General features: G+C 37.9%; 57 protein-coding genes, 1 other RNA gene and 1 riboswitch (1 of these 59 only partly in view). Of the genes, 23 read left to right on the forward strand and 35 right to left on the reverse strand.

Features of this window, described 5'->3' with window-relative positions; all coding sequences use genetic code 11:
• Positions 1-1,660, reverse strand: partial view of an AMP-dependent synthetase/ligase gene (locus tag RM539_RS06715; RefSeq protein ID WP_311502607.1) — the 5' portion only. The gene continues 116 nt to the left of window position 1, outside the view; 1,660 of the gene's 1,776 nt are visible here — the first part of the coding sequence; its start codon is at positions 1,658-1,660; the stop codon falls past the left edge of the window.
• Positions 1,661-2,019: 359 nt separating this feature from the next.
• On the opposite strand from RM539_RS06715, the gene RM539_RS06720 reads away from it, so the two are divergent.
• The 4 genes from RM539_RS06720 (at position 2,020) to RM539_RS06735 (ending at position 4,170) form a co-directional block, all read left to right on the forward strand.
• Positions 2,020-2,616: a DUF4136 domain-containing protein gene (locus RM539_RS06720; protein WP_311502608.1), complete on the forward strand. Its 597-nt coding sequence runs from the start codon at positions 2,020-2,022 to the stop codon at positions 2,614-2,616.
• An 88-nt stretch (positions 2,617-2,704) separates the two neighbouring features.
• Positions 2,705-3,490 carry an OBAP family protein gene (locus RM539_RS06725; protein ID WP_311502609.1) on the forward strand — a complete coding sequence of 262 codons (786 nt, stop codon included), beginning with the start codon at positions 2,705-2,707 and terminating at the stop codon, positions 3,488-3,490.
• A 23-nt stretch (positions 3,491-3,513) separates the two neighbouring features.
• On the forward strand, positions 3,514-3,924 hold the full coding sequence (locus RM539_RS06730; protein WP_311502610.1) for an NAD-dependent epimerase/dehydratase family protein: 411 nt from the start codon (positions 3,514-3,516) through the stop codon (positions 3,922-3,924).
• 51 nt (positions 3,925-3,975) lie between these two features.
• A complete protein-coding gene (locus tag RM539_RS06735; RefSeq protein ID WP_311502611.1) occupies positions 3,976-4,170 on the forward strand; it encodes a hypothetical protein in 195 nt (64 codons plus the stop codon).
• A 185-nt stretch (positions 4,171-4,355) separates the two neighbouring features.
• Here the strand turns inward: RM539_RS06735 and purL are convergent, their stop codons facing one another.
• Both purL and RM539_RS06745 read right to left on the reverse strand, forming a co-directional pair.
• The gene (purL, locus tag RM539_RS06740) at positions 4,356-8,027 is read right to left on the reverse strand and encodes a phosphoribosylformylglycinamidine synthase (RefSeq protein WP_311502612.1); all 3,672 of its coding nucleotides are present in this window, start codon (positions 8,025-8,027) and stop codon (positions 4,356-4,358) included.
• A 384-nt stretch (positions 8,028-8,411) separates the two neighbouring features.
• On the reverse strand, positions 8,412-9,623 hold the full coding sequence (locus RM539_RS06745) for an RsmB/NOP family class I SAM-dependent RNA methyltransferase (protein ID WP_311502613.1): 1,212 nt from the start codon (positions 9,621-9,623) through the stop codon (positions 8,412-8,414).
• A gap of 111 nt (positions 9,624-9,734) precedes the next feature.
• Here RM539_RS06745 and RM539_RS06750 point away from each other — a divergent pair, with 111 nt between their 5' ends.
• The gene (locus RM539_RS06750; RefSeq protein WP_311502614.1) at positions 9,735-10,796 is read left to right on the forward strand and encodes a WD40/YVTN/BNR-like repeat-containing protein; all 1,062 of its coding nucleotides are present in this window, start codon (positions 9,735-9,737) and stop codon (positions 10,794-10,796) included.
• Between the two features lie 89 nt (positions 10,797-10,885).
• Here the strand turns inward: RM539_RS06750 and RM539_RS06755 are convergent, their stop codons facing one another.
• From RM539_RS06755 to RM539_RS06785, 7 genes are all read right to left on the reverse strand, one after another.
• The gene (locus RM539_RS06755; protein WP_311502615.1) at positions 10,886-11,326 is read right to left on the reverse strand and encodes a hypothetical protein; all 441 of its coding nucleotides are present in this window, start codon (positions 11,324-11,326) and stop codon (positions 10,886-10,888) included.
• Positions 11,327-11,329: 3 nt separating this feature from the next.
• Complete coding sequence (locus RM539_RS06760) at positions 11,330-11,848, reverse strand: hypothetical protein (protein ID WP_311502616.1); 519 nt, start codon at positions 11,846-11,848, stop codon at positions 11,330-11,332.
• A 32-nt stretch (positions 11,849-11,880) separates the two neighbouring features.
• Positions 11,881-12,426, reverse strand: a complete 546-nt coding sequence (locus RM539_RS06765; protein ID WP_311502617.1) for an RNA polymerase sigma factor — start codon at positions 12,424-12,426, stop codon at positions 11,881-11,883.
• Between the two features lie 382 nt (positions 12,427-12,808).
• Positions 12,809-14,638, reverse strand: coding sequence for an ABC transporter ATP-binding protein (locus RM539_RS06770; protein WP_311502618.1), 1,830 nt, complete (start codon positions 14,636-14,638; stop codon positions 12,809-12,811).
• Positions 14,639-14,653: 15 nt separating this feature from the next.
• Positions 14,654-16,384 carry a phospho-sugar mutase gene (locus RM539_RS06775; RefSeq protein WP_311502619.1) on the reverse strand — a complete coding sequence of 577 codons (1,731 nt, stop codon included), beginning with the start codon at positions 16,382-16,384 and terminating at the stop codon, positions 14,654-14,656.
• A gap of 47 nt (positions 16,385-16,431) precedes the next feature.
• A complete protein-coding gene (locus RM539_RS06780) occupies positions 16,432-17,391 on the reverse strand; it encodes a glycosyltransferase family 2 protein (RefSeq protein ID WP_311502620.1) in 960 nt (319 codons plus the stop codon).
• A gap of 4 nt (positions 17,392-17,395) precedes the next feature.
• A complete protein-coding gene (locus tag RM539_RS06785) occupies positions 17,396-17,926 on the reverse strand; it encodes a DUF4199 domain-containing protein (protein WP_311502621.1) in 531 nt (176 codons plus the stop codon).
• A 149-nt stretch (positions 17,927-18,075) separates the two neighbouring features.
• Between RM539_RS06785 and RM539_RS06790 the strand changes: the two genes are divergently transcribed.
• The 3 genes from RM539_RS06790 (at position 18,076) to mtaB (ending at position 21,178) form a co-directional block, all read left to right on the forward strand.
• Positions 18,076-18,330 carry a type B 50S ribosomal protein L31 gene (locus RM539_RS06790; RefSeq protein WP_311502622.1) on the forward strand — a complete coding sequence of 85 codons (255 nt, stop codon included), beginning with the start codon at positions 18,076-18,078 and terminating at the stop codon, positions 18,328-18,330.
• A gap of 98 nt (positions 18,331-18,428) precedes the next feature.
• Positions 18,429-19,601, forward strand: a complete 1,173-nt coding sequence (locus RM539_RS06795; RefSeq protein ID WP_311502623.1) for a GlmU family protein — start codon at positions 18,429-18,431, stop codon at positions 19,599-19,601.
• Between the two features lie 239 nt (positions 19,602-19,840).
• Entirely contained in the window at positions 19,841-21,178 is a 1,338-nt protein-coding gene (gene mtaB, locus RM539_RS06800) for a tRNA (N(6)-L-threonylcarbamoyladenosine(37)-C(2))-methylthiotransferase MtaB (protein WP_311502624.1), read from the forward strand.
• Here the strand turns inward: mtaB and RM539_RS06805 are convergent.
• Entirely contained in the window at positions 21,175-21,474 is a 300-nt protein-coding gene (locus RM539_RS06805; protein ID WP_311502625.1) for an N-acetyltransferase, read from the reverse strand. The two genes, mtaB and RM539_RS06805, sit on opposite strands and share 4 nt — an antisense overlap.
• 382 nt (positions 21,475-21,856) lie before the next feature.
• On the opposite strand from RM539_RS06805, the gene RM539_RS06810 reads away from it, so the two are divergent.
• Positions 21,857-22,546 (forward strand): alpha/beta fold hydrolase, encoded by a 690-nt coding sequence (locus RM539_RS06810; protein ID WP_311502626.1) that lies wholly within the window; start codon positions 21,857-21,859, stop codon positions 22,544-22,546.
• 9 nt (positions 22,547-22,555) lie between these two features.
• The gene (locus tag RM539_RS06815) at positions 22,556-23,509 is read left to right on the forward strand and encodes a lytic transglycosylase domain-containing protein (RefSeq protein WP_311502627.1); all 954 of its coding nucleotides are present in this window, start codon (positions 22,556-22,558) and stop codon (positions 23,507-23,509) included.
• A 5-nt stretch (positions 23,510-23,514) separates the two neighbouring features.
• On the opposite strand, the gene RM539_RS06820 is transcribed toward RM539_RS06815, so the two are convergent.
• Positions 23,515-24,225, reverse strand: a complete 711-nt coding sequence (locus RM539_RS06820) for a TlpA family protein disulfide reductase (RefSeq protein ID WP_311502628.1) — start codon at positions 24,223-24,225, stop codon at positions 23,515-23,517.
• A 123-nt stretch (positions 24,226-24,348) separates the two neighbouring features.
• The gene (locus tag RM539_RS06825) at positions 24,349-24,864 is read right to left on the reverse strand and encodes a DUF2892 domain-containing protein (RefSeq protein WP_311502629.1); all 516 of its coding nucleotides are present in this window, start codon (positions 24,862-24,864) and stop codon (positions 24,349-24,351) included.
• Between the two features lie 152 nt (positions 24,865-25,016).
• On the opposite strand from RM539_RS06825, the gene rpmH reads away from it, so the two are divergent.
• Together rpmH and carB are read left to right on the forward strand one after the other, a co-directional pair.
• Positions 25,017-25,175: a 50S ribosomal protein L34 gene (gene rpmH, locus RM539_RS06830; protein ID WP_013071475.1), complete on the forward strand. Its 159-nt coding sequence runs from the start codon at positions 25,017-25,019 to the stop codon at positions 25,173-25,175.
• Positions 25,176-25,274: 99 nt separating this feature from the next.
• Positions 25,275-28,127 (forward strand): carbamoyl-phosphate synthase large subunit, encoded by a 2,853-nt coding sequence (gene carB / locus RM539_RS06835; RefSeq protein WP_311502630.1) that lies wholly within the window; start codon positions 25,275-25,277, stop codon positions 28,125-28,127.
• A gap of 90 nt (positions 28,128-28,217) precedes the next feature.
• Here carB and RM539_RS06840 read toward each other — a convergent pair whose 3' ends face one another.
• Positions 28,218-28,616: a hypothetical protein gene (locus RM539_RS06840; RefSeq protein WP_311502632.1), complete on the reverse strand. Its 399-nt coding sequence runs from the start codon at positions 28,614-28,616 to the stop codon at positions 28,218-28,220.
• 92 nt (positions 28,617-28,708) lie between these two features.
• On the opposite strand from RM539_RS06840, the gene RM539_RS06845 reads away from it, so the two are divergent.
• A complete protein-coding gene (locus RM539_RS06845) occupies positions 28,709-29,107 on the forward strand; it encodes a DUF423 domain-containing protein (protein ID WP_311502633.1) in 399 nt (132 codons plus the stop codon).
• On the opposite strand, the gene RM539_RS06850 is transcribed toward RM539_RS06845, so the two are convergent.
• The 11 genes from RM539_RS06850 to RM539_RS06895 form a co-directional block, all read right to left on the reverse strand.
• Positions 29,104-29,583: a hypothetical protein gene (locus RM539_RS06850; protein ID WP_311502634.1), complete on the reverse strand. Its 480-nt coding sequence runs from the start codon at positions 29,581-29,583 to the stop codon at positions 29,104-29,106. The two genes, RM539_RS06845 and RM539_RS06850, sit on opposite strands and share 4 nt — an antisense overlap.
• A gap of 200 nt (positions 29,584-29,783) precedes the next feature.
• Complete coding sequence (locus RM539_RS06855; RefSeq protein ID WP_311502635.1) at positions 29,784-30,746, reverse strand: bile acid:sodium symporter; 963 nt, start codon at positions 30,744-30,746, stop codon at positions 29,784-29,786.
• Positions 30,747-31,292, reverse strand: coding sequence for an acyl-CoA thioesterase (locus RM539_RS06860; protein WP_311502636.1), 546 nt, complete (start codon positions 31,290-31,292; stop codon positions 30,747-30,749).
• A 3-nt stretch (positions 31,293-31,295) separates the two neighbouring features.
• Positions 31,296-31,664: a 6-phosphogluconate dehydrogenase gene (locus RM539_RS06865; RefSeq protein WP_311502637.1), complete on the reverse strand. Its 369-nt coding sequence runs from the start codon at positions 31,662-31,664 to the stop codon at positions 31,296-31,298.
• 1 nt (position 31,665) lies between these two features.
• Positions 31,666-32,811 (reverse strand): serine hydrolase domain-containing protein, encoded by a 1,146-nt coding sequence (locus RM539_RS06870; protein ID WP_311502638.1) that lies wholly within the window; start codon positions 32,809-32,811, stop codon positions 31,666-31,668.
• A complete protein-coding gene (locus RM539_RS06875) occupies positions 32,812-34,230 on the reverse strand; it encodes a DNA recombination protein RmuC (RefSeq protein WP_311502639.1) in 1,419 nt (472 codons plus the stop codon).
• Between the two features lie 154 nt (positions 34,231-34,384).
• A complete protein-coding gene (locus tag RM539_RS06880) occupies positions 34,385-35,176 on the reverse strand; it encodes an ABC transporter ATP-binding protein (protein WP_311502640.1) in 792 nt (263 codons plus the stop codon).
• Positions 35,173-36,204 carry a FecCD family ABC transporter permease gene (locus tag RM539_RS06885; protein ID WP_311502641.1) on the reverse strand — a complete coding sequence of 344 codons (1,032 nt, stop codon included), beginning with the start codon at positions 36,202-36,204 and terminating at the stop codon, positions 35,173-35,175. The genes RM539_RS06880 and RM539_RS06885 overlap by 4 nt, the downstream gene beginning before the upstream one ends.
• A gap of 204 nt (positions 36,205-36,408) precedes the next feature.
• The gene (locus RM539_RS20075; protein WP_432264614.1) at positions 36,409-36,627 is read right to left on the reverse strand and encodes a type II toxin-antitoxin system PemK/MazF family toxin; all 219 of its coding nucleotides are present in this window, start codon (positions 36,625-36,627) and stop codon (positions 36,409-36,411) included.
• Positions 36,587-36,817, reverse strand: a complete 231-nt coding sequence (locus RM539_RS06890; RefSeq protein ID WP_311502642.1) for a hypothetical protein — start codon at positions 36,815-36,817, stop codon at positions 36,587-36,589. The genes RM539_RS20075 and RM539_RS06890 overlap by 41 nt, the downstream gene beginning before the upstream one ends.
• A 37-nt stretch (positions 36,818-36,854) precedes the next feature.
• Complete coding sequence (locus RM539_RS06895; protein ID WP_311502643.1) at positions 36,855-37,997, reverse strand: ABC transporter substrate-binding protein; 1,143 nt, start codon at positions 37,995-37,997, stop codon at positions 36,855-36,857.
• 332 nt (positions 37,998-38,329) lie between these two features.
• Positions 38,330-38,615: riboswitch (cobalamin riboswitch) on the forward strand.
• 31 nt (positions 38,616-38,646) lie between these two features.
• Between RM539_RS06895 and RM539_RS06900 the strand changes: the two genes are divergently transcribed.
• The gene (locus RM539_RS06900) at positions 38,647-40,476 is read left to right on the forward strand and encodes a TonB-dependent receptor plug domain-containing protein (protein ID WP_311502644.1); all 1,830 of its coding nucleotides are present in this window, start codon (positions 38,647-38,649) and stop codon (positions 40,474-40,476) included.
• A 2-nt stretch (positions 40,477-40,478) separates the two neighbouring features.
• The gene (locus RM539_RS06905; RefSeq protein WP_311502645.1) at positions 40,479-41,567 is read left to right on the forward strand and encodes a YncE family protein; all 1,089 of its coding nucleotides are present in this window, start codon (positions 40,479-40,481) and stop codon (positions 41,565-41,567) included.
• 134 nt (positions 41,568-41,701) lie between these two features.
• Here the strand turns inward: RM539_RS06905 and RM539_RS06910 are convergent, their stop codons facing one another.
• Positions 41,702-42,130 carry a DUF4268 domain-containing protein gene (locus tag RM539_RS06910; RefSeq protein WP_311502646.1) on the reverse strand — a complete coding sequence of 143 codons (429 nt, stop codon included), beginning with the start codon at positions 42,128-42,130 and terminating at the stop codon, positions 41,702-41,704.
• Positions 42,131-42,241: 111 nt separating this feature from the next.
• Entirely contained in the window at positions 42,242-42,910 is a 669-nt protein-coding gene (locus RM539_RS06915) for a ZIP family metal transporter (protein WP_311502647.1), read from the reverse strand.
• Between the two features lie 190 nt (positions 42,911-43,100).
• On the opposite strand from RM539_RS06915, the gene RM539_RS06920 reads away from it, so the two are divergent.
• The gene (locus RM539_RS06920) at positions 43,101-44,264 is read left to right on the forward strand and encodes a THUMP domain-containing class I SAM-dependent RNA methyltransferase (RefSeq protein WP_311502648.1); all 1,164 of its coding nucleotides are present in this window, start codon (positions 43,101-43,103) and stop codon (positions 44,262-44,264) included.
• 284 nt (positions 44,265-44,548) lie between these two features.
• Here RM539_RS06920 and RM539_RS06925 read toward each other — a convergent pair whose 3' ends face one another.
• Genes RM539_RS06925 through rlmD form a run of 3 tightly spaced genes read right to left on the reverse strand, consistent with a single transcriptional unit; the run spans position 44,549 to position 47,173 of the window.
• Positions 44,549-45,268 (reverse strand): DUF6048 family protein, encoded by a 720-nt coding sequence (locus RM539_RS06925; protein ID WP_311502649.1) that lies wholly within the window; start codon positions 45,266-45,268, stop codon positions 44,549-44,551.
• Positions 45,234-45,755 carry a DUF6452 family protein gene (locus tag RM539_RS06930; protein ID WP_311502650.1) on the reverse strand — a complete coding sequence of 174 codons (522 nt, stop codon included), beginning with the start codon at positions 45,753-45,755 and terminating at the stop codon, positions 45,234-45,236. The genes RM539_RS06925 and RM539_RS06930 overlap by 35 nt, the downstream gene beginning before the upstream one ends.
• Before the next feature lie 8 nt (positions 45,756-45,763).
• Positions 45,764-47,173: a 23S rRNA (uracil(1939)-C(5))-methyltransferase RlmD gene (rlmD, locus tag RM539_RS06935; RefSeq protein WP_311502651.1), complete on the reverse strand. Its 1,410-nt coding sequence runs from the start codon at positions 47,171-47,173 to the stop codon at positions 45,764-45,766.
• 167 nt (positions 47,174-47,340) lie between these two features.
• Between rlmD and rocD the strand changes: the two genes are divergently transcribed.
• Positions 47,341-48,585, forward strand: coding sequence for an ornithine--oxo-acid transaminase (gene rocD / locus RM539_RS06940; protein WP_311502652.1), 1,245 nt, complete (start codon positions 47,341-47,343; stop codon positions 48,583-48,585).
• A 67-nt stretch (positions 48,586-48,652) separates the two neighbouring features.
• Here rocD and RM539_RS06945 read toward each other — a convergent pair whose 3' ends face one another.
• From RM539_RS06945 to RM539_RS06955, 3 genes are read right to left on the reverse strand one after another with little or no spacing between them, the layout of a single operon-like run.
• The gene (locus tag RM539_RS06945; RefSeq protein ID WP_311502653.1) at positions 48,653-48,988 is read right to left on the reverse strand and encodes a CCC motif membrane protein; all 336 of its coding nucleotides are present in this window, start codon (positions 48,986-48,988) and stop codon (positions 48,653-48,655) included.
• Positions 48,989-49,003: 15 nt separating this feature from the next.
• Positions 49,004-49,288: a DUF2752 domain-containing protein gene (locus tag RM539_RS06950; protein ID WP_311502654.1), complete on the reverse strand. Its 285-nt coding sequence runs from the start codon at positions 49,286-49,288 to the stop codon at positions 49,004-49,006.
• 4 nt (positions 49,289-49,292) lie between these two features.
• Positions 49,293-51,053, reverse strand: coding sequence for a DUF8693 domain-containing protein (locus RM539_RS06955; RefSeq protein WP_311502655.1), 1,761 nt, complete (start codon positions 51,051-51,053; stop codon positions 49,293-49,295).
• A gap of 623 nt (positions 51,054-51,676) precedes the next feature.
• On the opposite strand from RM539_RS06955, the gene RM539_RS06960 reads away from it, so the two are divergent.
• Complete coding sequence (locus tag RM539_RS06960; RefSeq protein WP_311502656.1) at positions 51,677-51,874, forward strand: hypothetical protein; 198 nt, start codon at positions 51,677-51,679, stop codon at positions 51,872-51,874.
• A gap of 2 nt (positions 51,875-51,876) precedes the next feature.
• Complete coding sequence (locus tag RM539_RS06965) at positions 51,877-52,434, forward strand: DUF8465 domain-containing protein (protein ID WP_311502657.1); 558 nt, start codon at positions 51,877-51,879, stop codon at positions 52,432-52,434.
• A gap of 5 nt (positions 52,435-52,439) precedes the next feature.
• Here the strand turns inward: RM539_RS06965 and RM539_RS06970 are convergent, their stop codons facing one another.
• Entirely contained in the window at positions 52,440-53,435 is a 996-nt protein-coding gene (locus RM539_RS06970) for a hypothetical protein (RefSeq protein ID WP_311502658.1), read from the reverse strand.
• 123 nt (positions 53,436-53,558) lie between these two features.
• Here RM539_RS06970 and RM539_RS06975 point away from each other — a divergent pair, with 123 nt between their 5' ends.
• Positions 53,559-54,707, forward strand: a complete 1,149-nt coding sequence (locus RM539_RS06975; RefSeq protein WP_311502659.1) for a cysteine desulfurase family protein — start codon at positions 53,559-53,561, stop codon at positions 54,705-54,707.
• A 195-nt stretch (positions 54,708-54,902) separates the two neighbouring features.
• On the opposite strand, the gene RM539_RS06980 is transcribed toward RM539_RS06975, so the two are convergent.
• Positions 54,903-56,591: a M23 family metallopeptidase gene (locus RM539_RS06980; protein ID WP_311502660.1), complete on the reverse strand. Its 1,689-nt coding sequence runs from the start codon at positions 56,589-56,591 to the stop codon at positions 54,903-54,905.
• 183 nt (positions 56,592-56,774) lie between these two features.
• Here RM539_RS06980 and RM539_RS06985 point away from each other — a divergent pair, with 183 nt between their 5' ends.
• The 3 genes from RM539_RS06985 (at position 56,775) to ssrS (ending at position 57,539) form a co-directional block, all read left to right on the forward strand.
• Positions 56,775-57,065, forward strand: a complete 291-nt coding sequence (locus RM539_RS06985; protein ID WP_311502661.1) for a hypothetical protein — start codon at positions 56,775-56,777, stop codon at positions 57,063-57,065.
• Positions 57,066-57,074: 9 nt separating this feature from the next.
• A complete protein-coding gene (locus tag RM539_RS06990) occupies positions 57,075-57,368 on the forward strand; it encodes a cell division protein ZapA (RefSeq protein WP_311502662.1) in 294 nt (97 codons plus the stop codon).
• 50 nt (positions 57,369-57,418) lie between these two features.
• Positions 57,419-57,539: non-coding RNA, 6S RNA (gene ssrS, locus RM539_RS06995), on the forward strand.
• Positions 57,540-57,554 lie beyond the last annotated feature (15 nt).

Consider the following 57,554-nt stretch of genomic DNA (forward strand, 5'->3'; position numbering starts at 1 on the left):
GTTCAAATCTTTTAATCTGTTCCCAATGGCCAAATTTTGAATTATAGAAATTAATTTCTTCCTGTATGCGTTTATTTACTTCAGAATTCTCTACAATTTCTTTATAAGATTCCCCAATGTCTATTTTCTTAAGTTTCGCCCAGTCTTTTATAAAATCAAAATTCGGTTGAATAAATGCAGCCGGCATTTTTTCTCCTTCGCCAATTACCATAATTTGATCAATAAACCGTGATTGTTTCATGGTATTTTCAATAATTTGGGGAGCCACATACTTTCCGCCAGAAGTTTTAAACATTTCCTTTTTACGATCGGTTATTTTTAAGAAGCCGTCTCCGTCCAGTTCACCTATATCTCCGGTATGAAAAAACCCTTCAGAATTTATCGCTTCTTTGGTTTTTTCTTCATCTTTATAATAGCCCATCATAAGATTAGGGCCTTTGGTAAGAATTTCCCCATCTTCGGCAATTTTCACTTCTACTTCATCAATCACTTTTCCCACCGTTCCAATTTTAAAACCTTTATTCCGCTGATCGTTAACCGCAATAACCGGCGAGGTTTCCGTTAACCCATAACCTTCCATAACAGGCATTTCAGCGGCAGCAAAAATGCGTGCTAATCTTGGTTGTAATGCAGCGCTGCCGGAAACTATCAATTCTATGTTGCCACCTAAACCTTCTTTCCACTTGGAAAAAATTAGTTTCCTTGCCAGTTTCAATTTGGTTTCATACCACCAGCCATTTGCACCATACGGTTCATATTGCAGACCCAGTTCCACCGCCCAGTAAAAAAGCTTCTTTTTAATGCCTTCGAGGGAATTGCCCTTAGCTATAATTTTATCATATACTTTTTCCAGCAGGCGTGGAACAGCAGTAATTATATGGGGTTGTACTTCTTTAAGATTATCGCTTAGTTTCTCTATAGATTCAGCAAAATAAATAGAAACGCTGTGATACTGATAGAGGTATAGAATCATCCTTTCAAAAATATGGCATACGGGAAGGAAACTAAGAGCGGTATATGCACCAAATTCAAAAGGCACGCGGGGAGCACTGTCTATTACATCACGTACTATATTACGATGAGAAAGCATAACTCCTTTAGGACGTCCTGTGGTACCCGAAGTATAAATAATAGTGGCAAGATCATCTTCTTTTACGGATTTACGAAGCTTTTCCACCTCGTCCTGATTGCTTTTATCCTGTCCGGCTTCTAAAACTTCTTTCCAGTTTTTACAACCTGGAATTTCATCAAAGCTGTAAACATCCTTAAGCTTAGTTTTTTTTCTTATAGCATTTAGTTTTGCTAGTACTTCCTTATCGGATACAAAACAATATTTGGCTTCACTATGGTTAAGTACATATTCATATTCATCTTCTGAAATAGTAGGGTAAACAGGTACATTTTGCGCAGCAATCTGTAAAACACCAATATCCAATACGCTCCATTCCGTTCGGTTAGAAGAAGAAATTACGGCAATTTTATCATTAGGTTTTATACCTAATCGTAATAAGCCCCTGCTTAGGGTATTTGCCTTATCTATATATTCCTGCGTGGAGAGAGAATGCCATGAACCGTTGTATTTGGTACTTAAAGCGACCTCCAGAGGGTGATTTTCCAATTGATAATAAGGAAAATCAAAAAGTCTTTTTATCTCTATCATGCATTTATCAATGTGTTCCCTGCAAAATAGGAATTTTAGGAGCTATTTCAAATGAATTTTATAAAAAAAGATGCTATACATTATTGACCTTTTAAAAGCTTAAGACTTATCCCGTCCCGATCTTTCCTATTTCATAGAAGATTATAAAATAGGATTACAAGTTCTACTTCAATTTTAAAACTTTCAGTCTTCTGAATATTTTGTGAAAGGAGCTTTTCAATAACAACTTTTTTTGTGCTAAGGTTCTATTAAAATTTAATCCACTGCGTTAAACTGCTTTTAAATTTGGGATTTATCCTGTAATGAATAAAGTATCTATGTAATTTAAGGCAACAACTGAAAAGAAAAACGAAATTATTATGAAAAATTTGAAGACTATCCTGCTATGCTCAATACTTGTAATGGTATTTGCCTGTGGACCACGTGTACAAACCGTTAATCCGCCGAGCGATGCATTAAGTAGCTATGAAACTTTTGCTTATTTGCCCAATACCAATGCTGAAGTTCCCGGAAAAAATTATAATGATGAAGAAGTTAACCGAATGATCGTGGAAACTGTTAATCAAAATATGGAACAGACGGGTTATACTCTGAACAGGGATAATCCTGATTTATTGGTACTTATTAGTACAAGAACCGAGATAGAAAGGGAAAGAACTACAGATCCGGTGTATGCCACTTATCCATATACCGCAGGTGTAGGAGCTGTTAGCCCGTATTATGGTTCATATTATTATCGTGGTTACGGTGCTTTTGGTGGTGGAATTGCAGGTTATGATACAGATACTTATGCTTATGAAGAAGGTACGGTGATTATCAACCTTGTAGACAGGCAGACAAAAGAAACGGTATGGAAGGGAATGACTTCAGATCCTCTTTACGATCAGGCAAACCCGGCTGCAATGCGTGACCTGGTAAACCAGATTTTTGAAGAGTATCCGTTGAATAGCAATTAATTCAATACTACTTTGAAATTTTAAAAACACCTTTTTCGGAATCAATTCTGAAAAAGGTGTTCTTGTTTTTAATCATAAACTGGTAAATATGAAGAAGTTTTCAATTCAATTTTCGCTTATGTTGTTGGTGTTCTTAACGGCATGTGGGGGAGAAAATACAGAATCTAATGTAACTGCACCGGGAAAGGAAAAAACAACTGAATCCAAAATTTTAGGTGTGGGGGCAGATGTTCTTCAGGATAAGACTCCGTTAAGGAAAATGGATGTATATCTTGATGGTTTTCATTTTTATAACGGTAATATGGGGGGACAAATGGAAGCGCACCACTACGTGACTCAAATTAACGAGGATTTGTATCAGGCAATTATTTTTGACGGGAATAATGATGACGCAAAAATTATGGGGATAGAATATATTGTTACTGAAGATCTTTTCAAAACCTTACCTGCTGAAGAAAAAAAGCTGTGGCATTCGCACGATTATGAAGTAAAATCGGGTACATTAATAGCTCCCGGTATTCCTGAAGATATAGAACATATTCTCATGGAAAACCTTGTTTCCACCTATGGAAAAACAATCCATACCTGGCATACAGATCGTGATAAAAAACTGCCTTACGGGCCGCCGCTAATAATGATGGGGTTTACTGAAGACGGACAATTACGCCAGGAATTAATAGATAAGAGGGATAAAAATTTCGGAATTTCAACAGCAGAGAGAAGACAGGAGCGGCAGGACATTCCCTGGCCAGAAGTAGATTCCCTGGCAAATGCATGGGAAATAGGAGAATTGAGGCAGGTACAAATTATAGATTCCGTACCGCATTCTCTTTTAAATATGGAACAAGGTGCTTTGGAAGAAGAACTTAAATAAGTTTAAAAAATCGGTTAAACAAAATGACAAATTCGGGACTTAAAATTATTATTACCGGTGCCACCGGAATGGTTGGTGAGGGCGTATTACGGGTGTTTATGGAACAACCTGAAGTATTGCAAATTTTGCTAGTGAGCCGCAAACCTTCAGGAATTCATCATGAAAAGCTTAAGGAAGTCATTCTTAAAGATTTTTTCAATATTAGAGAAATCAGGGATGAAATAAGCGGGTATGATGCCTGCTTTTTCTGCGCCGGAATTTCCTCTTTAGGAAAGAAGGAAGAAGAATACCGGAGAATAACATACTATCTTACAATAGAGTTTGCAAAAACCTTTGGTGAACAAAACCAGGATGCGATTTTCACATACGTTTCCGGCGCAGGTACTAGTCCCGATGGTAAATTAATGTGGTCACGAGTAAAAGGTGAAACTTAACAGGATTTGCAAAAACTCCCGCTCAAAACTTATAATTTTCGTCCTGCTATCATGAAACCAAGAAAAGAAGCACAGCATGCTCCTGAATTTTATCAATATTTCCGCTGGCTGCACAACACAGGGCAAATATTATTTCCTAAGGTATTCTCTACCACAGATGAGGTGGGGCTGGCAATGCTGGAAGTTACCAAAAATGGATATTCCAAAGCAATACTGGAAGTAAGTGATATTAAAAAATTAAGCTGAGTATATTTTATTTCTCTGTTTTTAGAAATAAAAGAGGTTTAAAAAGCCATTTTACATCAACCTGAACTTGTTTCAGGTTCTTATAGAATGCTGATAATAGGATGAATAAGATTCTGAAATAAATTCAGAATGACGATTAAACTTTTAAACCTCTTTCTAAAAACTGAAAAATTATTTCCGACAGATTATTCTTTTTCTTCCAGCCATTTCCTGGCATTCACAAAAGCTTCAATCCACGGCGAAACTTCGTCTTTTCGGTCCCCGGGATAATAGGCCCAGTTCCACTGGAATGTAGAACGCTCCAAATGCGGCATCATTACTAGGTGTCTTCCGGTATCATCGGTTAGCATCGCGGTGTTGTGGTTAGAACCGTTTGGATTGGTAGGATATTTATCATAGCCATACTCACCAACAATGTTGTATCGCTCTTTGGAATAAGGAAAGCTGAATTTCCCTTCTCCATGAGCCGCCCAGATTCCCAATGTACTGCCCGAAAGCGAAGACAGCATTACCGATTTATTTTCTTTTATTTCTACAGAAGTGAAAACACATTCAAATTTCTTCGAAGCGTTATGAAGCATTTTTGGCTTTTCTTCATGATCTGGATTTATCAAGCCTAGTTCAATAAATAGCTGGCAGCCATTACAAACTCCAATCGATAGCGTATCTTCTTTGCTGAAGAAATTATCCAGCACGGTTTTAGCCTTTTCGTTGTAGAGAAAAGCACCGGCCCAGCCTTTGGCACTTCCCAATACATCAGAATTGGAAAATCCTCCCACTGCCGCGATAAATTTTATATCTTCCAAGGTTTCCCGCCCGCTTATGAGATCGGTCATGTGTACATCTTTTACATCAAAACCGGCGAGATGCATGGCACGGGCCATCTCTCTTTCAGAATTTGATCCTTTTTCCCTGATAATTGCTGCTTTAATTCTTGTGTGGGATCGGGCGGAGTCAAGAGCAGGAAGCTTTCCGTCAAAATGTGCCGGAAACTTGAATTTTAAAGGTTGCACCTTATAATTGTTGAAACGTTCCGTAGCCTTATCCTTTCCACTTTGTTTCTGGTCCAGAAGGAAAGAAGTTTCAAACCATTTATCTCTTAATTCTGAAATATTAAAGCTGAAGGTTTCTGTACCGTTTTTAATTTTCAGTTTGTTTCCTTCAGTAGCATTGCCAATTTTAAAGAATTCTATGTTATTATCAGCTAAAACTTTTTCAGCCGAAGCATCTTTGGCCTGGAACACGATTCCGCAGTTTTCATTAAACAGAATCTTAACAGAATCTTTTTCATTTAATGCTGAAAGGTCTAATTCTGCTCCCAGGTTTACATCGGCAAAACACATTTCCAGCAAAGTGGTAATCAATCCACCGGAAGCTACATCGTGTCCTGCAAGAATAAGTTCATTCTTTATAAGCCCCTGGATATTAAAGAAAATATCAGCAAACTTTTCATCATCTTTAATAGTAGGAACATCCGTGCCCACCTTGTTCAGGGTTTGGGCAAAGGAAGAACCGCCAAGCTTGAAAGCGTCCTGGGACATATTGATATAATAAATATCGCCACCATCTTTTTGAAGAACTGGTTCCACAACTTTAGTTATATTATCGCAATGCCCGGCTGCCGAAATAATTACGGTTCCGGGAGAAATCACTTCTTCATTTTGGTACTTCTGCTTCATGGAAAGTGAATCTTTCCCTGTAGGAACATTTATGCCCAAAGCAATGGCAAAATCTGAAACGCCCTGTACCGCCTCGTAAAGCCTGGCATCTTCTCCTTCATTATTGCAGGGCCACATCCAGTTTGCCGAAAGGGAAACAGACTTTAGTCCTTTTTCAAGGGGTGCCCAGATAATGTTTGAAAGAGCTTCGGCAATAGAATTTTTAGAACCTGCAGCCGGGTCCACAAGTGCCGAAACAGGGGAGTGGCCAATTGAAGTTGCCACCCCTTCTTTCCCATTGTAATCCAGCGCCATTACTCCGCAGTTGTTCAGCGGAAGTTGCAAAGGTCCTGCAGTTTGCTGTTTTGCAACGCGTCCGGTAACGCAGCGGTCGACTTTATTTGTTAACCAGTCTTTACAGGCAACCGCTTCCAATTGCAGCACCTGCTCTAAATAGGCTGGTATATTTTCTGAAGAGTAGGCTACATTTTCATATATTCTACTCATAGTTTTATCATTCATGATGGTTTTTGGAGAACTGCCAAACATATCGGCCAGATCCAGGTCCATAGGCTTTTCTCCAGATGTTTTTCCTTCAAAAGTAAAGCGGTGGTCTCCGGATACATCTCCGACTTCATACATAGGTGAACGCTCGCGATCTGCAACTCTTCGAAGAATATCCAGTTTGCCTTCTCCAATTATTAGCCCCATGCGTTCCTGGGATTCATTTCCTATAATTTCTTTTGCTGAAAGTGTGGGGTCTCCAACCGGAAGTTTTTCCAAATCAATTTTTCCACCGGTTTCTTCCACAAGTTCACTCAGGCAGTTTAAATGTCCGCCAGCACCGTGATCGTGAATGGAAACAATAGGATTTTCTTCACTTTCCACCATTCCGCGAACGGCATTGGCAGCACGTTTTTGCATTTCGGGATTTGCCCGTTGGATGGCATTTAATTCGATTCCGCTGCCAAATTCTCCTGTATCTGCTGAAGAAACCGCTGCACCGCCCATTCCAATACGGTAATTTTCACCACCAAGAACAACAATTTTATCACCTTTCTTCGGAACATCCTTTTTCGCCTGGTCTGCTTTTCCATAACCTATTCCGCCGGCAAGCATAATCACTTTGTCATAGCCCAGTTTGCGGTTGTGTTCTGCATGTTCAAAAGTGAGCACCGAACCTGCAATTAACGGTTGGCCAAATTTATTACCAAAGTCTGAAGCTCCGTTAGATGCTTTTATTAAAATATCCATTGGCGTCTGGTATAACCAATCTCTTTCTTTCATTCCTTCTTCCCAGGAGCGATCTTTTTGTAGTCGGGAATAGGAAGTCATATAAACCGCAGTTCCCGCCAAAGGCAAAGAACCTTTTCCACCGGCAAGACGGTCTCTTATTTCGCCACCGCTTCCTGTTGCCGCACCATTAAAAGGCTCTACAGTAGTAGGGAAATTATGAGTTTCGGCTTTGAGGGAAATGACCGACTCAAAATCTTTATTTTCGTAATATTCCGGAACATCGGGAGCTTTGGGTGCAAACTGCTGCACTTTAGGGCCCTTTACAAAAGCAACATTATCTTTATATGCGGAAACAATTTCGTTTGGGTTCTCTTCGGAAGTTTTTCTGATGAGTTTAAAGAGGGAAGAAGGTTTTTCTTTCCCATCAATAATAAAAGTTCCGTTAAAGATTTTATGACGGCAATGTTCCGAATTTACCTGGGAAAAACCAAAGACTTCAGAATCTGTCAGTTTTCGGCCTAACTTGTCTGCCAATCCCTGGAGGTAAGCCACTTCTTCAATATTTAGCGCCAAACCTTCTTTCTGGTTATAAGCTTCAATATCGTCCACTTCAATTATCGGCTCCGGATTAATGTGAATATCAAAAATATCCTGGTCCAGGCCATCATATTTCTGGGAAAGCATTGGATCGAAATCATGAAAATGTTCATCTACCCTTAGAAATTCCTCAATCCTAATGATGCCGCGAATTCCCATATTTTGGGTAATTTCTACAGCATTGGTGCTCCAGGGTGTGATCATTGCGGCACGTGGACCAACAAAAAAATCTGCCAGAGCAGATTTATTTATTTGGGTGGTGTCGCCAAAAAGCCAGTTTATTTTTGATATATCTTGAGCTGAAAGGTTGGTGTGTGTTTCCACAGCAAAAACCTTTGTGGTTTGGTTTCCGAAGAAAAGAATCATTCCAGGTTGTTTTGTGTTGTTTGCAAATTTAGCTTTTTTGCCGTGAATATCCGGAAGCGAAAATAAAAAAACCGATGCTTTTCAGACATCGTTTTTATAGAATAAACGGAACTTGAATTTAGTATGTACCAATTCCAGTGCTTTGTTATTGCCTCCACCTTCAACATATTCTGAAAATAATAAAATGCCATCCTCGTTACCACCGCCGGTTCCTTCACCATCTTCATCCTCATCGTTTTCATCTTCATCACCGTTGTTTTCATCTCCAGTAGTATCTGGAGGGGTAGTAATGTTGTTGTCGTCATCAGAGCTGCAGGCTGCCAGAGTAAACAGACATATATAGGCTTTTTAATGCCATTGATTAAGAATTATAAAAATTAGCATTTATTTTTTTTGAAGAAGAGCCATGTAAAACCCGTCGTAACCAGTTTCAGAAGAAAGGATTTTTTGATCTTTAACTAGTTCAAAATCTTTTCCTTCTTCCCGTTTCAGGAAGTTTTCTACCTGCTGCTGATTTTCAGATGGCAAAACCGAACAGGTGGCATACACCATTTTTCCACCAGGTTTCAGTATTTTAGAATATTGATCAAGAATTTCTGCCTGGGTATTTTTAATTTTTGAAATAAATTCAGGTTGCAGTTTCCATTTGGCATCAGGATTTCTACTTAAAACTCCCAATCCGCTGCAGGGCGCATCTATTAAAACCCGGTCTGCACTATTATGCAGTTTTTTGATTACTTTGGTAGTATCAATTTCCCTGGTTTCAACATTGTGTGCTCCGGCTCTTTTCGCGCGGCGTTTTAGTTCTTTCAGTTTATTTCCGAAAATATCCAAAGCAATAATTTGTCCTTTATTTTCCATTAAAGCGGCAAGGTGAAGCGTTTTACCGCCCGCACCGGCACAGGTATCTACCACGCGCATTCCCGGCTCGACATTAAGAAAATGGGCTACAAGTTGTGATGATGCGTCCTGGACTTCAAAATTGCCATCTTTAAAGGCTTTTGTTCTAAAAACGTTTGCTCTTTCTTCCAGTTCCAGGGCTTCCGGATAATCTTTTAAAACACGGGTTTGAATGTCTTCTTCAGCTAAAATTTCCTGAAGATTTTCCCGGTTGGCTTTAAGTGTGTTTGTCCTTATTATAACTGGAGCGAGATTATTAAGCGCATGTATTTCTTTGGTCCAGGTTTCTTCACCCAGTTCTTTCACACCCATTTCATCCAGCCAGTCCGGAATGGATTCTTTATATTTCCTGATTTTGCTAAGCGCATCAAATTTACCTTTAATTCTTCGGGTTGGAGTGTCTTCAATTTGTTTCCAGTCCGGTAAATCTATTCCTCTTAAAGTAGCCCAAACGGCAAAAAGCCGGAACAGGTTTTCCCTTGAAAAGGGGTCTTTCACTTCGGCAATTTCAGCATAAAGCCTTTTCCAGCGAACAATATCATAAGTAGTTTCAGCAATAAAACTTCTATCCCTGGCACCCCAACGTTTATCTCTTTTTAAGGTTTTTTGAATGACCTTATCGGCATATTTGCCTTCGTTAAAGATTTCAGACAAAGCATCTATGGTGGCGAAAACCAGGTTTCTGTGTAAGCGCATATATAAAATTTAAGGCTGCAAAGGTAAGGTTTTTTGCTTCGGAAAATTTTATCTTTGATTTTATGCCGAAATTATCAGTTTTCATCATCGGTTAACCTGAAGATAACTTCAATGAAAAACATACTTTACTTCTTTATTATATTTATTATTTCATGTAAATCTGAAAAGAAATCTGATAAAAAATCAGAAACAGCTTCAGAAGAAAATTTTACAAAAGTAGAAATTAAGAATATCCTCAAGAATGATTCTTTAAGTATCAGGGCTATAAAAGTGATAGGAAATAATCTTGCTTTTGCTGCTAATAACGGAACTTACGGCTTATATAATTCCGCAGAAGAAAAATGGAAAACAAATGTGCAGAAATATGATACCCTAACTCCAGAATTAAGGGCTGTGGCAAGTACAGCGAATGATTTTTTTATGCTGAGTGTCGGGAATCCTGCCTTGCTTTACAAAACAGGCGAAAATGGGAAAATGGAGCTGGTTTATAAAGAAGAGGATGAAAATGTGTTTTATGACGCCATGGCTTTTTGGAATGATAGCGAAGGAATTGCCATGGGAGACCCTACCGATAATTGCCTTTCTGTGATTATTACCCGCGATGGTGGATACACCTGGAATAAAATATCCTGTAAAAATTTGCCGGAAGCTGCCGATGGGGAAGCTGCTTTTGCTGCCAGTAATTCTAATATTTCAATTCAGGGAGATAATGTCTGGATCCTTTCAGGCGGAAAGAAATCAAGAATATACTATTCTCCCGATAAAGGAGAAAGCTGGGAAGTGTTTGATACTCCGCTGCTTCAGGGAGAAGCTACTCAGGGAGGGTACAGTCTGGATTTTTATGATGCTGAAAATGGAATAATTATAGGGGGTGATTATACTGTGCCTGAAGGAAATACAGGAAATAAAGCTATTACCAAAAATGGAGGAAGAACCTGGGAATTGATTGCAGAAGGGGAGGAGCCGGGTTACAAAAGCGGAATACGATATGTGCCTAACAGCAGGGGAGAAGAGATTGTGGCAGTAGGATTTACGGGAATTTCTTATAGCAAAGACAGTGGAAAAAGCTGGAATACTCTTTCCAATGAAGGATTTTATACTTTACGATTTTTAAATGACTCTACAGCCTATGCGGCAGGGCAGGGGAAAGTGGCAAAGCTACTCTTCAGGTAATATTGTGCCCATAAAAAAGTATTCCGGATAACATGAGCTATCCGGAATACCATTACTAACTAACTAACCAAAAAACTAAATCTAAAGTTTTACTTTTTCCTGTTTTCTTCTTCGCGCCTTTTTCTGTCGCGATATTCTCTTATTAATTTCTTATGAAATTCATCTTCAAGCCGGTGCAGTTTTATTATATCCTTAGTGGACAGGATTTCCTTAAGATCCTGAAAAAGTTGTTTTTTTATTACATACTCCTTTCTTTCAATATCCAGGTATTCTCCTAAAACTTTTTCGGCCTGCTGTTCATTTATACATTCGGTATCAAGAAGTTTGGTATCTTCCTCGCTATGAAGCTGCCTTCTTCTGTTTTCATATTCTTCATAAATTGGCCAGAATTTTTGCGCAATTTTATTGCTCATATTTAATTCCTGAGTAATAAAAGCTGTCTTCAAGGCCTTAATCTGTTCCCTGTCATCCTGCGCGTTAGATTGTAGAACACAGAAAAACATCAGAAAAAAAAGTAAAATTTTCTTCATAGATTATTCATATATATGAGCAGGGTCTTCCAAATGCTCATCCAGATACTCAACAACCGCATTGGAATTTACCTCTCTAAAATCTGCATCTTCAATATTATAACCATCTTCATAAAGATAATTGGTTATTTCTGACTCCGGCATGTCCAAATACCCTTCTTCTATATAATTTTCTATAGCAGAGAGTTCAAGGTTATCCCATGACGCTTCGGCCTCAGTCTGGACAAACAGGCTGTTAATTACAGCAAATAAAACAGCTGCAATTCCGGCAACATAATAAAAAGTTCTTCTGCTAAAAATAGAAATTACTCCGGTGTCTTCTTTAGCAGGTAATTCTACATTAAAATTCTCAAGGTAAGCCTCAGGAGTTTTAAAGCCGCTGGAAACTTGTTTATTATGTAAAAAAGATTCTTCTGATTTAGAAAATAAGCCATCCATCAGGTCCTGTTCAAGATTCCCGAAATAATCATCGGGGATTTTAAAACCCGATTTTGATTTGTGTGGTAGCTTATTCTTTTTCATTTGCTTGTTTGACTCCGCTTTTCACAAAAGGTTTAATTAGTTTTTAAAAAATCTTCAATTTTTTTGGCTGCGATATGATAACTGGCTTTTAGTGCACCTTCGCTGGTTTCCAAAATTTCAGCTATTTCGCGGTATTTTAGGTCTTCAAAATATTTCATATTAAAAACCTGTTGTTGCTTAGCCGGAAGGCTGGCGATAGCTTTTTGCAATTTTAGCTCAATTTCACTGCCGTCGAAATAAACATCACTTTCCAGATTGGAAATAAGCTGCTCCTGTAAATCCTCTGAAGTGATTTGAAGCTTTCTCGCTTTTTGATTTAAAAATGTTATCGCTTCATTAGTTGCAATCCTGTACATCCAGGAGAAGAGTTTACTTTCTCCTTTAAAGTTACGGATATTTTTAAATATTTTAATGAAGGTGTTTTGAAGAATGTCATCGGTATCATCATGGTTTTTTACCATATTCCTGATATGCCAGTAAAGCCTTTCCTTATGTAGCGATACGAGTTCCCTGAAAGCATCCTGAGCAGTAGCTTTGTTCCTGAGACGTTCTACTAAATCAATTTCAGACTTATCCAACTCCTTTCTCTGTTTGCTGAACAGTATTTGTTTTTGTTCACGGCTTAAAGATATTTAAAAATTTGGAGGCACTATAAAAGGATAATCATTTATTATTAAGTAGGAAAAATATGTCGGGTGTGAGGTAATTTTCGATGAAAAGCAAAATTTTAATGTTTAAATACATTAATTACTTGTTTAAATAAATATTAGCTTTATATTTACATTATCAAAATAAGGATTTTAATCTTTTTTGCCCCAAAATTAAAACCTATTGAAGAGGTTGTTTTCATTAGCCCCAAAATGGAGACAACATTAATAAAAATGGATGAAACCTACTTTCATCCATTTTTTATTTTAAAATGTTAGTTCAAAACGTGTAGGAAATTACCACCTGGGAGTTTTAATCAAAAGACTGCATTTCTACAAGTTTGCGGTAATTGCCATTTTTAGCAAGAAGTTCTTCGTGCCGTCCGGCCTCCACAATTTCTCCTTTTTGCATTACTACAATTTTATCTGCATTCTGAATAGTAGAAAGGCGGTGAGCAATTACAATAGAAGTCCGATTTTTCATCATGTTTTCCAGTGCTTTCTGCACCAGTTTTTCACTTTCGGTATCCAAAGCTGAAGTTGCCTCGTCTAAAATCATGATGGGCGGATTTTTAAGAACGGCCCTTGCGATGGAAATTCGCTGTTTCTGGCCGCCACTAAGTCTATTACCGCTATCACCTATATTAGTTTCCAGTTGCTCTGGTAAATCTTTTACAAATTCCCAGGCATTGGCGATTTTCAGGGCATCTATAATTTCTGCTTCCGAAGCGTCTTCTTTACCTAAGCCAACGTTGTTCCTGATGGTATCGTTAAACAAAATAGAATCCTGAGTTACTAAACCCATAAGGCGGCGTAAAGAAGCCTTGGAGATATCCCGGATATCGATATTATCTATCTTTATTGCACCTTCATTTACATCATAAAAACGGGTAATAAGATTGGCAATAGTCGATTTTCCACTGCCTGACTGCCCTACCAGCGCAACAGTTTCTCCAAGCTTTACCTGCAGGGAAAAATTTTTCAGGACCTTTTCCTTTTCATATTTAAATGAAATATTTTCAATTTGTATATCTGAATCAAAAGATTGCTTCTGTACCGCATTTTCTTTATCCCTAACATTACTTTCGGTTTCAATGATCTCCAGAATTCGTTCAGCACTGGCATTTCCCTTTTGGACACTGTAAGTGGCTTTGGAAATTGCCTTTGCCGGAGTGAGGATATTATAAGTAAGCACCAGGAAACCAATGAATGTAGAGGCATCCATAGACCCTTCAATTAAAACCATATTGCCACCAAACCAAAGAATCACAGTTATTACCACAACTCCAAGAAATTCGCTCATAGGAGAAGCTAGATTTTGCCGGTGGAGGAGGGAATTTAGTATTTTGTTAAGTCTGCCGGTACTATTCCCGAATTTATGCCTGAACCTGTCTTCGGCATTAAAACCTTTAATTATTTTAAGGCTGGAAAGCGTTTCCTCAACAAGAGAGAGAAAATGTGCATTTTCCTGCTGTGCACTGGTAGATTTAGCCTTCAGCTTTTTCCCAATAGATGAAATGATAAGGCCTGCCAACGGTAAAAATATAAATACAAAAAGTGTTAGTTTTGGACTTATAGCAATCATCGCAAATAAGGTGAAAATAAGGGTTAGGGGTTCCTTGATGAACATTTCCAGCATACTTAAAAATGATGACTGGATTTCCTGTACATCGCTGGTTATCCTGGAAATAAAATCTCCTTTTCGTTTTTCAGAAAAAAAAGAAACGGGTAATTCTACAATTTTGTCATAGATTTTATTTCTGATATCTCTTAACATGCCATTCCTGAGATTGGCAATAAAATACATGGCCAGATAATTAAAAAAGTTCTTTAACAGGAACAGTATAATTACCAGTACGCATATAGTTATGAGCGCTGAGATTTGCCCATATTCTTCAACCCGTTGGTTCAGAAAATAATTTGCATAGTCACTGGCGTAGTCTTTTAATGTTTCAAAGCTCCCATTCCATTGAGGCTCATTAAGTATTGGTTCTTCTTCCTGAAAAAGCACTTGGAGCATAGGTATAAAGGCCAAAAAAGACAGGGTACTGAATATGGCGTAGAAAACATTGGAAATAATATTCAGTATCGCGAAGCGCTTGTAAGGCTTCGCGAACTGAAGTACTTTTCTAAAATATGACATAGGCGCGCAGGGCTGTTAGCCCAATTGGAGTTCTTTCTTTATTCTGGAAACTTTGTCGGCTAATTCCTTATTTACTTTCGCGTGATTTTCAACTTTGTCCAATTCTGCATTCACACTAATATAGAACTTAATCTTAGGCTCAGTTCCACTGGGGCGGGCAGCAATTTTTGTTCCGCTTTCAGTGTAGTAAATCAATACATTAGATTTTGGAATATTTATTTTTTCTTCGGAGTGATCCTGAAGATTTCTCGAAGTTGAAGCCTGGTAATCTTCAATTAAAACCACTTTTTCACCATCAATTTCTTCCCACGGATTTTCCCGAAGATCAATGAGCATTTGCTTAATCTCTTTTTCACCTTCAATTCCTTTTTTAACAAGGGAAATCAGTTCTTCTCGATAAAGGCCATATTCTTTATAAAGTTCAATTAATTTCTGATAAAAAGAGCCACCTTCTGCCTTCATTTTTGCGGCAATTTCACAAGCCAGCAGGGTAGAGGTAACCGCATCTTTATCCCGTACAAAATCGGAAACCATGTAGCCGAAGCTTTCTTCGCCGCCACCTATAAAATCGAGTTCAGGATGATCTTTTATGAGCCTGGCAATCCATTTAAAGCCGGTTAGTACTTCATGATATTCCACATTGTAAGATTCTACAATGTTCTTCAGCATTGGCGTAGAAACAATGGTGGAGGCCACAAATTCGTTCCCGTCCAGCTTATTTTCTTTTTTCCACTGTTCCAGCAAAAACCAGGTCATTACCAGCATGGTCTGGTTACCGTTTAGCAAAGTCATTTTCCCTTGCAGGTCACGTACTGCAATTCCCAGGCGATCACAATCGGGATCGGTTCCAATTACAATATCGGCGTTTTTTTCATCGGCGAGTTCAAGTGCCATTTTTAAGGCTTCAGGCTCTTCAGGATTAGGTGATTTCACCGTAGGAAAATTACCATCCGGTTCTTTTTGCTCCTGAACGATATTTAAATTCTTAAAACCTGCTTTATCAAGTACATCGGGAACAAGAGTGATTGAGGTTCCATGGAGGGAAGTAAAAACGATCTCAAGATTTTCCTTTGCGGAAGCCGCGATATCAAAACTGCCATTTTTGACCGAAGCTTCTGTGAATGCCTTATCTACTTCAGTATCTATTGTATGGATAAGATCTTTGTTTGCTTCAAAATTGATATCGGAATATTCGGTATTATTAATAACCTCTACCAATTCTTTATCCTGCGGCGGCACCAATTGCCCGCCATCCTGCCAGTAAACTTTATAACCATTATATTCCGGCGGATTATGGCTGGCGGTAAGTACTATCCCGCAGTGACAGTTAAGATGTTTAACCGCAAAGGACAATTCGGGAGTGGGCCTAAGGTTTGAGAAAAGATAGACTTCTATTCCGTTAGCCGAAAAGACATCTGCCACCACCCGGGCAAGTTCTTTACTGTTGTTTCTGCAATCATAAGCGATTGCTGCTTTTGGCTGTTCTTTCGGAAACTGTTTTTTTAGAAAATCAGATAACCCCTGGGTGTTTTTTCCGAGGGTATATTTGTTGATACGGTTTGTGCCAACACCCATTATCCCACGCATGCCGCCGGTACCAAATTCAAGGTTTTTATAAAAACTTTCTTCTAATTCCTGTGGATTGTTCTCCAGCAAATTATTGATTTTATTTTTAGTTTCCTTATCAAAAGTTTCAGAAAGCCATGCTTCAGCTTTGGAACGTATTTCAGGTTTTATCTGTGACATATTTTCTAATATTTACTAGCAAAAATAGTATTAATAGCGGAATGAAGTTAAAAATTTTGGGTGGTTTTACTAATTAAATAGCGTTCTTTATCTCTCTTAGATCTTAAAATAAGCTCCCCGAGAAATCCTGCCAGAAAAAGCTGGCTACCAATAATCATCACAGTAAGAGCGATGTAAAACCATGGATTAGAAGTTACCAGTACGTTGGGAAGCCCGTGATATAGCTTGTAAAGTTTGGAAATTCCAATCCATCCGGCAGAGAGAAAACCAAAGATAAACATGAGCACTCCCAGGGCTCCAAAAAGGTGCATGGGACGCCTACCGAATTTAGACAAAAACCAGATACTGATTAGGTCAAGAAAACCGTTAATAAAGCGTTCTACACCAAATTTTGTTTTTCCATACTTCCGGGCCTGGTGCTGTACTTCTTTCTCAGTTATCTTAGTGAAACCGGCATTTTTGGCCAATACAGGGATGTAGCGGTGCATCTCACCATACACATCAATATTTTTCACCACCGCACTTCGGTAAGCTTTAAGTCCGCAGTTAAAATCATGCAATTTCACCCCGGAAGTTTTTCTGGCTGCAGCATTAAAAAGTTTTGAAGGGAGGTTTTTAGACAAAACATTATCATAGCGCTTCTTTTTCCAACCGGACACCAGGTCGTAATTTTCTTCCTGAATCTTATGGTAAAGCTCCGGAATTTCTTCAGGATTATCCTGAAGGTCGGCATCCATGGTAATTATCACCTCGGCCTGTGCTTTAAGAAAACCAGCATGCAGGGCCTGGGATTTACCGTAATTGCGGTTAAATTTAATGCCTTTTACAAATTTATCATTTAGGGAAAGTGCTTCGATAGCTTTCCAGGAATCATCGGTACTTCCATCGTCAATAAAAATGATTTCATAGGAAAAGGAATTGGACCGTAAGACTTTTACGATCCAATTATATAATTCTAATATAGATTGTTCTTCGTTCAGAAGAGGAATGACGATAGATAACTGCATAAATTTATGCTTCGTACGGGTTCTTATTTCTCTTTATAAAGCCTACTACAAGAGCAATTAAAAAACCGAAAAAGATGTTACCTATTAATGACACAGCAGTAATGATCCATGGTGAAGAAAATTTACCTGCCATCTCCATTGACTGATCAATTTGACTTTGCGGCATGTCTGGAAAGCTTTCCATCATTTGTTCGCGTTGTAAATCTGACATTTGAGACATATAATCAGGCTCAATTACAAAAATAAGAAGCAACATCCATAATGCGCCCAGAATTCCTCCAATAAGAGCTATTCCCACTCCAATCTTTAATGCTTCTTTTACAGATAAAAATCCGCCGTTTTCCTTCTTGTAGGCATCTGTTCCCATCCATATTACTCCGGCGAGAATCAGGAATCCTACTACTGTGTAGATAAAACTAGGATTTAGATATGCATTGGTTACATACATAATTACTCCAAGGAGTATAGAGATTACTCCCAGAATTACTCCGTAATTAAGAATGATTTTTTTAGAATTTGCATTAGGATTTTCCATTGTTTTAAAATATTGATTAGTTATATGGAATATTAGTAGCAAAGATAGTAAAACGTTACATACAGAAATTTCAAAAAACTTTATGTTTAGCCTTGGATGTAAGTGAGAAATGATTAAATTTGCATCTCGAAAAATAAAAGTTAATAGCGATGAAGCAGGGAATCCATCCGGGGAATTATAGACTAGTAGCATTTAAAGATATGTCTAATGAAGACGTTTTCTTAACAAAATCTACAGCAAATACTAAAGAAACCATTGAAATTGAAGGAACTGAATATCCTTTGGTGAAGCTGGAAATTTCAAGAACTTCACATCCATATTATACTGGTAAATCTAAACTTGTGGATAGTGCAGGTAGAATTGATAAGTTCAAGAACAAATACGCAAAATTCAAGAAAAAATAGTTTTTCCTGTATTTTAACAATATATAAGGCTGTCTGTTAGGCGGCCTTTTTTATTTTCCAATAGTGCAGGTATTTCTTTAAATCCAATATTGCTGAAAATGAACTACATATTATTTGACGGCTCCTATAGAAATCAATTACTTCCGTTTACATTTACACGCCCTGTGGCCGATATACGCATTGGCATCCTAAGCATCCGTGAGAAATGGGAAATGTGGCTGGGTAGTACTACTTCAACCATTACCGAAGATTATCTGGCAGATAAATGGCCCATGGTGGAAATGGAAGAAAATGTTATGATTAACGCGGCATTTCTTCCTACCACTGCGCTGGTGGAGCAGGTAAGAGAACTTGTAGCTAATCAGGCTATATTTTATGAAGAGGAAGTGGTGGCTTTCTATGTTAAGGAAGATCAGGAAGTTAATTTTGATGAATTTGAGCAAATTGAACTGGCTGGAGAGCCCTTGTTTATCGCCCACACCTGGGATATTTTTTCAAAAAACGGAGAGGCTATAAAAGCAGATTTCGATTTTATTACAGAGGATAAAACCTCCCAAAGCATTCCTGAATCCAATCATATAGTCAATCCCGGTGATATTTTTATTGAAGAAGGCGCTTCTGTGGAATTTTGTTCCTTAAATGCATCTGCTGGCCCAATATACATTGGTAAAGATGCCCAGGTTATGGAAGGTAGTTTAATACGCGGCCCATTTGCCATTGGCGAAGCTGCCGTGGTGAAAATGGGTGCTAAGATTTACGGCCCAACAACCATAGGACCCGGTTGTAAAGCAGGTGGCGAAATAAATAATTCGGTGCTTATGCAAAATTCCAACAAAGGGCACGATGGTTTCCTTGGCAATTCTGTTCTGGGGGAATGGTGCAACATTGGAGCCGATTCCAATAATTCGAATCTGAAGAATAATTATGCCGAAGTCCGCCTTTGGGATTATGAAACAGAACGATTTGCACCTACAGGCCTTCAGTTTTGTGGATTAATGATGGGGGACCACAGCAAATGCGGTATCAATACCATGTTTAATACGGGAACAGTTGTAGGAGTGAGCGCAAATATATTCGGAGCAGGATTTCCGCGGAATTTTATCCCGAGTTTTAGCTGGGGTGGAAGTGCAGGAACAACCACCTACAAAACACAAAAAGCATTCGAGGTTGCAGAAATTGTGATGAAAAGAAGAAATGTAGAATTTACTGAAGAAGACCAAGCCATCCTGGAACATGTTTTTGAAGAAACGAAGAAATGGAGAAGAGATTGATTCTAATTTGAAAATTTTAGAATGTCTTAATTTGAAAATAATGGTCCTTTTCTGAAATTGGAGAGGATCATTATTGCTTTAGCCTCTATCTTTTATCAGGGTCAAAAATTGCAATTTTCGACATTGATCTTAAAAGGAAACTCTTTTCATCCAATCTCCATAGCATTTTTGACTGGTAGTTAAAATTCGGTACATTTGCAGCCCTTTATATGTTGAGAATATTAAACACCGGCTGATTTATGAATGGAAAAAAAGTAGCTTTTTATACACTTGGATGTAAACTAAATTTCTCAGAAACTTCAACTATTGCCCGCTCTTTTAAACAAGAAGGTTTTGACCGTGTAGATTTTTCCGAAGAAGCCGATATTTATGTAATCAATACCTGCTCGGTTACCGATAATGCAGACAAGCGTTTTAAAACTATTGTAAAACAGGCGCAAAAGGTTAATGAAGATGCCTTTGTTGTTGCCGTTGGCTGCTATGCCCAGCTTAAACCTGAAGAACTTGCAGCCGTAGATGGCGTGGATCTTGTTTTAGGGGCTACAGAAAAATTTAAAATAACCGATTATCTTAATGACCTCACGAAAAATGATTTTGGTGAGATTCATTCCTGCGAAATTCAGGAAGCCGATTTTTACGTGGGTTCATATTCTTTCGGCGATCGTACAAGGGCTTTTTTAAAGGTTCAGGATGGTTGTGATTATAAATGCACTTATTGCACAATCCCGCTGGCCCGTGGAATCTCCCGAAGCGATAAGCTTGAAAATGTTTTGAAAAATGCTACTGAAATTTCAGCAAAAGGAATTAAAGAAATTGTACTCACCGGAGTGAATATTGGTGATTACGGGAAAGGGGAATTTGGGAATAAGAAACATGAGCATACTTTTCTGGATTTGGTGAAATCTCTGGATAAAGTAGAGGGGATTGAACGCTTGCGCATTTCTTCCATAGAGCCCAACCTTTTGAAGAATGAAACTATAGATTTTGTGTCTTCAAGTACTACTTTTGTGCCGCATTTCCATATTCCGTTGCAGAGTGGGAGCAATGATATTCTGAAGGCTATGCGCCGCAGGTATATGCGGGAACTTTATGTAGACAGGGTGCAACAGATAAAAACTGTGATGCCTGATGCCTGCATTGGGGTGGATGTGATTGTTGGTTTTCCAGGCGAAACCGAGGAGCATTTTCTGGAAACTTATAATTTTCTGAATGAGCTTAATATTTCTTATTTACACGTTTTTACCTATTCTGAAAGGGACAATACTCCGGCTGCGGAGATGAAAGAAGTGGTTTCAAAAAAAATAAGAAAGAAAAGAAGTAAAATGCTGCGGGGTCTTTCAGCTAAAAAGAGAAGAGCTTTTTATGAAAGCCAGATAGGGAATACAGCTACCGTGCTTTTTGAAGGCGAAAATAAAAAGGGCTACATCCATGGTTTTACTGAAAATTACGTAAAAGTAAAAGCACCCTGGGATCCTTCCCTGGTAAATACATTGCACGAAATTGAGTTAAAAGAAATTGATGAAGACGGTCTGGTGCGGTTTGAATTTCTGCACGAACCGCATCCAGTTGCTGTTTAAATATTTATACCCACAGGAAGAAGGTCTTTATATTTTCTACGGTTCCTGCGCATAAATTTTGCGATTTCCGGACTGGTAGGCATTACCCGTGTATTGCGTTCTTTTATTTCATTAAGAACTGCTTCAATAAAAGATTCCAAATATCCTTCATTCCGAAGATGTTCAGACATGTGAACTTTTGTAAGAAAAATCTTTTTCTCCTGCTGAGAATACTCGATAGTAGTGAGTTCATCATTTATTGTAGTTTCAAACTGTCTAAGAAATTCATTATCTGTAATCTTTAGCTCATCATTCATATTATATAGAATTAAATTAAAAAATGAAAGGTTATGAAAAATCAATAGTTTGGAAATTTTTCCTTCAACTACGGAAGCCGAATATTCTAATGTTCAACAGCATTAGAAAGCATTAAATACCTGTACCTTAGCTTCAAAATATATACCAAATTTTAAAGGATTGTTAAACCAGGAGGCAATTTTGAAGAGTACTTCCCCAATTTAATAAGAAACCTGCAGCTTTAAAAGCACTTGTAGCTCTATTTGCTATATGAATGGAAAAAATATTACTAAAACTTATAATTAATTTTGTTGAAGATAATTATCTCCGGCTCTTGTATTAGCACACAAAATTGCCTTAATTTTGATGCTGACTTCAGCAGGTTTCTGAATAATATTATAAATGACTGTTAAGAAAGAGATTTTGCATGTATATTTTATGCCTGGAATGGCGGCCAATTCTTCTATTTTTGAGCATATTAAACTTCCACATGATCAATTTCAGGTTCATTATTTAAAATGGAGTATTCCTGAAGAGGGAGAGTCTTTAAAAGATTATGCCCTTAGGATGAATAAATTCGTGAAGCATAAAAATCCGGTACTTATTGGAGTTAGTTTTGGCGGGGTTGTTGTTCAGGAAATGAGTAAGTATCTGGAAGTTTACCGCTTGATAATAATTTCCAGTGTAAAGTGCAGGGCCGAGTTACCTAAAAGAATGAGATTTGCAGCAAAAACCGGTATCTTCAGGCTTCTTCCGGTTGGATTATTGGATTTTGTTGATCATTTTGAAAAAATTGCGGTAGGCAATTTTCTAAAGAAAAGAGCAAAACTATACCGTCAATACTTATCAATTCGTGATAAGCGTTATCTTAGGTGGGCAATTGAAAATATGGTAGTTTGGAATTGTAACGAAGCCAATGACAAAGTGATCCATATTCATGGTGATAAAGATGTAATTTTCCCTATAAGGTACATTCAGAATTATATTAATGTAAAAGGCGGCACTCATGTAATGATCATAAACCGTTTCCGGTGGTTTAATAAACACCTGCCGGAAATAATACTGAAAGGAGAAATTGTAAAAAATAAGTAATGTAATACTATGAAATATTTAAAGAAAGGCCTTATAATCATCGGAATTTTAACTGTTTGTGCGTTGAGTATTAATGCTGTACAGGATTTTCCTATTGATGCCCTTGAAGGAGTACAACAGGATTCTGTTAGTAATAAAAATGTGGCCTTAAATTATCGTATTAAAGCTTTAAAGGTTCCTGAGAATATTGAATTTGCCGGAGAATCGGTTCCTCTGGAAGACCCGGATGTTTATGAAAGGCTGGACAGGGAGTTGCTGGTAAATACTTACTGGCAATCCAACGCTTTGCTGTTAATGAAAAGAGCGCATAAATATTTCCCTGTTATCGAACCCATCCTGGAAGAGGAAGGGGTTCCAAATGATCTTAAATATATCGCGGTAATAGAAAGTGGTCTTACCCAGGCAGTTTCTCCTGCACGGGCTATTGGCTTTTGGCAAATAATGGAAGGTACCGGAAAAGATTACGGACTGGAAATTAATAATAATGTAGATGAGCGCTACAATATTGAAAAATCAACCAGAGTTGCTGCGGAGTATTTGAAGAGAGCCAAAGAAAAATTCGGAAACTGGACCCTGGCGGCATCGGCCTATAATGCCGGAAATGCTGGAATTGCAAGACAACTTGAACGCCAGGAAGTTTCAGATTACTATGATTTACTTTTAGGAGAAGAAACAGGACGTTACGTCTTCAGGCTTTTGGCATTGAAGGAAATAATGACTGCGCCAGAAAAATACGGTTTTGTGTTTGAAGAAGAAGATCTTTACCAGCATATTCCCACTTATAAAGTTGAAGTTGATACGGTAGTCCGTAACTTTCCCGGTTTTGCTAAAAAATTCGGGATCAATTATAAAACCCTGAAGATTCACAATCCATGGTTAAGGGATGATCATTTAAACAATGCTTCCCGAAAAGAATATAAAATAGATATTCCTGAAAAAGGCTACTATCCTGAACTTAAATAACCGGTTTATTGCGGCAAATGAAGAATATTTGCCATTTTTGCCACTGGGGAAGTATCCATTAGGTAGCTGGAAATACCTTCTTCTATAGAATTGTAATTCAGATCGTATGATTTTTTTTCTGAAGCATTGTATGGAAGAAAAATGCTCCTTCTAATATCCATTATTTTTTTGTCTTTTGAGATAAGAAAACATGTAGGTAAGCCCAGAGAATGTTTAAGGGTTTTTATTATAAAAGGATCGTTATTTTTTCTTTCATCTATATAAACCACAAAAACATTACTATTAAATTCCTTAGCAATTTTTTTTGCTGTACTGGCTTTATCCCAGAAAAGTACTACGAATTTTACTTTATCCTGATATTTATCGGCGAGTTTATTAATGGCTGGAATTTCCCCTTTTTCCGGTACGCACCATGAGGCATAAGTAATAAGGTATAACGGCTTGTCAAATTCATATAGACGAACCGGCCTTTTGTTTAATTTATAAAATTTAAAATTATCTATGTACGTACTCCTGAGGCAATTTTTTACAAGGGAGTCAAAAAGAAACCTGCCTCGTTCATAATCATTGAAACGATAAGCTGTTCTAGCTTTGCTTTCATATTTTGGCAAATGCTCATAAAGGGCCTGGGAGAAATAGATTTTTTTACTATCCTCATCTTGTGATTGGGCGCAAAACCCGGAAATAAGAAGAAACAAAAGTAAATATTTCCTCATGCAGGTGCTCTTTAGTTCTATAAAGATACACCCGGGAAAAGTGTGAGGGAAATATACTCGTTAAAGGGTTAAAATACTGGCTAAAGGAATAATACCCTCTTAAAAACATTAGGAATTACAGCATTAAATCTTTTTCATTTGCTGTTTCATCATTTTAATCTGATCTTTCAGCATTCCGTGTTTATCAAGTTTTTTAGCTTCGCCAAGAAGGTTGGTAGCTTCCCTTTTTCTTCTCTTCGTCATGGCTATTCCTGCAAGGTTTAGTTTTGCCATTGCCAGGTCCTGAGACATCGAAAGCCCCAAACGTATAGCTTTTTTAAAATATTTTTCAGCCTGGGTTATATTGGTTTGGGAAAGCATTAATCCATGTAAATACCAGTAATACCCCTGTTGCTTTTGAGTAAGAGCAGATTCCGGGTTTTTAATTTTATCCAGCCACTTCTTAGCCCCTGGAAAATCCTGTTTCCGCAGTTTTAGAAATGCTAATAAAATCATCTCGTTCTTAAAATACAGGAACACAAAAATTCCGGCTAATAATAGGAGAGCAATTCCATTACCTATATTGGCTTCAAAGAATTGCCAGAAGGCCCATATTATTATTAATCCGGCTAAAACTAATTTGATATTTTTATTAAACATGTTTCTCTTTGTTTTGCAGGCGGCAAAGGTAATAAAAACAATTAAAAATTATTTTAATTTAGTGTTTGTAGGAGTTAAAAAGCTTCGTATATTTGCCCGCAGTTTTAAGGACTGCTTTTAAAAGATTTCACAGAAGATTAAAGATATTTAAAATGAAAAGAACGTTTCAACCATCTAAGAGAAAAAGAAAAAACAAGCACGGCTTTAGAGAGCGTATGGCTAGTGTGAACGGTAGAAAAGTCCTGGCGAGAAGAAGGGCCAAAGGCAGAAAAAAACTATCTGTATCTTCTGAAAACAGACACAAACACTAATGATTTTTAGTATCGAAAATAATAAAGGTGTTACTTTTTAAGTAACGCCTTTTTTTATATCCAATAGCTTCTTATTTTTATAATCAAATAACCCAGAAAATGCCCAAAAATAAAAACCTTAAAAGTATTTTAATAATAGGCTCGGGTCCAATTGTAATTGGCCAGGCCTGTGAATTTGATTATTCCGGAACACAAGCACTTCGTTCTTTGCGTGAAGATGGAGTGGAAACTATATTGATAAATTCCAATCCGGCAACCATCATGACCGACCCCTCCATGGCAGATCATGTATATCTTAGACCACTTACCACTAGGTCTATTGTGGAAATCTTAAAAAAGCATCCCGGCATAGATGCGGTCCTTCCTACAATGGGAGGCCAGACCGCGCTCAATTTATGTATAGAAGCTGATGAAAAAGGAATCTGGCAAGATTTTGGGGTAAAACTTATAGGAGTAGATATTGATGCCATTAATATTTGTGAGGATCGTGAGAAGTTTAAGCAGCTTATGGGAAAAATTGGTGTTCCTGTTGCTCCGGCTAAAACAGTAACCTCTTACCTGCAGGGAAAAGAAGTTGCTCAGGAATTTGGTTTTCCACTGGTGATCCGGGCATCTTTTACTCTTGGTGGAGGCGGTGCAGGTTTTGTTCATCGCCAGGAAGATTTTGAGGAAATGTTAACCTATGGTCTGGAAGCTTCTCCAATTCATGAAGTTTTAATAGATAAGGCTTTACTGGGATGGAAGGAGTATGAGCTTGAATTGCTGCGGGACAGGAATGATAATGTGGTTATTATTTGTACCATAGAAAATATGGATCCTATGGGAATCCATACCGGTGATTCCATTACCGTTGCACCTGCCATGACGCTTAGTGACACTGCATTCCAGAGAATGCGTGACCTTGCAATTAAAATGATGCGGAGTATTGGCGACTTTGCCGGTGGATGTAATGTTCAGTTTGCGGTAAGCCCCGATGAAAAAGAAGAAATCTATGCCATAGAAATTAATCCAAGGGTTTCCCGTTCTTCTGCCCTGGCCTCCAAAGCTACCGGTTATCCTATTGCCAAAGTGGCAACAAAGCTGGCAATGGGTTATAATCTTGATGAGCTGGAAAATCAAATTACTAAAACCACTTCAGCATTATTTGAACCTTCTCTTGATTATGTGATAGTAAAAATCCCACGCTGGAATTTTGACAAATTTGAAGGTAGTGAGCGCACCCTCGGCCTTCAGATGAAATCTGTAGGGGAAGTAATGGGGATTGGGCGCTCTTTTCAGGAAGCATTGCATAAAGCCACCCAGTCTCTTGAAATCAAAAGAAATGGATTGGGAGCTGACGGAAAGGGCTACACCAAGTACGACGAAATTATAGATAAGCTTACCCACGCAAGCTGGGACAGGGTTTTTGTAATTTATGATGCCATTCAGGCGGGTATTCCGCTAAGTCGCATTCATGATATTACAAAAATCGATATGTGGTTCCTGAAGCAGTACGAAGAACTTTTCGCGCTGGAAATAGAAATTTCAAAATATAATATTAATACGCTTCCCAAAGATATTTTTCTTGAAGCCAAGCAAAAAGGTTTTGCCGACAGGCAGATTGCTTTTATGCTGAAATGCCTGGAAAGTGAAGTATATAATAAACGGGAAGAGCTCGGGATAAACAGGGTCTATAAACTGGTTGATACCTGTGCGGCAGAATTTAAAGCGGAAACACCTTATTATTATTCAACTTTTGAAGCTGAAATAGAAACGGCTGACGGTAAAAAATATGTTTCCAACGAAAGCATTTCCAGTGATAAAAAGAAAATTGTAGTTCTCGGTTCCGGCCCAAACAGGATTGGCCAGGGGATAGAATTTGATTACAGTTGCGTACATGGTGTTCTTGCTGCTGCAGAATGCGGTTATGAAACCGTGATGATCAATTGTAATCCTGAAACTGTTTCTACAGATTTTGATATTGCCGATAAACTTTATTTTGAACCGGTTTTCTGGGAACATATTTATGATATTATACGGCATGAAAATCCCGAAGGCGTGATAGTACAGCTGGGGGGGCAAACTGCCCTTAAACTGGCTGAAAAACTGGATCGCTACGGAATAAAAATTATGGGTACCAGTTTTAAAGCATTGGATTTAGCAGAAGACCGCGGAAGCTTTTCCCGATTGCTGCAGGATAATGATATTCCTTATCCTGAATTTGGCACTGCTGAAAATGCCGAAGAAGCACTTGCCCTTGCCGATGAGCTGGATTTTCCAATCCTGGTCCGGCCTTCTTATGTTCTTGGTGGCCAGGGGATGAAAATTGTAATTAATAAACAGGAGCTGGAAGAAACGGTTGTAGATTTACTTAGAAAAATACCCAATAATAAACTGCTGCTGGACCATTATCTTGATGGTGCCATTGAGGCTGAAGCCGATGCCATTTGTGATGGGGAAGATGTTTACATTATAGGTATAATGGAGCATATAGAACCTTGCGGAATACATTCCGGAGATTCCAATGCGTTATTGCCCCCGTTCACTCTTGGTGACCTGGTAATGCAACAGATTAAAGATCATACCAGGAAAATTGCTGTTGCCTTAAACACCGTGGGGCTTATAAATATACAGTTTGCTATTAAAGATGAGCAGGTTTATATTATAGAAGCCAATCCAAGGGCTTCCAGAACAGTGCCTTTTATCGCCAAGGCTTATAAGGAACCTTACGTAAATTATGCTACCAAGGTTATGTTAGGAGAGAAAAAGCTGAAGGATTTTAATTTTAACCCCCAGCTGGAAGGTTATGCCATAAAACAACCAGTATTCTCTTTTAATAAATTCCATAAAGTAAATAAACAGCTTGGTCCTGAAATGAAAAGTACCGGTGAAAGTATTTTGTTTATTGACAGTTTAAAAGATGATGCTTTTTACGACCTGTATTCAAGGCGTAAAATGTACCTTAGCAAATAATTGGCTTAAAGCCCAATGTTATATGTGTTAGATAATAATAAAGGCTGCTCATTCGGGCAGCCTTTATTATTATCTAATCTTAATTCTAGATTAGTCTTTACTCAGTTTTAAAATCTGAACAGAATTTTTTCCATCTGTAGATTTCCAGAGTTGTTCTTTCTTTTTATTGGTAACCATTATCCATGTCTTGTCAAATTCTGAATCTTCGGTAGGATTTTTACTGGTGATGGTCATCAGATCATCCCCCTGCATAATCCATTTAAAATCCTGCACATCACTAAATTCACTCTGGAACATATTATATTCAACGTTTTTTTCCCCGGTTCCGTTTTTGTTAATCACCAGTTTTCCCGCATTCCGGGTAGTAAAGTTCTGACCTTTCTGGTTATCTACCTCATAACGGTCAATATTCCAGGTTCCTACTACATTTGGACTACAGCTAATAATAAGTAAGGAACAAAACACGCCGATAAATAAAACTTTTTTCATAACTATTTATTTTTGTCTCAATATACTATAAATTGCATCTTTTAATATGATCTAAGGCCTTTTAGCCTAAATTTTTCACTAAATATTAGCAGATGAAAGAATTGGTTTTAACATTTGGAGGTGTTTATGGAGCACTGGGAGTAGTATTTGGAGCTTTTGGTGCACATGCACTAAAAAAGCGACTAAATGAAGATCAATTGAAAAGTTTTGAAACAGGCGTAAAATACCAGATGTACCATGCGTTGATATTGATAATTTCCGGAATTGTATTTCCGTTTCTCACCTTGGGGCAGGAATGGGCTGCCTGGTGCTTCATCATAGGGGTGTTTCTCTTCTCTTTTAGTATTTACGGATTGGTTCTTACTGATGCAGCCGGTAAAAAATGGAAATTTTTAGGTCCTGTAACTCCGCTGGGAGGTTTACTGCTCATAATTGGCTGGATTCTTTTTACTGTAAATATAGTAAGTGTAGCTGTTTACCTGAATATTTAATTAACCCCGCAATTGGTTCTTTTCAATCTAAAATTTTCATCAAATTTCACTGCTGAAGGATTTACAAAAGTCACTTTACCATCGGTCTCTTTCATTTCTGCATATCCTTCTGTTATTGAGGTTTTCTCTTTTAAAAAAACCACATCCCGTACAGACTCTTTTCCTTCCGAATTAAAATAGTATTCCGCAAAAAGTGTATCTCCTCTCATTTCTCCAACAATTTGTCCGTTATTTTTGTCTTTTTCAGCGAGGTGATACATAAGATAACCCGTAACCTGGTCACCGGTTATTTCCAGTCCAAGATTTATAGTATCATTATTTTGAGCGTAAAGAAAGCATTGTTTTTGAGGAATTGATTCATTTTCTTCAACAATAACGGGAGAAGTTTGATTTGTTTCCTTCTGTTCTTCTTTTTTCTCTTTGCATGACCAGAAAAAAGCTGAACAAATGATGAAGCCGAGGAGCTTTGTCTTCATTTTTAAATTTTTAATAAAGATAAAGGATTCTAAAAAAGTATATAATTAGAATGAAAAATTATTTGATTATCCTTTACTGGTAAAAATCCTTTTTGGGATATTGTTTAACTTGTTTCAGCATCTCATTAGAATCAAAAAATAATTATTTGATAATACCTGTATCGAGTTTTGGATAAAGATAGATTTATGATAATATGGAATTATTGCGTAAATCCGGAACCCTCTCTTTTACGGTAATTTTCTGCAAAATATGCAATAATTAGTAACTGGATGGAATGGTAGAGCATAATAGGTAGCAGTAGGAGACCTGTTCCCGCTGCGCTTCCAAAAATAACCTTCACCATAACAGAGCCGTGTACCAACGATTTTTTTGTTCCGCAGAACTGGGTGGCTATTTTATCCTTAATATCAAAATTAAGAGCATTACAGAGGGTATTTAGACCAAAATAAATTATCAAAAAGAAAAGTACGATTAATGCAAACAATTTAATCAAATCCCCAGCAGATACTGTATTGAAAAGATTTGAAGTAAAAGAGTTGCTGAAGCTGGAATAAATTATAAGAATGATGGTGGACTTATCTATTAAACCTAGTTTTTTGCTGTGTTTTTGTGCAAAATCTCCAAGAAATTTCTGAAAAAATAAACCCAGCCCCAATGGCAGGATAATTTGCAAAAATAATTTTAAAAGTACGTTGGTAAATTCAAAATTTGTTGAATGACTTAAGAAAATTCCTAACCAGAGGGGAGTGGCAAAAATGCCAATTAATCCCGAGAGGCTGGCATTAAATATAGCTGTTGGGATATTTCCCCTGGCAATGGCCACCATAACAACAGATGAGGAAACCGTTGAAGGCAATGTGGCAAAAAAGAAGAGGGAGATCCATAATTGAGAAGAAGTTCCCGCTTCAAATAATGGCAGGCATAACAGGGCCAGCAATGGGAAAATTACAAATGTTGTCACCTGGATTACCATATGAGAATGGTAATTTTTGAGTCCTGTCTTAAATTCTGCAGGCGATAATTTTAATCCGTAGAAAAAGAAAATCAGGCCAATCCCAATATCGGTAATGATTTTTAAAGGAAAAATTTCTATTCCCTGCGGAAAAAAATAAGCAATAAAAATAGCCGCAAAAATGGATACTATAAACCCGTTAAACTTCAATTACCTTTCAATTTTTACGTTATCCAGTTCCTGAATGTGCAGGTATTCTTCAGAAATAAAATCGGTATCATGAAATTCCTGTTTTCTGTTTTTTTTCATGACTTTTCTTCTAAGGCTTTTTGCAAAACGTCTTATATCATCATCTGTTTTAAGAATAAGGCCGGGCACTTGTACAGATTTTCCTTTGCTGTCTTTGGCCACCATGGTGATATGTGAAGAGTTGCAATGTTTCTTTTCCCCGGTCTGTATTGTTTCAGCTTCCACACGAATCCCAATTACCATAGAGCTGTTTCCTACATAGTTCACAGAAGCCTTCATGGTCACCAATTCGCCAATTTCAATAGGACTTAGAAAATCTACGGTATCCACACTGGCTGTAACACAATAGGTTTGCGAATGCTTGGATGCACAGGCAAAAGCAATCTGGTCCAGCAGGGAAAGGATATAGCCTCCATGGATTTTACCGTTAAAATTAGAATGGGAGGGTAGCATTAATTCTGAAATTACTACCTGAGACTCCTCAATAGTCTTAAATTTTTTGATCATAATTTATCTGTCTCTAAAATGTGGGGATTGTGCTTCTCTAACTTCGGTTATAAAATATTTAGTATCACCCCAAAAGAAAAATGTGCTATATCTTTCAATATAGGTGAGCTTTACGTAATTCCCTTCGTTCTCCTGGAGTTGCCGTATCAGGTCTTCTTTATTATCCAGTATCGAAAACTGAAAAATCTGAGCACCGCTTATTCCCTGGCTAATTTCTCCTTCCCAGGTTTTTGAAATCACCCCTTTTTTGCTGAATTTAATAAGTTCTCCACTCCTGGTGCCTTCGCTGTAGGGTACGTAATAAACAAATGCAAAGTATGCTATAAATAGTAAGAATATGCTTCCTAATATAATGTATAAGGTTTTCTTCATTTTAGATGTTTTTATAGAGAATCTGCATGAATTCTTCAATTTTTGAAGGCTGCAACCATCTGGTAACAATTACAAGGTTATTCTTCTGGTCAACAATAATAAAATTCCCCCCGAAGCCTGCAGCATAGAAAATATTTTCATCTATGTTTTCCCATTGCCGCGGCCCGTCTGCATTTAACCACCACATATAGCCGTAATTTGTATTAGCTTTTGATGGCTGTACAGCTTCTTTTATGAGTTCCTCGGAAATTAGCTGATTTCCCTCCCATTTACCGTTGTTCATAAATAGCAAGCCAAATCTGGCCATGTCCCTGGTATTAATAAACATGCCGCCGCCGGAATGGCCACCACCACTTACCGATTGCATTTTAAGGCCGTCTATGGTGGTCCAGGAATCTTTGTACCCATACCAGCGCCATTTTGTAGATGCTCCTATAGGATCCATAATTTCCTCTTTTAGAACCTTAGGAAGTGGCTTTCGGAAAACATTAAGCAATGAATAAGCAAGCACGTTTACCCTAACATCATTATATTTAAAATAAGTCCCGGGCTCATGTAATTCTCTCTCGCGCCATTCATCTATATTTTTATCTGAAGGTGGGCGGTCTGCCCAGTCGTAAGAGCCCCAGAGTTCGCCACTCCAGTCCGAATTTTGCTCCAGCAGGTGTTTCCAGGTAATCTTGCTGTTGTGCGGTCCTTCAAAGGTATCATCCCAAAGATAATTTCCCGCTTTATCATTTACATCAGTAATAAGATTTTGCTGAAGCGCGAGCAGGGCAGTAGTTGAAAGGAAACTTTTGGTAACGCTAAAGGTCATATCAACTCTTTCGGTGTCTCCCCATTCTGCAACTATATAGCCGTTTTTAATGATGATCCCGGCCGGTCCACCACGTTTTTTGGTAGGACCTAAAATTTTGTGGTAAGGTTCACTTTGGAAACCTTTTAGAATAGCCTGCCGTAAATCTCTGGACTCGGAATATTCATTGTCCTGAGCAAATTCAATTGCTTCTGCAAAATCCAGTTGGTATGCTGTAGCTTCTTTTGTTTCCCATTCTCCTTCTGGCGGAAAATAAGATTCCTGTGCAGAAAATGGCAGAGTAAACAGAAAAATTAAAAATAAGCTGAGGATCGTGGTTTTATTTTCCATCTATTGCAGGTTGTTTCTTTCATTGATGTTGTCCTCAGGCTCTACCCGAGCTTTATTAAGCCATTTATGAGAAATTTTTTGCTTTGGCGAAATACCAAGGCTTTCCAGCTTAGCTATATCTTTAATCAGGTTTTGTTGCCCGGTAAGCTTTTTCATTGCACCGTTGTAAGCCGAAGAAGTTGATTTGAGCCTACTACCAACCACCTCCAGTTCATCCAGTAAAATCTTAAATTTATGGTAAAGTGAAGCGGCATGACTGGCAATTTCCAGGGCATTTTGCTGTTGTTTTTCATTGCTCCAAATAGTATCTATAGTTCTAAGGGTAGAAAGCAAGGTAGTAGGGCTTACCAATAAAATATTTTTCTGAAAAGCAGTGTAGAAAAAGGAATTATCCATTTCCTGCGCAAGATAAAGCGCAGGTTCCACAGCCACAAACATTAGTACGAAATCCGGCGAACTACTGCCGTGTAAATCTTCATATTTTTTAGAGCTTAGTTGTAAAATATGATTGTTTAAAGATTTAAGATGATCTTTCAGGTGCCGGCTTTTAGAATTGTCATCCTCTGTATTTACATATTTTTCATAAGCCGATAAAGAAACTTTAGAATCAATGACCATCTTTTTATCATTTGGAAGGTGAATTACCACATCTGGCAAAACTTTATTACCGTCTTCATCTTTGTATGCCTTCTGAATAAAATATTCCCTGTCTTTTTCCAGTCCCGATTTTTCCAGTACCCGTTCTAAAATTAATTCTCCCCAGTTTCCCTGGGTTTTATTTTCACCTTTTAACGCCTTTGTGAGATTATTGGCTTCCTCACTAATTTTTAAATTTTGTTTATTTAAGACCTGCAGATATTTTCCCAGTTCGGCATGGCGGGAAATAAAGTCGTCATTGTTTTTGCTGACTTTCTCTTCAAAAGTTTTAATTTTTTCCTGAAGCGGATTCAGGATGTTTTGGATATTTTCTTTGTTAAGTGAAGTGAATTTTTTAGACTTCTGTTCAAGGATTTTATTGGCGAGATTTTCAAACTGAATGCTGAATTTCTCCTGAAGGTTTTCCAGCTCTTTTTTTTGCTCCTTTTGCCGCTCCAGGAGGTGATCAAAATCAGCATTTTTACGCGTGAGTTCGTGGCTAAGGTTTTCCTTTTCCCTTCGTATTGTTTCCCGCTGCTTTTCTACCTCTGCTAATTTTATTAGCAATTCTTCTTTAGCTTCTTTTGAACTGTTTTTTACTTCATTTAAGTTGTTGGAATTCAAATAATTTAATTCTTTTATATGAAGTGTTTGTTGACTTAATTTTTCCTGAAGTAAGCTTTCTTTTTTGCCAGATTTTAAACGTGTAATAAAGCTTCCGAGGATGATTCCGAAGAAAAGGGCAATGAAAAAAATGGTGGAAAATAAGATAATTTCATCCATGCGGGAGTGGCTATTTATTCCAAAGATAATTAATTGAATTTATCCTGATAATATTATACAATTTAATCCCTTACAGGGTGCTAATTTTCTATAAGATATCCAGAAATTCTTTAGCAAATTTTCTGGTTTATCACTCCTTTTTACACTTGTTGATTTAGGATTTAATCCTGAAGGAAGCCGTCTCCGGATCAAAAAAAATAATGTCTGAGGGAAAAATTCCGGAGAAAGAATTAGCCTTTAATAACTCTTCCGGAGAACCAATTTCTACTTTACCGGGCTGCATCAAAATAATCTTATCACATAACTGGATGGCAAGATTAATCTCATGTGAGGCAAAAACAATTGCTTTATTGGTTTTGCGTGTAAGGTCCTTCAACAGTTTTAAAACATAGGCTTTGTGATAAAGGTCCAGGTGCGTGGTGGGCTCATCTAAAATTACCAGCGGAGTATCTTGGGCAAGTGCTCTGGCGATAAGAACTTTTTGCATCTGCCCATCGCTTAATTCGTAACATTTCTTATCCTGTAGCTCCTCAATATTTACCAGTTTTAATGTGGAAATAATTTGGCGAAGGTCGTTTTTACTGAGTTTTCCAATCCAATTAGTGTATGGCTGCCTTCCCAGCGCCACAAGTTCAAAAACACTCAAATTTTTTGAAATCGGCTGTTCGGTTAATACCAGGCTTATGAGAGAGGCCAGTTCAATATTTTCAATCTTATTGATTTCGATATTTTTGGAAAACACTTTTCCTGATAAAGGTTGTTGAATTCCGCTAAGCGTCCTTAAAAAAGTAGATTTTCCAATGCCGTTAACCCCAATTACTGCTACCAGTTCTCCTTCGCTTATTGTAATATCTACCCCGGAAGCAATTACCCGATTGCGATTCTTTTGCGTATAACCAATGCTTAGATTTTCGGTCTTTAGAATATGTGCAACAGGTTTTTTCAAAACAGGAATTTTCGTTTTCTTACCAGTAACCAAATGACTACCGGCGCGCCAATAAGGGAAGTTATAGCGTTAATGGGTAAGGTAAATTCACTTCCCGGCAGTTGTGCGGCAATATCGCAAATGAGCATTAAAGTGGCACCACCCAGAATTACCGCCGGCACCAGGATACTATGATTGTTTACCGGTAATATTTGACGAATTAAATGCGGCACCGCCAGGCCAACAAAAGCTATAGGGCCGGCAAAAGCAGTTATGCTTCCTGCCAGCAAACTTGTGGCAATGATAATTTTTAGACGATTCTGCTGAATACTCATCCCGAGACTTTTGGCGTATTGTTCTCCCAGAAGTAAGGTATTTAGGTTTTTGATACAGGAAACAGCCAGGGTAATTCCAATTATCCAAAATATCGAGAGAATTCCCACTTCTGGCCAGGAAAGATTTCCCAGGCTGCCAAAGGACCAGAAAATGTATTGCTGCAAATCTTCTGCCGGGCTAAAATAGGAAAGTACACTTACAACAGCTGCGGTAAGGCTGGCAAACATTAATCCTATAATTAAAATGGCCATAGTATCCCGTAGGCGTATTGAAGCAAGCATAACAGCCATTAACACAAGCAGGCTTCCTAAACTGGAGGCTATCACCAGACTCCATTTGGAAAGCAGCAGGGCAGCAAAAGAAGCTCCGAAAACAGAAGCGCCCATAATTACAATGGCCACACCTAAACTCGCTCCGCTACTCAGTCCAAGTACATACGGACCCGCCAGGGGATTGCGAAACAAGGTTTGCATAAGCAGCCCGCTAATGGCCAGGCCAGAACCGGTAATTATTGCTGTAAATGCTTTTGGAAGCCGGTACTCTACTATAATATAGCGATAGGTTTCCCTGCTAACCTCTCCGTTAAAAATGGAAGCGATGATATCCTTTGGAGGAATGTTTACAGAACCCAGGCTGATGTTTAACAAGATTAAAGTCAGCATTCCCAGGAAGAGAAGAAGAAGCAGTAGCAAATATTTTTTAGATGATTGCAATTAGGTGATTTTTCCGCGCAAATATCTGAATATAAAACCTAATTGCTAAAAGATATCCAGAAGAATAAGCAGGTTTTCCTTTACCTTCTGTGCTATTGAAGTTGGTATTTCTCCACTCTTTTTAGTAAGTCTGGTATTGTCTATTGCTCTTAACGGGTCTATCATTATATCACAATCTCAATTTAGATTAGCTGTACCTTTCGGCTAATGTAACCTTAGAACCTCGGTGTCTTTTTGAATATTAGAGGTAATTGGACATATAATAGTAGATGGGTGGCCAGCCTTATTAAGTAGATTTGTCTGTAAAATTATAACCGGCCTTAATTTTCCGGCCTCTGTTCCAATTCGGGGATTTAAATCTGCTATCCAAATTTCGAATTGATTAATCGGCATAATCAATTTCCTCAAAATCCTTGAGAACATTCATAGAGTCTTCTCTCACAAGATAAGACTCTTTTTGAAGTTTTTTCTCGAGTAACTTTCTGTTTTGAATTTTATTATAAAATTGAATGGCTTCTATAAAATATTGATTCCGGGACTTTTGTAGTCCATCAAGAAGCTCTTCAGTTTCACTATAAATATTTTCATCAATCTCAATGGAATTTTTTTTCATTTTGAAAATTCTTGTACCTAAAGGTAATTAATTTTCTTTATTGATCTTCCAGGGCTTTAAAAAAGGTTCGCTGATAATCTGGCATTAGGTTGGGATGAAAAATGGAAATAAGGTCTTTTAGAACAAGATCGGGCCGTTGCGGGCCGAGTTCGTAATATACCACGCCTCCGGTTTCTCCTTTTACCAGGCTTACACTATATACATTCCTGTTTTTTACTGCTTCAAATTGGCGGTAATGTTCAGAATCTGCAAAAAGTTCCTCATAGGTAGTAAACTGGCCGGCGCTTATCCAGTACTTTGCACCCTGTGCTTCTGCAAGAACGCTTTCAAAAGAAAGTGCCATGCTGCCGCTTCCCTCGGTTTCAGAATAAATATAATCGGCATTGGCATCTTTTATAAATTCAGCGGTCCAGGAATTTCCGTAAGGCATATACCACTGATCTTTATACATGGAACCGCTTAAAACTTTGGGAGACTCCTTGCCAGTACTTGCCAGTTCCTTTGCATCTTTGTAACTGGTAGCGATTTGGTTAAAAATTTTTTTAGCCTGCTGACTTTTATTAAAAAATGCACCGAAAAACTTTATCCATTCTGCTTTGCCCAGAGGACTTTCTTCTGTCCAGTCTCCATTATAAACTACAGGGATTCCGGTTTTTTGAATGGTTTCAAAAGCAGAATTGTTGCCGTTAATTGCAAAGCCAATAACTACATCGGGTTTCAAATCGATTAAAACTTCAGTGTTAAGATCTTCATTTTTTCCTAATTCTTTAATTTCTCCGGAATTGATCAATTCCCTGGTTTTTACTGAAGAAATAAAGTCCAGGCCCGGAAAACCTTTTAAAGTGGATGTTACTTCCAGAGCTTCCAGAGCCGGAATATGAGTGGTGGAAGTTACCACAATACGCTCTATGGGAACTTCAATTTTTTGATCATACTCCAGGCCGGCAGGAATTTCTGCATCTTCTTCAGCTAAGAGATAGCGGAATTTTTCTTCGGCATTTGGCCAGGGAGTTTTTACTTCAATAATGGAATAATCATCAAATTTTTCTATTTCAAATCCACTGGCATAGGAAATTTCAACCTGTTCTCCCTGAGTAGATTGAATGTCTTCTGCCTTATTTTCTGAATTTTTACATGCGCCTGTAATTACTAGTAATAAAAGAAAAGTGAATTTTTTCAAGAGGAATGTGTTTAAGATTCAAAAGTAAGATTATTATTGAATATCTGAAATCTACAAACCTATCGTTACCCTAAACTCGATTCAGGGTCTCATCATATATGTTATAGGTTTTTAAAGTTGATATAAGATGCTGAAACAAGTTCAGCATGACGTCAGTTAAGGTTTTTATTCCAGGAGGTTTAATACTCCTATACTTGCCTCGTTGGTAAATGTCTAAAGTTCGGAAACGTGTTCCTCCTATGCTCCGTAGGCTTGCCCCGGAGAACTTTTACCAGGAACGAATAATCAAATATTCTTTAAAAATTTAGGCTGACAACAAACATAAATGTTTATTTTCGCACAAAATTTTTGGTTCCGTGCCGGGTTTTCCGGTACGATTAAAAGGGAATCAGGTTGAAGTTAGAAATACGAAATTAGAAGTTAGAAGCAAATTTAGATTACTTCGTACTTCATCTTTCTTACCTCTGACTTCAAACAAGCCTGAGCTGTTCCCGCAACTGTAAGCTTAGTCCAATTGGGATGCTTGTTGTTATCACTTCAAATACCACTGTTCTTTATGAATGGGAAGGTAAACAACAAGACGCGAGCCAGGAGACCTGCCAAAAGCAAACTTTAAAATCGAGACTTTCGGGATAAAAGTCAGAGGCAGATGAAAAACGCAAAATTTTACATTCTATTTCTGGTGTTGTTTTATGCCTTCCCGGCATTGGCACAAAAAGATTCTATCACTAAACTGGAAGAAGTTGTGCTGAGTGATGTAAAGCTTTTTAGGCATTCCCGCACCCAGGAAATTTCAGTTTTAAATGATTCTATTATTGCCGAAAATGAACCGTCTTTAACTTCTTTATTAAAGTTTAATAGTCCTGTTTATTTTAAAGAAAATGGTGTGGGAGGGGTTTCTTCCCCGTCTTTTCGCGGGACCACAGCTTCACAAACTGCAGTAATCTGGAACGGGATTAATATCAATTCTCAGTTTAACGGCCAAACCGATTTTAATACAGTCAACACTTCAAATTACAATAATATAGCTCTTAGGGCAGGTGGTGGAAGTGTTCTTTATGGCAGCGGTGCAATTGGCGGCAGTATTCATCTCAATAATCATTTTCGGTTTGATGGCGAATTTAGCAATGGCCTGAGGCTCGAAATTGGCAGTTTTAATACTAATATTTTAAATTATTCAGCTGAAGCATCTTCAGAAAAAACCAGCGTTTATATCAATTTTTCCGGAATAGAATCCGAAAATGATTATGACTACCTGGGAACAGAAAAGCACAATGAGAATGGTGATTTTTACAATACCAGTATGAGCGCGGGAATTGCACATTGGCTGAACGAAGACAATATTCTGAAATTTTACAGCAACTTTTATACGGGTGAGCGCGGTTTTTCGGGAACTCTTGCCGCTCCCTCCAATAATAAATATGAAGATTTAAATAGCCGCAATCTTTTAGAATGGAAGGGTTTTTTCAATGATTTTATTTCTTCCCTGAAGCTGGCTTATCTGGATGAAAAATATAAATATTTTGAAAACCGGGACAGTGAAAGTTTTACTTACGGAAACGCGGCCACTTATATTGCAAAATATGACCTTACCTATCAGATAAATCCTGAAATGAGCCTGAACGCCCTGATTGACTACAGGAATACGGATGGAAAAGGCTCTGATGTAGGACAAAATGTTAGGAATATTGGAGCTTTCGCGTTGCTTCTTAATCATAATTTAGGAAAGTTTTTTTATGAAGTAAGTGCAAGAAAGGAAATTACTGACACCTATGAGTCTCCTTTTTTATACTCTGTTGGAGCGGGTTATGCCGTTACTTCTTTTTATGAGGTAAATTTAAATTTCTCAAGAAATTTCAGGATTCCTACTTATAATGACCTATTCTGGGCTTCCGGCGGAAATCCTAATCTTGACCCGGAGACTTCTTATCAGGGGGAAATAAGCCAGAATCTTCACTTTAGTGATTTTGAATTCGGAATCACCACTTATTTAATGAAAATTAATGATTTGCTTCGGTGGGTTCCCGATTCCCGTGGCACCTGGCGTCCTGAAAATACTGAAAGCGTAAAAAATTATGGATTGGAATTCCGCGGAAACTTTGAGAAAAATTACACCGGACACCACTTCAGTTTAAATGCAAATTACAGCTACACTAAAACCAATGATGAGGTGCTTGATAAAGAGCTTATTTATACTCCGAGACATAAAGGCACTGCTTCACTTGGGTATTCATATATTGATTTTTCGTTTTTCTACCAGTTTCTCTATAACGGCAATATTTACACCTCTTCAGATAATAATTATCAGCTGGAAGGCTACACTATTTCGAATGCAGGAATTAATTACAGTTTTGGCAAAAGGGATTTTCTCACTGTAGGGCTGGAAATGCGGAATTTTTTTAATAAAGATTATCAAAGCTTACCGTCCAGGCCAATGCCGGGGCGTTCAATTAATAGTTCACTAACCATTAAATTTTAAATATGAAAATCAACAAAGTTTTTATTTTGGCTTTAGCAGCCATTACCTTTTTTACATCTTGTGAAAACGATGATGACCTTAATGAAATTCCTGTAGCAGAGGGAGATTATGCCAATGGTATTTTTATTCTGAATGAAGGCGTTTTTAATTCCGGCAACAGTACGGTTTCCTTTTTGGATGAAGAAACCGGGACTGTGGTGAAAGATGTTTTTGCTGCTGAAAATTCTGGTGCCGCACTTGGAGATACAGGGCAGGGTATGGGCTTCTATGAAGACTATGCTTTTATTGTGGTAAATGTTTCTAATACTGTTGAAGTTGTAGATCGGAATTCCTTTGAAACCGTTGCAACTATTGATGAGGGACTTCAAAATCCGCGTCATATTGCGTTTACAAATAGGAATGCCTATGTCACCAACTGGGGAGACGGTACAAATGCTGAAGACGATTACGTGGCGGTGATTGACCTGGAAAATTTTACCGTTTCAGAAAACATTAGTATAGAGGAAGGCCCTGAGGAAATTGTAGAAGAAAACGGAATGCTTTACATAGCTCAAAATGGAGGATATTCCGTCAATAATAAAATTACCGTTATAGATGCTTCTACTAATGAAGTCACAGAAACTATTACCGTAGGCAATCGTCCTGGTTCCATGGAGATTGAAGACGGATATCTTTGGGTTGCCGTGGCAGGAATGGGTTCTTATCCCGATCCTGCGGCAGAAACGGCAGGGAAAATTGTTAAAATAGACCTCACTTCTAATGAAATAGCTTCGGAATTTACTTTTCCAAATTCTACAGATCATCCTGCGAATCTTGATATTGAGAATGATAAAATTTACTATACTTTAGGAAAAAGCGTTTATACTTTTAATGAAACCGATACTGAACTGCCGGAAACTGCTTTTGCTGAATTGACCGATGTGGCTTCTTTATATGGATTTGAAGTTGAAAACGGAAATATTTATGCCGCTTCAGCTAATGCAGACTTTACAGGAGACGGAGATTTATTTATCTACAGCACTGCAGATGGGAGCCTGTTGAATTCTTATGAAGTTGGTATTAACCCTAACGGAGTTTATTTCAATGAATAAATAGCTAATTCACTCCAAAGTTATATCTAGCCCATACGTGTATTTCCCCAGGTATTGCATTAAACCTGAAAATATGCGTATGGGCTAAATTTTGAAAATAACAGCAGTGGGGTGAGCTGCGAAATTAAAAGTTTTCAGGCTTTAATAAAATCTTCAAAATCGGTAAAAAATTCTTCCAGTTTCAGCATTTTTTCAACAAAGAATTGCTGTACGTTTTCCCAGTCATTTCTATTATGAATGCTTACGTCTTTAAGCTGAACATAAATTCGGGAAATAGTCTTCCCTTCAGGAAGTTCATAGTTTTCATCAAAAATGGCATCAGGTAAATATTCAGCAAGAAGAATTTTCTTCAGCGAAAGCATCTTTTCATAATAATAAGCCTGGATCACTTCATCCTGAGAACTTACGTCCATGGAAACCTGCGCTATTTTACGTGTAAAAGTAAACTTTAGGTGGATTTCTTTAATCCTGGTATTATAAAGTAACCATTTATGGGGAAATTTTTTTCCGAATCCCGTCCAGAATTCCTGCGTAAGTTTTTTTGATTCTTCCCTGCTAAACATGATTTTTCTCTTTCTCCGGAATTGTTTTTTCAGAATTTTAAAAAGCGCTGAATAATTTTAGTTCAATTATACTATAAACATTTTATTGTCAGGTTGAGCGCAGTCGAAACCTCAAATAAAATAAGCCAGTAAAATTCCCAGAACGATTACGGCCAGTTTTGAAATATTAAAACTATGGTTTTTAGCCGATTCAAATAAAATAGTTGTGGAAACATGCAGAAAAATACCTATTACCACCGCGTTTATTGGGGCTGAATACTGCTGAAGAAATTCAAAGTTTTCCTGAAGCCAGCTTCCCAGTGGCGTCATAAGGGCGAAAAATGTCAAAAAAAGGAAGGTGGCTAAATTGCTCATTTTTGAGCGAATCAGGAAAACTGATAATATCGCCGCCACCGGAATTTTATGGATCACCACTCCGTGTAACAGGTGGCCGTGGTCATGTATGGGAAAACCTTCCAGCAACGCGTGCAGGCTTAAACTGCCCAGCAATAAAAAAGGAAATCTTCCAGCCTCTTCCTGGTGGTGCATATGCCCGTGCTCCACACCTTTGGACACAAACTCCAGGATGATTTGCAGCAGCAGTCCCAGCATTATAAAAATACCAATTTCATCTGTGCCATTATGATAAACCTCGGGTAACAGTTCAAACACCGTAACCGCTAGCAGATAGGCACCACTAAAGGAAAGCAACAATTTAAAACCGGTAGAACTGCCCGGTTTTAAAAACAGGGAAATGATGTAACCCGCAACAACGGAGAGTAAGGGTAAAATATAGATCATTCTTGGCAGCGGATTTTTTCGTTATTTAAGCTGTAGGCTTTAGGCACTAATCTGTAATTATACTTTAAACTTTGAACTCTTCACTTTTAATTTCCTACTTCTTATTTCGTACTTCATACCTCTCTTCACCCTTACTTCTTTCAGGAACGGCCAAAATTAATGTATTTTTGCGGTTCTCTAAAAACGTGATATGGGAAATAATTTTAAAATGATCGCCAAGACCATGTTCGGTTTTGAACCAATTTTGGCTAAAGAACTTATGGCTTTAGGTGCTATGGAGGTAAAAGAAGGAACACGTAATGTAAGTTTTGTGGGCGACAACGGCTTTATGTATAAGGCGAATTTGTGCCTGCGGACTGCTATAAAAATTCTTAAACCTTTTAAGAGCTTCAAAATTTATTCTGAAGAAGATCTCTATAAAAGTATATATGCACTACCATGGGAAGAGTTTATGAATGTAACTGACACTCTGGCCGTAGATGCAACAGTACATTCTGATACTTTTACTCATTCAAAATATATTTCCCTTAAGACCAAAGATGCCATCGTTGATCGTTTTCGGGATAAATTCGGAAAACGGCCCGATGTGGATCTGGATTTTCCCACTTTGAGGTTAAATATTCATATTGAGAAAAATTTCTGTAACGTGAGTTTTGATAGTTCGGGCCAGTCGCTGCATAAGCGAGGCTATAAAACCGCTACCAATATTGCGCCTATAAATGAAGTTCTGGCAGCTGGAATGTTGCTGCATTCCGGCTGGAATGGGCAGAGCGATTTTTTGGACCCAATGTGCGGGAGTGGAACCATTCTTATTGAAGCAGCAATGATTGCCTGTAATATTCCGCCGAATTTAAACCGAAAGGAATTTGCTTTTGAAAGGTGGAAAGATTGGGATGCCGATTTATTTGAAAAGATTGAAGAATCTGTTCTGAAAAAAATAAAGGAATTTCATTTTATGTTAACGGGATATGATACTTCACCTTCCGCAGTACATAAAGCTATAGACAATGTGAAAAATGCCAACCTTTCTGAATTTATTAAGATTGAAAGGCAGGATTTCTTCGAAAGTGAAAAGGAAACTGAGCGGCATTTACACATGGTTTTTAATCCGCCATATGGAGAACGCCTTGAAATTGATATGCCAAAGTTTTATAAGAGAATAGGAGATACGCTGAAGCAAAGCTATCCCGGCACCCAGGCATGGTTTATCACCTCTAATCTTGAAGCAATTAAAAATGTTGGCCTTCGCCCATCCAGAAAGATAAAAATGTATAACGGTGCACTGGAATCAAGGCTTTTAAAATATGAGATCTATGAAGGAAGTAAGAAAGCTAAAAGTGAGGAGCGAGGTTAGAACTATGAATGTAGAAAGACGAATTTGGAAGTAAAGAGTACAAAAAGGGATTGGTTGTTAGTTTATAGACTTCAAAATTTAAAATTCAGGCTTCAAAATAATTTCTGCGTTAATCTGCGAATTCTGCGGGAGCAATGTGGTGAAAAGCGAAGGGCACTAAAAGTTGTTTAGTGAATTTTAGAATTTAGAATTCATCATTTAAAATAATTTTTATAATCTCCTAAGGAGCGGTTTACCCGCGTATTTTAAACCTCTAACTCCAACTTCGCACTTCGTACTTATGCTTACTTCTTATAAAGTGGCAACAAATAAGAAATAGCATAGCCAAAACCTACTCCAAAACTACTATCATCATAGGTCCTGTTGAACCCCGGAATGCTGAGATTATCAAAATTAGGTGGTGTGCTTTGAGCGATTCGGCGTTTTAACTGGACGTTGGCAGAAAGAAAGAGATTGTTTAAAACTTCAACTTTTATACCTGCTATAAGTTCAATCCAATTAGCTGTGAGCCCGCTGGTTTCGCCATTTTCAGGGATGCGTACATCAGGTTCAAAATATGGCGTAGTGGTATAGATGGTGTACTGCTCCAGATCCTGGGAAAAAGTTGCAAAACCATATCGTACTCCAACAAAAATACTGTTTTGCATGTCCAGCCAGTTTTGGTAAGCATTATATTCGCCGCCTAATTTAATATAGCTTCCGCTGGAAGTTGCTGTAATAAGGCCTTCATCAAAAGTTATTTTTTCATTTCCTATTTCAGCAGCGGCATAAAAATCTTTGTACACCCGGTAATCCCCCACTATTTCAAAGCCACTGTAGTCATCCTGAAGGAAAGTCCGTAGTAATTTGCTGAGATCTATTCCGGCACGCAAACCGAATTTCTGCTTATACTGAATACTGTCTGGAGTAGCCGGTGGAGGAATATCCTGAGCCTGCAAATTTCCAAATGCCAGGAATAGCAGGAAAAAATTAGTAATATAAAGAAAGGTGCGCTTCAGTTTCATCTATAACTTCTTCTTGTTCAATTTGAAAGTCTTCTATCCAGGCTTCATCTTCTCCGGGCTCAACTTCTACCTTAAGTCCGGAATAATCAATTTTAAAGGAGCAGGCCCTGTTAAGGTATTCCTGTTCTCTTATGTAACTAAAGCTAATAGTATCAGTGTTATTTTGTTCAACCGGGCTTTCCGGGTCTTCCTCTTCAGCATAATTAAAAGTGAATTCGTATGCGGTGATATCCGCATCTGTGCGCAGGGGTACCGCGATACTATCGGCATTAAATAAGTCATTGGTATATATTGCAGTATCTCCTACAGCACTTATACGTAAATTTAAAGGCGGCTGCGGAGTTTCGCGGTCTTCAATATCGTAAAACCGAATGATGAGCAGCGAAGTGGTTTGTGTACTGGCAGGGCATATATCATCCTTCTGGCAGCCACTAAAAGCGGTTATTGCTAACAGTAAACCTAATAAAAATTTATTTCTGAAAATCATCAGTACTATTATCTTTTTTCGAGGCAAACCACATTCTCCACGTGGAAAGTTTGGGGGAACATATCCACCGGCTGAACCCTGGTTACCTTATAATGTTCATCCAGGATTTCAAGGTCCCGGGCCTGGGTTGCCGAATTGCAGCTGACATACACAATACGTTTTGGCAAGATAGCAATTATCTGGGCCACCACATCTTTATGCATCCCGTCCCGGGGAGGATCGGTTATAATAACGTCTGGCCTTCCGTTTTTATTGATAAAATCGCTGGTAAAAACCTTCCGCATATCGCCGGCAAAAAAGTTTGTGTTCTCAATGTGATTTCTTTCTGCATTTTCCTTTGCATCCTCAATAGCTTCAGGCACTGCTTCAACCCCAATAACTTTTTTCGCTTTTGCCGAGACAAACTGCGCAATGGTGCCGGTGCCGGTATATAAATCGTAAACCACTTCATCACCTTCCAGGCCGGCAAAATCCCGGGTGATTTTGTAAAGCTCATAAGCCTGGGCAGAATTTGTCTGATAAAAAGATTTGGCGTTTATCTTGAATTTTAATCCTTCCATTTCTTCAAAAATATGGTCGCGGCCATGGTAGCAAATAACCTCCTGATCATAAATAGTATCATTTCCTTTAGAATTGATTACATATTGAAGGGAGGTGATTTCGGGAAATTCTGCTATAATGTTATCAAGTAGTAACTCTCTTTTTTCCCTGTTTTCTTCAAAAAGCTGAAGCAACACCATAATTTCACCTGTAGAAGAGGTGCGAATCATCAGAGTACGTAAAAAGCCCGATTGCTCCCTGGCGTTAAAGAAAGGCATATCATTTTCTGTAGCGAAAATTTTAATAAAGTTCCTGATGGCATTACTGGGATCTTCCTGTAAATGGCATTTTTTAATATCAAGAATTTTATCCCACATCCCCGGGATATGAAATCCAAGGGCATTTTTGTTTTCTATTTCTTCCCCGCTTTTTATTTCTTCCATGGTTAACCAGCGGCTGTCGCTAAAAGAAAATTCCATTTTGTTCCTGTAGAAATAAATTTCTTTAGAGCCAAGGATAGGGGTGATTTCGGGAAGTTCAATTTTGCCAATCCGGCGAAGATTGTTTTCAATTTCCTGTTGTTTGTACTCCAGCTGGAATTTATAATCCATAAACTGCCATTTACAACCCCCGCAGGTGCCAAAATGCTGGCAAACCGGCTCCACTCTTTTAGTGGAATATTCATGGAAATTAACCGCGGTTCCCTGGTAGTAGGATTTGCGTTTTTTAATGGTTTGCACATCGGCAACATCACCGGGCACCGCATTATTAATAAAAATTACCTTTCCATCAGGCGCTTTGGCAATACTTTTCCCTTTGGCACCTGCATCAAGTACTTCAACTGCTTCAAAAAGCTTGTTTTTTTTCTTTCTGGCCATAGCGCAAAAATAGGATAATTGCCCAGATTTAATAGGGCTCGCTTTGAAAATTTCAGTAAACATTTAGTAATTTGCAAAAATCTGAAAAAGGGATGATTTCTCTCCAAATCCACTTGTTTAAGTGGAACAAGAAGGAATTGCAGAAGTAAAAAGAAAAAACTAATGTAATGTCATTAACACAAATCAAGTCTTCAGAAGAAGCTATTAAATTGGAAGACAAACATGGAGCGCATAACTATCATCCGCTTCCCGCAGTATTGAGTAAGGGTGAAGGGGTTCACGTATGGGATGTGGAAGGTAAGAAATACTATGATTTTCTTTCAGCTTATTCCGCCGTAAACCAGGGGCATTGTCACCCAAAAATCATTGATGCCCTTAATAAGCAGGCTGCCACCTTAACACTTACTTCCAGAGCTTTTCATAATGATGTTCTGGGGCCGTTTGAAAAATATGCGACCGAATATTTTGGTTTTGATAAACTGTTGCCGATGAACACCGGGGCAGAAGCAGTGGAAACTGCCATTAAGCTTGCCAGAAAATGGGCGTATGAAGCTAAAGGTGTGAAAGAAACCGAAGCGGAGATTGTTGTTTGTGAAAATAATTTTCACGGAAGGACAACCACCATTATTTCTTTCTCCAACGATGAAGATGCGAAAAGGAATTTTGGTCCCTACACTCCGGGATTTCTAAAAATTCCTTATGATGATGTAGATGCGCTGGAAAAAATGCTTCAGGAAAATGATAATATTGCAGGTTTTCTTGTGGAGCCTATACAGGGGGAAGCCGGGGTTTATGTGCCATCTGAAGGATTCTTGAAAAGAGCCAAAGAACTTTGCGAAAAACATAATGTATTGTTTATAGCCGATGAGGTACAGACGGGAATTGCCCGTACCGGAAAATTGCTGGCTGTAGATCATGAAGAGGTAAGGCCGGATATTTTGATTTTAGGAAAAGCAATTTCAGGAGGGGTTTATCCCGTATCTGCAGTTTTGGCAAATAATAATGTTATGGATGTTATTAAGCCGGGTCAACACGGTTCCACTTTTGGAGGTAACCCTTTGGCCTGCGCCGTGGCTCATGCTGCTCTTGAGGTTGTAAAAGAAGAACGTTTAGCTGAGAATGCTGAAAAACTGGGTGGATTATTTAGAAGGTTGCTGGATGACTATATCCGAAATTCAAATATTGTAGAATCTGTAAGAGGAAAAGGTTTACTTAATGCGATTCTTATAAATGACTCTCCAGATAGTACAACGGCATGGGATATTTGCATTGCGTTAAAAGAAAACGGACTCCTGGCGAAACCAACTCATGGCAATATAATTCGTTTTGCGCCTCCACTGGTAATGAATGAAGAACAATTGAAGGATTGTGTAGATATTATTATCTCCACACTAAAAGAATTTGAAAAGTAACTGATAACTATCAGTTTTAAAAATTTAAACCCCGCCATCAGCGGGGTTTATTAATTAAGAGTATCTATTAAGCTTCATAATTTCCATATTCACGCAGAATTTCTTCCTGTATTTCCTGCACTCCTTCAAAACCGCCGTAGATAATTAGCCCTACAATAAACAGAATAATATAAAGAGTACTCACTCCAATTCCTATGTAGGCAAGAATTCGACCAATTTTTACATTTTGATAGCCGGTATATAATTCAGGATTAGCGTGATAAATTTCTGTAGCTTTTTTGGCCATTACAATGGCAAGAATTCCAAAAATTGCCCCCAGAACACCATGACAGCAGCAGCCAAGGATAGAAAAGATTCCAAAAACAAGAATTAAAGTTGAATTATGTAACTGTTCTTTTTCCATGAAAATTTGGTTTAGTTAGTTGATTACAAGGTGGATTTTATAAAGATAACTACCTACAATTATTGCAGCGTTCAAAAATATGAGCCCGATTTTTATTGTGTAGTCATATTTAAATTTAAAGAAAAGATTTAGAACTAAAAATACCAATAAGATCAGGAGAGAGTAAATTGCCGGATACATGTGCAGGGCTCCGGCAAAATTCCCCTTTAAAAGCAGGACCAGGGCGCGCTGTCCTCCACAACCATAGCACTCCAGGCCAAATAGTTTTTTATTTAAACAAGGAAACATATATTCCTCCATAGTGCTATCCTTTTTTGATGGTGATTTTTTTGCTTATTTTCTTTTGGCCTTTAGAAAGAATATTCAGAATATAAACACCTTCACTTAATCCTTCTGTAGAAATTGTTGGTGCCTTTTCACTTTCAGGTATTGTTTGACTTAAAATTTTACTGCCTTTAATATCAAATAAATTTATATGCTGTGCCTGAAGCTTAGCAGGGATTTTTAGCTGCAATACATTTTCTTTATTGTTCTGTAATACCTGGACTTCTTCTGGAGAAATAAATATCGAAGTTTCTGGAATGGCCGGGATTTCTTCTGTAGGGGTAGCAGGATCCTCTTTTTCCTGTATGGCAGGCATTTCTATAATGAGGAAAAACCTTTCTGAGAATTTTCCTTTTGATAAAACTATTCTTTGGTTTTCTTCTTTTATATTATGGTAAGTGTTTCTTTCAGCGTCATAAATAACAACTTTTTCAGGATTTAAAGCAATCAAGGATTGAAGGCTAAAAATAATTTCACCTTCCGAAGCCATATTTACAATTAGAGGAATTTTCTCTTCAGGAACGTAAGGACGTACATTTATGATGTAGTGATCTTCATCTATAAGCCACCCGGCATCGGACGCGATGCCATTCATTACCATAGCATCCATTGCCCAGTCCTTACCTGTGGTTGCGTCTTCCCTAAAAGCCAGTAATAGTGGGCGTAAGTAAAGATTATTAATTTCAACATTCAGGCGAAGATTGGGAATAACTTCATCATTGTTGTTTTTATAAGCAGCTTTAAACTGGGAAATCCCGCTCTTCTCTGTTTTAAAAATACGATATGTATTCCTGAAACCAACAAAGCCGTCTTCGCTGCCTACCAACATGAAACCCTGGGCAACAGGAATAAATTCCCTCGGAATTATAGCACCGTTTTCTCCGGTAACATTAACAATCTCTCCGTTACCACGGTATTTCTTGAAAATTGCGGGAACGTAGGAATTTGCTCCCGGAGAGTAAGCTCCATACCCGCCTTCGTAGTCTTTAAGGTAATGTGATTTCCCGTTTTCTTTGGAATCCCAAAAATAGGCTATTCCCGTAGTGGCCGGATTATTCAACAGGAAATTCTTCAGGTGAAGGCTGGAAGGATAAGGATTTCCCACAAGTAAAGATTGATTTTCAAGAATTTTAATACTGTAGGCGCCATCATTTGGAATCCCCCTAAAATCATATCGCTGTTCGCTTCCGGGGTTATTCTCTACTCCATAAATTACAGTACGGTTTACTCCGTTAGTTCCCTTCATAGTGAAACCTTCCCCTGGCTTTAAAACAAATTGATCCCCAATATTTTTCCAATCGTTATAATCGTCTCCTGAGAAACTGTAAATCCATCTTTTGGATATGGTTAAAGGCTCTGCAGTTCCATCAAGTTCTGCCGTAAGATTAGCTTTATTACTTTTAGTAAGATCTTGTGGTTCAAAAATTATTTCATTCAGGTTTTTTGAAGTTCCTGGATTTTGGACGGGAAGAGACCAGTAATTGTAATCATATGCATTAGATGTTCCTTCCTGGAAAAGGGAAATTAAACCATTCCCTTTATTAATATTTTGTTCCTTTTCCCCCTGCAGAAGTTGAGCCTCATTTCTAAGATAAATACTGGCTTCTGTTGAAGGGTTTCTGTTTTTTTCCAGGTGAATTTCGTTCTGTACATATAGCACCTGATTGTTTACAAATATATAATGATCTGCAATGGCAGAAGGAGAAATATTTAGCTGCGCACAACATGAAATGGTGCTCATAAGAACTAAGGAAATGTTTAAAATGATCTTCATGCCACCTTTCTAAAAGCTATAGTAAGTTAAACAAAAAACTGAAAACATAACGGTTGAAATAGAATTGCTTTTATACCAGTACCAACCAAAATTTAATTGAAAAACAATTGTTATTTATTGTTAAAGATCTCGTTAAACTATTATTAAAATACTGAACGCTATGGACTTAATTTGATTATATTCGTTCTGCCCTACAAAAACATGAAGAAGAACACTTAAATTTTGACCTAATGAATATCCTTATATTGACCGTAGGGTTTTTTATGCTCTCAATACTTACTTTTTTTCTTATCAAGACAATTATTAGCAATCTAAAGGTGAAAAAAAGGTTACGCCGTTTATATGTGGAGAGCGGAGTGAGTAAACCTCATTAGTTTGTTTTTTTGCTTCATTAAATTTCTTCAAATTTTACTGCAGGTTTTAAAGAGCCTGTGATCTTTCTGCAATTATTATCGTAAGATTTCATTTTATTATTTTTCCCGAAATTAAAATCCTAATTTTGCACAACTTCTTGTAATAAATATTAACTAGAGAAGCAGATTTTCCGGTAGATGTAAGTATTATATCGGAATATTTAATGCAGAAAATACATGAAAAATTCGCAACTTCTAAATTCTGTCTTAATAGCTATTGGTGCTGCTTTGCTCATATATGTAATAGCAGTTGAAGATGCCAGCCCGTATTTCAAAATTGTAGGCCTTATCATTATAATGTTTGGGCTTTACAGAGCTACAAATCATTGGGTGGCTACGAAAGATGACCATAAAGAAGATGATAATAAGGAATAGCCATGAAATTAAAACCTGGAGATAAAGTAGAATTATTGGATGATAATCTGGAGGGGATTGTTGTGAATCTTCAGGGGGGTATGGTTGAGGTGGAAACACCGGAAGGTTTTACTATGGATTTTCCAGTTTCAGATTTGGTGAAAATTGATGTCCCCATAGAAGAGCTGCAGGAGGATATTGATTTTGAAAATGTATTGAAAGAAAAGAAAATTCCTAAAAAAAGAAAATCCACCCGAATAAAGCCGAAAGAACGTAACGCGCCTCCCATGGAGGTAGATTTGCATATAGGAAAACTTACCAGGAGTTCAAAAGGTTTAAGCAATTATGAGATGCTTAACCTGCAGGTAGATACCGCGAGACGACAGTTAGAATTTGCCGTTAATAAACGCATTCAGAAAGTAGTATTTATTCATGGAGTAGGGGAAGGTGTTTTAAAGGCCGAGCTGGATTATCTTTTTGGGCGCTATGCCAATGTAAAGTTCTATGATGCCGATTTCCAGAAATATGGATTGGGAGCTACCGAGGTTTATATTTTTCAAAATTATAATGCTGACGAATAGCTTACCTATTCCCCTTCTTCGGTTTCTTCTACCACTTCTTCTGAATCCTCTTCTTCCTCTGTTTCAGAATAATTTTCTTCTATAGTTTCATCAAAATAGCCAAGATCGTATTCATCAAATTTAATTTCTTCCCCGCTTCCGTCCTGCTTTATAAGTGAAAAATTCAAAATGGTAATATAGGTTCTAATGCGTCTGGCAGGAATTATATTTTCTATGTATTCTTCATTTTCAAGAAATATAGGATTCTGGCGGTCCAGATAAAACGGAACGTCTGCCGGGTTAAGATACAAATTAGGTGTTAACCTGTTTTCCTCGTTCACTTCATTTCTTGTAGGTGCTCCATCCCCGTCATCATCTGTGTCTAAATAATTAGGAATTCCGTCTTCATCTGTATCCCTGTATTCTTCTTCGCCAACCGTAGGGTCCCCGTCAGGGTTTTGCCTTTCCTGCCGTGTCAGCACGTTGTCATTATCATCATCAATATCAAGATAATCAGGAATTCCATCTTCATCAGAATCTAAATGTTCACCTCCATCTATATTGAAGCCTTCGTTCAAATTACTAATGCCGTCACCATCGGCATCGGCATCATTGGTTAAGTCTCTGTAGTAGGTATTAATCACTATAGTTCCTCTGCTGGAACTTATATATTCTTCCAGCACCTGGGGTTCACTTGGAGGGATATCACTGCAGAAATAAGAATTAGGAACCTCATTATCATAAATACGGTAAACAAGCCGGTTAGTAGCACTAAGGATAACATTTTCCTGACCAATCTCTGTACGAAGCAATCCTTCTTCTGTTTCTATGGCATTGTTGTTTATTAAAAGCGACATAGATTCATATACATCTTCATTGTTTGTTGTATATAAAACCTTTGTCTGCAAGCCGCAAATATTTAACTGGCGATCTTCAAGATCAAAACTGGTTACAATAATATCTCCACTATCACAAGAGAAAAACAATGAGCCAAGAAGGAAAAATCCAAATATTTTCTTCATTACAGGTATTTTAAAATAGGAGGGTGTGGTATAAATTTCCACTTCCCGAACAAAAATAGTGGAAATATGAATTTTTACCGATGCTTCTTCAAAATAATTTAATTTCCATTAATTTTGCGAACCATGAAAAAAGTGTATTTAGATTCGGCAGCCACAACACAAATGCGGGATGAGGTAATTAACCGCATGAGCAGCGTTATGAGAGAAAATTATGGAAATCCATCTTCTACTCATAGTTATGGCAGATCATCAAAAAGCCTTATTGAGCAGGCAAGAAAAACAGTTGCTTCTTACCTTAATGTGCAGGCTTCAGAAATTATCTTTACTTCGGGAGGAACTGAGGCAGATAACCTGGTGTTAAATAGTGCAGTACGGGATTTAGGAGTGAATAGAATTATCACCTCCCGGATTGAGCACCATGCGGTACTGCATACCGTGGAACAACTTCAGGAAAATTACCAGATTAAAGTAGATTATGTGAAACTTGATGAATACGGCAACATTCTTCACGAAAACCTGGAGAATCTTTTATCTTCTTCGGAAGAAAAGACGCTGGTAAGCCTGATGCATATAAATAATGAAATTGGCAATAAAATCGACCTGAAAAAAATTGCTGAATTATGTAAAAATTATGATGCGCTTTTTCATTCGGATACTGTGCAGTCCATTGGCCATTATAAATTGGATTTTAAAGAAATACCTGTTGATTTTACTGCAGCAAGTGCACATAAATTTCACGGACCCAAAGGAGTTGGTTTTGCATTTATTAGAAAGCATAGTGGTTTAAAACCCTTAATTTTTGGCGGAGAGCAGGAGAGGGGGCACCGTGCAGGAACTGAAGGTTTACATAACATTGTAGGGCTTGAAGAAGCATTAAAACTTTCTTACGAAAACCTAAAGGAAGAACAAGCTTATATTTCTGACTTAAAATCGCATTTTATTCAAGCTCTTAAAGAAAAAATTCCCGGAGTAAAATTTAATGGCAATTGTGCCGGGCCCGGGGAAAGTACCTATACTCTTTTAAATGTATGCCTTCCTGTTTCTGCTGAAAAGGCCCTGATGTTACTTTTTCAACTTGACCTTAAAGGGATTGCCTGTTCAAAAGGAAGTGCCTGCCAGAGCGGGAGCGATAAAGGCTCCCATGTTTTGGGCGCTTTTCTTTCTGAAGAAGATATGGGGAAACCCTCTGTTCGTTTCAGCTTTTCAAAGTACAATACCAAAGAAGAAATTGATTATGTGGTAGATGTGCTGAAGGAGTTTATAGAAAGCTAATCATTATCGGAGATTAGAGAACCCGAAGTCACAAAAGATCTCACAGGTTTTTAAACCTGTGAGATCTTTAATTTATTTTATACTTTTTATCCGGGATTGCGGCTGTTCATTCTTGAGAAATAAAAACATCTTGGGGTCTTTAATACACTTCAAACTCCGCACCCGAATTGCTGACTTCTCACTTCGTACTTCAAATTATTTTCTAAAGAACTTGGCTTCATAAGTATCTGTATTTCCTACATTATCGGTTACCACCAGTTTAAAGTTGTTTTCAGTCTCCGTTACTGCCCCGTCATTAAAATCGTAGGTAAGGGTATTGTTCTTGTATTCGTATTCCATTAGGATAAACTTCCCATTCACCGTGGCACGATAACTTTGAATGCCGGAGAGGTCATCGCTTATTTTAACTTTAAGAGTAGTATTATTGGAAATCCATTGCCCGTCACTAAAATTAACAGGATTTATCCATGGAGCTTTAGTATCTGATGCTAAAGTATAATCACCAAAAGTTCTTACGCCGGTGGTAAACCTATTTCCTTTTTTATAGGTAGAGGAATAACTGGGCCTGCCGCGATACCCCAGCCGGGCTATAAACATTTTTTCCTTTTCGGCTGGTTGATATTTACTTACGTCAAAACCAATAGTAATATTTTTATGAATTGGGGTATCGTCCCGATGGAATTTAATCGTATCACCCTGATAGGAAATATCCAGGTAAGTATCCTGATAAAGACTACCTTTTGGAATGTAGACATCAATTCCATTCTGCTCTGTTGAAAATGGCTGGTCTGCCTGAGCAAAGTATTCAGTTTCTTCAAGTTTTCTAGCTTGAATATTATTGCCGGATTTCCCCTGTATAGGAATACGGATTATACTTTCATTCCCTGCAAAGTCCAATACTTTTATAGTATAATTGTAATTCAGGCTGTCCTGAATGTTCAGCCTGCCTTCAGATTGGATATTGGCATAAAGGCTTAGGGGATTGTTTTCGTCTACAAACAATTTCTGAATCCGGTCTCTGTTGGAACTGTAATATTCATAATCTATCAACTGGTTAAGGTGGCGGGTTTCCGAAAAGGAAAATTGGTCAAAATTCAGCTGAAAAACCTGGTCGCCGTTTAGATTTGCTTCAATTTTATACACGCCGTTCCTGTTAGGTGCCATATCCAGTTGGTCTACGGTAGAAACTCCGAAACCAACCTGGCCGCAGGCATTTAGTTTTTCGGTGGTAAAAGAACCATCTTTTAGCGGGATAAGCCTTATTTTTTGCCTTTCTGTTGAATTATTAACATGTGCATCCTCACCCTTGGGGTAAACAAATAACCCGTCAATAATCGGCTTTTGATGATCCTGGATTTGCAGTCCAAACAGTTGGGGATTCATAGGCCTTTGGCTACCATCCCTTATTTCGAAATGCAGATGGGGACCGCCACTGCCCCCGGTGTTTCCACTAAAGGCCACCAGCTCTCCCATATCTACAGCTAATTCTCCTGCTTCAGGAAAAAGCTCTATCTCATAGGTTTCATTAGCATATTGTTGCTTTTTAACATAAGCTTCAATTTCCGGAGAAAATCTTTGTAAATGTCCATATACCGTTGTGTACCCGTTTGGATGCTGAATATAAAGAGCCTTGCCATAGCCATAATGCTGGATTTTTATACGGCTAACATAGCCGGGAGCAGCAGCCTTTACTTCCAGTCCCTCGCGTTGCTGGGTTTTGATATCGAGCCCGCTATGGAAATGGTTGGACCTTAGTTCTCCAAAGGTTCCCGCCAGTACCAGCGGAATATCCAGTGGTTTTTGAAAATAATCCTGCGGCACCTGGGGTTGTGATTTGGCAATAGTGGTGATAGCAATAAATGCTATCAGAAAATAAAACTTCATATAGATAATGATTGTTCAGGTTTCATAGCGGTGTAAAGATAAATAAACTTGCAGGAAAAGTAAATCCCTTGCCCTGAGTTTATTAGGCTTCACCGTCTATTTTTATAAAATTAGCAATAAAAGTATTGGGATATTTCATCGCGTATGTTAACTTTGTGCATATCGGCATCATAAGGAGCTTTTATGAGTGAAATAACGGAAATAGTTGATAATCTTGAGAATAGAATCAGCAAGTTGCTTCACAAACATGAAGTTCTAAAGCAAATGCACCATTCTTTGCAAGAAGAATTGACATCTGTTAAATCTGAAAACGAAAATTTAAAACAGGAGCTGGAAACTTCTGTAGAACGGGTTCAGACTTTAAAAGCTGCAAATGCGATGCTGGGCAGTAATGATTACAAGAAAGAGACAAAGCTCAAAATAAATAGCCTGATTAGGGAAATTGATCAATGCATAGTTCAGCTATCTGACTAATGAAAAGCAATGGCCGAGAAATTAAAGATCAAAATATCGATTGCAGATCGTGTGTACCCGCTTACTATTCAGCCACAGCAGGAGGAGGGTTTGCGAAAGGCCGCAAAGAAAATCGAGGGGATGATCAAACAATTTGAGCAGAGTTATGCCGTTAGAGACAAGCAGGATGTTCTTGCCATGTGTGCCTTACAGTTTGCAGCTCAAACTGAACAAAAAGGCATAGACAAATCATCTGAAATGCTTGAAGCAGAAGATAAATTAAAATCGCTTAATGAATTACTTAAAAAACATTTAGCGACATAAGTTCTTTAAATAACACAAGGTTACTGCCTGTATTAGTGATTTTTTGATAAACTCAACACGAATTCTTTAAAGAGGGTGAGTCTAAGTTGTTAAAGCGCGCCGCTCCCGGGCAACCGGGATGAGCGGATTCTTGATCAGCTTGTTAGCCCTAAACTTGATTTTAAGGAGTTTAATACAAAACACAAC

Origin of the sequence: Autumnicola musiva (assembly GCF_031846585.1) — a bacterium.
Classification (GTDB): Bacteria; Bacteroidota; Bacteroidia; order Flavobacteriales; family Flavobacteriaceae; genus Autumnicola; species Autumnicola musiva.

Excerpts from the sequence above, each read along its gene's own strand:
- RM539_RS06720 (WP_311502608.1), top strand. The coding sequence starts at position 2,020 with ATGAAAAATTTGAAGACTATCCTGCTATGCTCAATACTTGTAATGGTA.
- RM539_RS06725 (WP_311502609.1), top strand. The coding sequence starts at position 2,705 with ATGAAGAAGTTTTCAATTCAATTTTCGCTTATGTTGTTGGTGTTCTTA.
- RM539_RS06730 (WP_311502610.1), top strand. The coding sequence starts at position 3,514 with ATGACAAATTCGGGACTTAAAATTATTATTACCGGTGCCACCGGAATG.
- RM539_RS06735 (WP_311502611.1), top strand. The coding sequence starts at position 3,976 with ATGAAACCAAGAAAAGAAGCACAGCATGCTCCTGAATTTTATCAATAT.
- purL (WP_311502612.1), bottom strand. The coding sequence starts at position 8,027 with ATGATTCTTTTCTTCGGAAACCAAACCACAAAGGTTTTTGCTGTGGAA.
- RM539_RS06745 (WP_311502613.1), bottom strand. The coding sequence starts at position 9,623 with ATGCGCTTACACAGAAACCTGGTTTTCGCCACCATAGATGCTTTGTCT.
- RM539_RS06750 (WP_311502614.1), top strand. The coding sequence starts at position 9,735 with ATGAAAAACATACTTTACTTCTTTATTATATTTATTATTTCATGTAAA.
- RM539_RS06755 (WP_311502615.1), bottom strand. The coding sequence starts at position 11,326 with ATGAAGAAAATTTTACTTTTTTTTCTGATGTTTTTCTGTGTTCTACAA.
- RM539_RS06760 (WP_311502616.1), bottom strand. The coding sequence starts at position 11,848 with ATGAAAAAGAATAAGCTACCACACAAATCAAAATCGGGTTTTAAAATC.
- RM539_RS06770 (WP_311502618.1), bottom strand. The coding sequence starts at position 14,638 with ATGTCATATTTTAGAAAAGTACTTCAGTTCGCGAAGCCTTACAAGCGC.
- RM539_RS06775 (WP_311502619.1), bottom strand. The coding sequence starts at position 16,384 with ATGTCACAGATAAAACCTGAAATACGTTCCAAAGCTGAAGCATGGCTT.
- RM539_RS06780 (WP_311502620.1), bottom strand. The coding sequence starts at position 17,391 with ATGCAGTTATCTATCGTCATTCCTCTTCTGAACGAAGAACAATCTATA.
- RM539_RS06785 (WP_311502621.1), bottom strand. The coding sequence starts at position 17,926 with ATGGAAAATCCTAATGCAAATTCTAAAAAAATCATTCTTAATTACGGA.
- RM539_RS06790 (WP_311502622.1), top strand. The coding sequence starts at position 18,076 with ATGAAGCAGGGAATCCATCCGGGGAATTATAGACTAGTAGCATTTAAA.
- RM539_RS06795 (WP_311502623.1), top strand. The coding sequence starts at position 18,429 with ATGAACTACATATTATTTGACGGCTCCTATAGAAATCAATTACTTCCG.
- mtaB (WP_311502624.1), top strand. The coding sequence starts at position 19,841 with ATGAATGGAAAAAAAGTAGCTTTTTATACACTTGGATGTAAACTAAAT.
- RM539_RS06805 (WP_311502625.1), bottom strand. The coding sequence starts at position 21,474 with ATGAATGATGAGCTAAAGATTACAGATAATGAATTTCTTAGACAGTTT.
- RM539_RS06810 (WP_311502626.1), top strand. The coding sequence starts at position 21,857 with ATGACTGTTAAGAAAGAGATTTTGCATGTATATTTTATGCCTGGAATG.
- RM539_RS06815 (WP_311502627.1), top strand. The coding sequence starts at position 22,556 with ATGAAATATTTAAAGAAAGGCCTTATAATCATCGGAATTTTAACTGTT.
- RM539_RS06820 (WP_311502628.1), bottom strand. The coding sequence starts at position 24,225 with ATGAGGAAATATTTACTTTTGTTTCTTCTTATTTCCGGGTTTTGCGCC.
- RM539_RS06825 (WP_311502629.1), bottom strand. The coding sequence starts at position 24,864 with ATGTTTAATAAAAATATCAAATTAGTTTTAGCCGGATTAATAATAATA.
- rpmH (WP_013071475.1), top strand. The coding sequence starts at position 25,017 with ATGAAAAGAACGTTTCAACCATCTAAGAGAAAAAGAAAAAACAAGCAC.
- carB (WP_311502630.1), top strand. The coding sequence starts at position 25,275 with ATGCCCAAAAATAAAAACCTTAAAAGTATTTTAATAATAGGCTCGGGT.
- RM539_RS06840 (WP_311502632.1), bottom strand. The coding sequence starts at position 28,616 with ATGAAAAAAGTTTTATTTATCGGCGTGTTTTGTTCCTTACTTATTATT.
- RM539_RS06845 (WP_311502633.1), top strand. The coding sequence starts at position 28,709 with ATGAAAGAATTGGTTTTAACATTTGGAGGTGTTTATGGAGCACTGGGA.
- RM539_RS06850 (WP_311502634.1), bottom strand. The coding sequence starts at position 29,583 with ATGAAGACAAAGCTCCTCGGCTTCATCATTTGTTCAGCTTTTTTCTGG.
- RM539_RS06860 (WP_311502636.1), bottom strand. The coding sequence starts at position 31,292 with ATGATCAAAAAATTTAAGACTATTGAGGAGTCTCAGGTAGTAATTTCA.
- RM539_RS06865 (WP_311502637.1), bottom strand. The coding sequence starts at position 31,664 with ATGAAGAAAACCTTATACATTATATTAGGAAGCATATTCTTACTATTT.
- RM539_RS06870 (WP_311502638.1), bottom strand. The coding sequence starts at position 32,811 with ATGGAAAATAAAACCACGATCCTCAGCTTATTTTTAATTTTTCTGTTT.
- RM539_RS06875 (WP_311502639.1), bottom strand. The coding sequence starts at position 34,230 with ATGGATGAAATTATCTTATTTTCCACCATTTTTTTCATTGCCCTTTTC.
- RM539_RS20075 (WP_432264614.1), bottom strand. The coding sequence starts at position 36,627 with ATGTTCTCAAGGATTTTGAGGAAATTGATTATGCCGATTAATCAATTC.
- RM539_RS06890 (WP_311502642.1), bottom strand. The coding sequence starts at position 36,817 with ATGAAAAAAAATTCCATTGAGATTGATGAAAATATTTATAGTGAAACT.
- RM539_RS06900 (WP_311502644.1), top strand. The coding sequence starts at position 38,647 with ATGAAAAACGCAAAATTTTACATTCTATTTCTGGTGTTGTTTTATGCC.
- RM539_RS06905 (WP_311502645.1), top strand. The coding sequence starts at position 40,479 with ATGAAAATCAACAAAGTTTTTATTTTGGCTTTAGCAGCCATTACCTTT.
- RM539_RS06910 (WP_311502646.1), bottom strand. The coding sequence starts at position 42,130 with ATGTTTAGCAGGGAAGAATCAAAAAAACTTACGCAGGAATTCTGGACG.
- RM539_RS06915 (WP_311502647.1), bottom strand. The coding sequence starts at position 42,910 with ATGATCTATATTTTACCCTTACTCTCCGTTGTTGCGGGTTACATCATT.
- RM539_RS06920 (WP_311502648.1), top strand. The coding sequence starts at position 43,101 with ATGGGAAATAATTTTAAAATGATCGCCAAGACCATGTTCGGTTTTGAA.
- RM539_RS06925 (WP_311502649.1), bottom strand. The coding sequence starts at position 45,268 with ATGAAACTGAAGCGCACCTTTCTTTATATTACTAATTTTTTCCTGCTA.
- RM539_RS06930 (WP_311502650.1), bottom strand. The coding sequence starts at position 45,755 with ATGATTTTCAGAAATAAATTTTTATTAGGTTTACTGTTAGCAATAACC.
- rlmD (WP_311502651.1), bottom strand. The coding sequence starts at position 47,173 with ATGGCCAGAAAGAAAAAAAACAAGCTTTTTGAAGCAGTTGAAGTACTT.
- rocD (WP_311502652.1), top strand. The coding sequence starts at position 47,341 with ATGTCATTAACACAAATCAAGTCTTCAGAAGAAGCTATTAAATTGGAA.
- RM539_RS06945 (WP_311502653.1), bottom strand. The coding sequence starts at position 48,988 with ATGGAAAAAGAACAGTTACATAATTCAACTTTAATTCTTGTTTTTGGA.
- RM539_RS06950 (WP_311502654.1), bottom strand. The coding sequence starts at position 49,288 with ATGGAGGAATATATGTTTCCTTGTTTAAATAAAAAACTATTTGGCCTG.
- RM539_RS06955 (WP_311502655.1), bottom strand. The coding sequence starts at position 51,053 with ATGAGCACCATTTCATGTTGTGCGCAGCTAAATATTTCTCCTTCTGCC.
- RM539_RS06960 (WP_311502656.1), top strand. The coding sequence starts at position 51,677 with ATGAAAAATTCGCAACTTCTAAATTCTGTCTTAATAGCTATTGGTGCT.
- RM539_RS06965 (WP_311502657.1), top strand. The coding sequence starts at position 51,877 with ATGAAATTAAAACCTGGAGATAAAGTAGAATTATTGGATGATAATCTG.
- RM539_RS06970 (WP_311502658.1), bottom strand. The coding sequence starts at position 53,435 with ATGAAGAAAATATTTGGATTTTTCCTTCTTGGCTCATTGTTTTTCTCT.
- RM539_RS06975 (WP_311502659.1), top strand. The coding sequence starts at position 53,559 with ATGAAAAAAGTGTATTTAGATTCGGCAGCCACAACACAAATGCGGGAT.
- RM539_RS06980 (WP_311502660.1), bottom strand. The coding sequence starts at position 56,591 with ATGAAGTTTTATTTTCTGATAGCATTTATTGCTATCACCACTATTGCC.
- RM539_RS06985 (WP_311502661.1), top strand. The coding sequence starts at position 56,775 with ATGAGTGAAATAACGGAAATAGTTGATAATCTTGAGAATAGAATCAGC.
- RM539_RS06990 (WP_311502662.1), top strand. The coding sequence starts at position 57,075 with ATGGCCGAGAAATTAAAGATCAAAATATCGATTGCAGATCGTGTGTAC.